Below are 56327 nucleotides of genomic sequence, written 5' to 3'. Positions count from 1 at the left end.
GGTCAGCGTTCCTTGAGCTCCCAGATCGTCCACGAGTCGCCGTCCTGAACACACCTGAAGTCGAGGACACCGTTCTTGGGCTCGTCCATGATCGCCCGTCCATCCTCCTCGCATTCCGTCTTGGAGTCGTATCCACCACCACCGACAGCCCAGGTCGGAGCTTGGGCGGCGGCCACACCCGCGGTCAGCGGCGCGGCGACGATCGCAGCGCCGAGAGCGAGACCGAGAACGGCGCGAGAACGCAAAGACTTCATCAGGTACTCCAGTTTTTCCGCATTGTGCGCGTGAACGAACGACAGCGGACGCGGCCGGAACAATGCCACCGCGATTGTCCGTGGAACCGAAGTGAATTCGGGCTGCCGACTCGTTCCATTGCCCGCCCGACGTTAGGCCCCCGTCCCGCGACGGGCAACCGCGGAAAAAGCCGGAAAGGACGGTTGCGGCGCTCACTCGCACAGCCCGGAAATTGCCGCTACCTGCGAGGAGGAGATAGCCGAACGCCGATTCCGGAGCCGAACACCCCGCCGGTGACCGGCCGGTGGATCAAGGACGTACGGACAGGTTTCGCTGCCCGCGAGGGCAGCCTGCCCGTGCCGGGGCAACGTTCACGCGGGCCGTGGCCGGACGTACACGCTCCGGAGAACACCGGTTCAGAGCAGGGCCACCGACAACGCCTGGGCGATCTCCTTACCGAGAGCGTGCGTCGCACTGTCCGGCGGGGCACCGACCTTCACCACGATCGGCCCGCCGAAGGGCTGGCGTTCGACAACCTCGATCCGTTCACCGAGACCGATCGCTCGCTCGGTCAGGTAGCGCAACAGTTCCGGGTCGGTGTCCCAGACCCGGACGATCTCGCCGACCGAGCCGGGATCCAGCTCGTCGAGCAGCCGGGTGGAGACTTCCTCGATGCTGCCGTCCTCGGCCGGGATCGGGTCGCCGTGCGGATCGCGGACCGGATTGCCGAGCTTCTCCGCGATGCGTTCGACCAGCAGATCGGACACGACATGCTCCAGCGCGTCCGCCTCGGCGTGCACCTCGTCCCAGGTGTAGTCCAGCTCCGAGACCAGGTACGACTCGATCAGCCGGTGCCTGCGCAGCACCCCGCGGGCCAGCAGCCTGCCCTCGGTGGTCAGCCCGATGCCGCGGTACGGCACATGCGCGACGAGTCCCTGCTGCGACAGCTTGGTGACCATTCCGGACGCCGAGGAGGGGCTCACGTCCATCCTGGTGGCCAGCGTCGTGTTGGTGACCTCCTCGCCGCGCTCCGCCAGGCCATAGATGGCCCGGACGTAGTCCTCGATCGACGACGATCGTCGCTGCGGGCTGTCAACCATGCCGCCTACGATACGGTCCGCCCGCCTAGCCGGGCAGCCAGCGGTACTGGAGCCAGCCGTCCACGGTCTTCGCGCCGAGACCGGCGTAGAACGCGGCCGCCTTCTCGTTGTCCGCCTGCATCTCCCACTCCACCCGGCCGTCGGTACGGCCGCGCAGTTCCGCCAGCAGTTCCCGCCCGAGACCGTGCCTGCGGTGCTCGGGGCGGATGAAGATGTCGTCGAGCCAGATGCCGGGCCGGGCCTCCCAGGTGGAGAAGTTCCAGCAGCAGAAGGCGAAACCGGCCACGACGCCGGGAGCGTCCGGGGCCTCGGCGAGCAGCACCCACGCCTTCGGCTCGGCACCGAAGAGATGCCTGCCCATCTGCTCCCGGTCCAGCTTCAGATCGTTCTTTCCCTCGTAGACGGCGTGCTCCTCGATGAGGGAGCAGATCTCGTCGACATCACTCGCCACGGCGTCACGCACCGGCATCAGCGGGTTTCCCTTCGTCGCATGGATCGGTTCACGGGGCCTCGTACGCCAGTACGCCACCGACGACGGTGCCCAGCACACGGTTGCCGTCGAGGTTCGCCTCGTCGGCGGGATCGGCGGCGAGCGCGACGAAGTCGGCCAGCTTGCCGACCTCCAGCGTGCCGAGGTCGTGCTCGCGGAACGCGGCGTGGGCCGAGCCCTCGGTGTAGGCGCGCAGGGCCTGTTCCGCGGTCAGTGCCTCGCCGGGCGCCAGCGGCACCCCGGACGAGGTCCGCCTGCGCACCAGGTCGGCCATGCCGAGCAGCGGCGCGCCGTCCACCACCGGACGGTCGGAGCTGCCCGGCAGCACACAGCCGGCGTCGAGGAAACTACGCTGCCGGTAACAGGATTCCTCCCGCGCGGGGCCGAGCGCGGCCCGCATCCCGTCACCGATCTCGTTCACGAAACGGCCCTGCGGCACGGGAATCAGCCCGAGCCCGGCCATCCTGCGTACCTCGGCCTCGGACACGACGGCGGCGTGCTCGATCCGGTGCCGGTGATCGTCCCTCGGATGCGCCGCCAGTGCGGCGGCGTAGGCGTCGAGCACCACGCTGACCGCGCGGTCGCCGATGGCGTGGGTGGCGATCTGCCAGCCCGACCGGTGGGCGCGGGCGATGGTGGTGGCCAGTTCGTCCTCGGGCACCTGGAAGTAGCCGCGATTGCCGGGGTCGCCCGCGAAGTCCTCGTGCATGGCGCAGGTGCGGCCGATCAGCGAACCGTCGGCGAAGAGTTTCATCGGCCCGATCCGCAGCCAGTCGTCCCCGAAGCCGCTGCGCAGGCCCAGGTCCAGGCCGAAGCGGACGTCGTCGCTCTCGTCGTGGTCGAGGTCGTGCAGCACGCTCGCGGCCACCATCAGCGTGGTGCGGACGTGAAGCCGGCCGCGCTGCCTGGCGAGCTGGTAGGCGGCGGCCTCACCGGGGGTCTCACCGACCAGCCCGCCGCCGATCCCCGCCTCCTGGACGCTGGTGATCCCCTCGGACAGGTAGCGCCTGCCCGCGTTGGCGATGCCACGGGCCACCGACTCGATCGGCGTCGGGTAGATCAGCGGGCGCAGCAGCAGTTGTGCCTGCTCGCGCAGCAGACCGGTGGGTGAGCCCTCCGCGTCGCGCACCACGTCGCCGCCGACGGGCACTCCCGCGAGGTCGAGCTTGTCCAGTACCCGGGAGTTGACCACGGTCATGTGGCCGGAGGTGTGCTTGAGCCGGACGTGGTGCCCCGGCGCGGCACGGTCGAGGCCGTGACGGGTGGGATGCCCGCCGATGAGCCGGTTCTGGTCGTAGCCGCTGCCCACCACCCAGCTACCGGTGGGCTGCTGGGCCGCACGGCGGGCGACGGCCTCGTAGACGTCCTCGACGCTCGCGCAGGCGGCGGAACCGAGCGGCACCTCGTCCAGGCTCATGCCGAACCAGGCCATGTGGTTGTGCGCGTCGTGGAAACCGGGGACCACGCTCGCCCCGGCGAGATCCACCCGCCGCGCGGCGGACAGCCCGGCCGCCTCCTCGCCGAGTGCCACGATCCGGCCGTGCAGCACGGCCAGCGCCGTCACCACCCCGCCGGGCGTGCGCACCCGCGCGTTCTCGAACACCGCGTCCACCCGCATCGCCGACCTCCTCGAACTTAAGGCTATCGATCGATCGATAGCTCGTCTAGGCTCGGCGTCATGACAGGCATCCCAGCGGACCCCCCTGCCGATTCCGGCACGGTCTCCGGCACCGGTTCCGGCACCGTCGAGCTCGCCGTGGACGACGGCGTCGCGCTCGTCTGGCTGAACCGGCCGGAACGGCTCAACGCCGTCACCGCCGCCCTCGTGGACGACCTCCTCGACGCGCTCGACGCGGCGGGCCGATCAGGAGCGGGAGCGGTGATCCTGGCCGGGCGCGGCAGGGCGTTCTGCGCGGGCCACGACCTCAAGGAGCCGACGCCCGCAGGCGACTCGCGGGACCGTCTGGAGCGCCTGCAGGACGTCACCCGCAAGCTGCGCGCACTCCCCCAGCCGGTGATCGCCGCCGTGCACGGCTACGCGATCGGCGCGGGCGCGGAGTTCGCGCTCGGCTGCGACCTGGTGCTGGCCGCCGACGACGCCGTCTTCCGCTTTCCCGAGGTCGGTCTCGGCCTGAGCGTCACCGGTGCCGCGTCCCGGCTGCTGCCGCTGCTGGTCGGCCCGCACAAGGCGAAGGAACTGCTGCTGCTGGGCGAGAAGATCGACGCCCCGCTGGCCGACCGGCTCGGCCTGGTGAACCACGTCGTGCCCGCGCACGCGCTGATGGAGAGCGCGATGACCTGGGCGAGCACGCTCGCCGCCCGTCCGGCCGGGGCGGCCACGCTCGCCAAGCGCGCGGTGGACCAGGGCATCGACTCGGCCGTCGAACCGGCGCTGGAGCTGGAGGTGAGCCACGCGCTGGTCACCGAGCACAGTGCCGAGGTGGCCGCGTCCACGGCGGAGTTCCGCTCCCGCGACAAGGCAGGGCGATGACGGCGCCGAGCGACCTGGTCGCCCTGCTCGGACGTGCCGCCCGGACCTGGCCGGACCGGCTCGCCTGGGTGTTCGACGCGACCGGTGAGCGGCTGACCTTCGCCGAGGTGGACCGGCGCAGCGGGGAACTGGCTCTCGCGCTGGGCGAACTCGGCGTGGCCGGCGGCGACCGGGTCGCGGTGATGTTGCGCAACGTGCCGGAGTTTCCCTTGCTGTGGCTGGCACTCGGCAAGATCGGCGCGATACTGGTGCCGGTCAACACCGGCTACCGGGAGCTCGACGGCGCGCACGTGCTGACCCACTCCGGGGCCCGTTTCGCCGTCGCGGACGCGGAGTTCACCGAGCTGCTCACCACCATCGCCCCGGACACCGCCGTCGAACGGGTGCTCACCCCGGCCGAGCTGGCGGAGCTGGTGCCGGACCGCGAGCCGCCGGAGTTCCACACGGTCGCCGAACGCCCGGTCAACATCCAGTACACCTCCGGCACCACCGGCGCCCCGAAGGGCTGCGTGCTGCCGCACCGGTACTGGACGACACTGGCGAACGGCCTGGTCGACGGATTCCCCTCGCTCGCCTCGGACGACACGATGCTGACCGCGCAACCGTTCCACTACATCGATCCACAGTGGAACGTCGCTCTCGGACTGGCCTCCGGGGCGACGCTGGTGGTGCTGGACCGCTTCCACCCGTCGACGTTCTGGGCCAAGGTTCGCCAGCACCAGGTCACCTGGTTCTACTGCCTGGGCATGATGCCCACCCTGCTGCTGCGGCAGCCCCCGGCGGCCGAGGACACCCGGCACCGGGTACGGGCGATCAGCGCGTCGGCGATCCCGCGGGAGCTGCATGGCGAACTGGAGGCCCGCTGGGGTGTGCCGTGGTACGAGGCGTTCGGGATGACCGAGACGGGCAGCGATCTGCGGGTGTCCGAAGCGGACCACGACGCCGCGGTCGGCTCCGGCTGCATCGGCACGCCGCTGCGCGACCGTGAGGCGATGATCGTCGACGACGAGGGGAAACCCTTGCCACGCGGGGAAACCGGCGAGCTGGTGCTGCGCGGGATCGGCCTGATGCACGGCTACCACGACGATCCCGAGGCGACCGCGAGGGCGTTCCGCGGCGGCTGGTTCCACACCGGCGACCTGGCCACCATGGACGAGGACGGCCGGGTGTTCTTCGTCGGCCGGACGAAGGACATGATCCGGCGCAGCGGCGAGAACGTGTCCGCGGACGAGGTGGAGCGGGCCCTGCTGCTGCACCCCGCCGTCCGGCTGGCCGCCGTCGTCGCCGTGCCGGACGAGGTCCGCGGCGAGGAGATCAAGGCGTACGTCGTGCTGGACGGCCACACCGCCGAGGACACCCCGCCCGCCACCCTGGCCGAGTTCTGCGCGACGAAGCTCGCCTACTTCAAGGTCCCGCGCTTCTGGGCCTACGCGGACGCGCTGCCGCTGACCCCGTCGGAACGGGTGGCCAAGGGCGAACTGCGCGCCGCGGCGGACCCGCTCGCCGGAACCTACGACCGGGCGAACGGCAGGTGGCGGTGACCGACCGAGGGCCGAGCGGCGAGCGCGTCCGCAAGGCGGCGGTGAAGCTGTTCGCCGCCAAGGGTTTCCACGGCACCGGCATCCGCGACCTTGCCACCGAGGCGGAACTGTCCTCGGCCAGCCTCTACCACTACATGGGGACCAAGGAGCAGCTCCTCGCCGGGATCATGACGGAGTGCCTCGGCCACCTGCTCACCGGTGCGCGGCTGGCCGTGGCCGGGGTCGCCGACCCGCGGGAACGGCTGGGCAGGCTGGTCGTCGTGCACGTCATCGCGCACGCCGTGCGGCCGGAGGAGACCCAGGTGGTGGACAACGAGGTTCGCGCGCTGTCGCCGGAAACCCGGCGCGGGGTGGTGGAACTGCGCGATGCCTACGAACTGCTGTGGGCGGAGACGATCGACGAGGGCGTCCGGGCCGGCGCGTTCCACCCCGGCGAGCCCGCGGTGACCCGGCTGGCGTTGCTGGAGATGTGCAGCGGGGTGGCGCGCTGGTACTCGCCGCGCGGCGCGCTCTCGCTGGAACAGCTCGCCGGGCACTACGCCGAACTCGCCATGCGGGCGCTGGGCTGCGCGGATTCCGGCCCCGGCCCGGACCTGGCCCGCTGCCGCGCCGTCGTGACGCGGGTCTGGGGCGCGCCGGACGAAGTACCGTCCACCGGGCATTGAGGCCGGGCAGCGCTTGCTACCTGCGCGTACGTGGGGGACGCTCGAAGGCGTGACTGAGGAAACGATCCAACTCGAGCTCACCGAATCGGGCGTCGCGCCCGGCCTTCCCGCCCCGCCCGACCCCCGCGATCAGGTACAGGACGTGCCGTACCGCCCGGTCGGCTTCCGTGACGACAACCTTCCGGCAGCGCTGGAGCGTTGCGCGGGCTGGCTACGGCAGGCACAGCAGTGGCTCGGCGAACCGGTGGACGTGCTGGCGATCCATCTCGACTACGACGACCGCGAGGGTTCGCCGTACTACGACCTGAAACTGCTGTGCAACGAGGAGGACCTGGCCGGTGCGCCGATCGCGTTGCGCGCCCAGGCCGACGGGGCCCCCACCGGCTGATCGTCCGCCTCGTACCGGCACCGCCGGAGGGGAAACACGTCGACGACCTTCCCCTCCGGCGGCACAACCCATGTCCGGCTCCCCGGGGCAATTTCCCTTAGTTCGCAACACTAACGGCCCCGCGGTGAGGCACGCCGCCCGCTGTGGTTCCACGGCACCGGGCATCAGCCCAGTGAGCCGCTGACCTTCACGTGCCCCTTGAGCAGGTTCCGCGCGATGGTGCGACGCTGGATCTCGTCGGTACCCTCGTAGATGCGCAGCAGCCGCAGCTCCCGGTACCAGCGCTCGATCGGTAGTTCCCGCGTGTAGCCCATGCCGCCGTGGATCTGCATGACGCGGTCGACGATCTCGTTGGCCTTCGTGCCGCCGTAGAGCTTGGCGACCGACTGCGCGTGCCGCGAGTCCATCCCGGAATCGACCTGCCAGGCCGCGTGCAGCACCAGCCAGCGCAACGCCTCCAGTTCGACGCCCGAGTCGGCGATCATCCACTGGATCGCCTGGCGTTCGGCGATCAGCGCACCGAAGGTCTCCCGGGTGTTGGCGTGCTCGATGGCCATGGAGATGAGCCGCTCACAGGAACCGATCGCCCGCGCGGGCAGCAGGTACCGGCCCCGGCCGATCCACTGCATCGCCAGCGCGAAACCCTGGCCGACCTCGCCGAGGACCTGGCTCTCCGGAACGCGGACGTCCTCGAAGACGAGCGCCGCGGGCCCCCACTCGCCCATGGTGTCGATGTACTCCGAGCGCCAGCCCATGTCCCGGTCGACCAGGAAGCAGGTGACGCCGCCGTCCGCGCCCTTCTCCTGGTCGGTGATCGCGAAGACCATGGTGAAGTCGGCCTCGTTGCCGCCGGTGATGAACGTCTTCTCGCCGTTGATGATCCAGTCGGAACCGTCCTTGCGGGCCGAGGCGCGGATCGCCTTCGCGTCGGAGCCCGCTCCGGGTTCGGTGATGGCGAAGCAGGACTTGCGCTCACCCGCGATCGTCGGCAGCAGGTAGCGCTGCTTCTGCTCCTCGTTGGCGTGAAAAAGGATGTTGTCCGCGGAGCCGCCGAAGCTGAACTGCACGAAGGTACGGCCGAGTTCGGCCTCCAGCAGGGCCGTCATCACGGCGGAGAGGCCCATGCCGCCGTACTCCTCCGGCGTCTGCACACCCCAGAAGCCGGACTCCTTCGCCTTGAGCCGCAGTTCGGTCAGCTCCTCACCGGTCAGTCCGGGCTCGCCCGCGCGTTCCCGGCGCAGCACGTCCTGCTCACGGGGTACCAGTTCCCGCTGGACGAAGGTGCGGACCCAGTCCCGTACCTCGCGCTCCTCGGTGCTCAGGCTGAAATCCATGCGCGGAACCTCCGTCATTACTCGCCAGTAGACACCCCGACGTTAGCGAGCATGCGCCTTCCTCGCAGCACGTTCAACACCGGGTCCGCGCCGGGGCTGCACGAATGGCGGTCCGTGCCGTAAGTTCCGCACGTCCATTTCCGAGGAACCGCACGAAGTTGCCCGATACCGAATCGCCGAGGAGCACACCATGGCAAAAGAACCGGAGGGCGACGGCACCGTGACGGCCCCGCGCCGGGACCGGACGCACTATCTGTACATCGCGGTGATCGCCGCCGTGTTCCTCGGTGCGGCGCTCGGCCTGCTCGCGCCGGAGTTCGCGAAGGAACTCAAGCCCGTCGGCGAGGGCTTCGTCAACCTGATCAAGATGATGATCTCGCCGATCATCTTCTGCACGATCGTGCTCGGCGTCGGCTCGGTCGCCAAGGCGGCCTCGGTCGGCAAGGTCGGTGGCCTGGCGATCGGCTACTTCATGGTGATGTCCACGGTCGCGCTGGCGATCGGCCTGGTCGTCGGCAACATCCTGCACCCCGGCGACGGCCTCAACCTGACCGCCGACGTGGCGCAGTCGGGCCAGGAGCAGATCAAGGAGAGCGAAAGCACCGTCGAGTTCCTGATCGGCATCATCCCGACGACGCTGGTGTCGGCGTTCACCGAGGGCGAGGTGCTGCAGACGCTGCTGGTCGCCCTGCTGGCCGGGTTCGCGGTGCAGAAGCTGGGCGCCAGGGGCGAGCCGATCAAGCGCGGCATCGAGCACATCCAGCGGCTGGTCTTCCGCATTCTCGCCATGATCATGTGGGCGGCACCGGTCGGCGCGTTCGGCGCGATCGCCGCGGTGGTCGGCGCCACCGGCTGGGACGCGCTGGCCAGTCTGGCGATCATCATGATCGGCTTCTACCTGACGTGCGCGTTGTTCGTGTTCATCGTGCTCGGCCTGCTGATGCGGTTCATCGGCAAGATGAACCTGTTCTCGCTGCTGCGTTATCTCGGCCGTGAGTTCCTGCTGATCCTGTCCACCTCGTCCTCGGAATCGGCGCTGCCCCGGCTGATCGCGAAGATGGAACACCTGGGCGTGAGCAAGCCGGTCGTCGGCATCACCGTGCCCACCGGGTACTCGTTCAACCTCGACGGGACCGCGATCTACCTGACGATGGCCTCGTTGTTCATCGCCGAGGCGCTCAACGCACCGCTGTCGGTGGGCGAGCAGATCTCCCTGCTGGTCTTCATGATCATCGCGTCGAAGGGCGCGGCGGGCGTCACCGGTGCCGGACTGGCGACCCTGGCCGGTGGCCTCTCCTCGCACCGTCCGGAACTGGTCGACGGCGTCGGCTTCATCGTCGGCATCGACCGGTTCATGTCCGAGGCGCGTGCGCTGACCAACTTCGCCGGCAACGCCGTCGCCACCGTGCTGGTCGGCACCTGGACCAACGAGATCGACCGGGAGCAGACGAAGCGGGTGCTCTCCGGCGAGGATCCGTTCGACGAGGCGACCCTGCTCGACGACCACTCCGCGTCCGCACCGTCCGGCGGGAAACCCGCGGGCGAGGGTGGTTCGTGATCCCTTGCGAAATCCGGTGGGCCGTCCCGTTCGTGGACGGCCCACCGGAGGGACTGCTCGACGAGCGGGAACGGCAGCGGTACGCGGGCTACCGGCAGGAGGCGGACCGGCGCCGCTTCCTGACCGGCCGGATGCTCGCGAAACGGGTGGCGGGCGAACGTCTCGGCCTGGCGCCGGAGGCCGTCCGGTTCGACGCGACCTGCACCGACTGCGGTGCACCACACGGGCCGCCACGGATCCCCGGCGCCCCGCTGGCCCTGTCGATCTCGCACTCCGGCGAGCGGGTCGGCGTCGCCGTGACCGGCGGCGAGCCGGTGGGCCTCGACGTGGAGAGCACCGCCCGCCGGATCGACGCCTCGCTGATCGGCTACGCGCTCGGCGAGACCGAACGCGCCGAACTCGACGCCCTGCCGCCGAACGAGCGCGGCGACGGGTTCTTCGCCTACTGGACGGCCAAGGAGGCCGCGATGAAGGCCACCGGGCGCGGTCTGCGGATCCCCCTGCGCAGCCTGACGATGTCCGCGCCGGGCGAACCCCCTCGGTTGCTCGCCTCGACCGACCCGGCTCTGCCGTCGAACGCGATCCGGTTGGCCCGCCTCGGCCCGGGCGCGGAGTACCGCGGGACGGTCGCCGTGCTCACCTCGGACGTACTGGACGTGACCGAACGCTGGTGGGCGCCCTGACCGGACGCGGCCGCCCGGAGGTCAGAGTCCCAGCACCCGCAGCCAGTCGGCGAGCGTCGGCCGTTCGGCGAGGTCCACGAAGCCGACGTTCGCCCCGGCCGCGTTCCACCGCTCGACCAGCGACATGATGCGGATCGAGTCGAGACCCTCGTCCACCAGGTTGTCCTCCGGTTCGAGCTCGGCCCGGTCGATCTCCAGCAGCTCGGCGATGTCGTCGAGCACCCGATCGCGGGTCAGCGGCGCGTTCTCCGTTGTCTTGTCCACGCTCAGCGCCCCGCCTTCTCCAGCTCCGGGCCCCCGGCATGTTCGACTGCGCCGAGCGCGTCGAGCATCCGGGACGTGGAGGTCGCCACGGCACAGCGCAGGGCCGCGTACCGGACGGCCATCCGGTGATCGTCGAGGGAGAAGTCGGCGACCGCGTCGGCGAGGAAGAAGGCCTGCACGTCCTGCATGAAGGCTTCGCAGGCGGTCATCAGGCAGCCCATGTGCGCGTATATCCCGGTGACCAGGAGCTGGTCCCGGCCCCAGTCGCGCAGCCGCTGCCGCAGGTCCGTGCGCTGGAAGGCGGAGTAGCGCCACTTGGTCAGCAACACGTCGTCCTCGGCGGGGGCGAGCTCGGGAATGATCTTCTCCTGCTCCGGTACCGCGCGCAGTCCGGGACCCCAGAAGTCGGTGAGCAGCCTGCGGTCCTCCGGCGCCTGGTCGCCCGGCTGGGCGGAGAACACCACCGGGATTCCGAGCAAGTCCGCCCTTTCCCGCAGCGCCGCGATGTTTGCGACCACAGTGGACAGTGGCTCGGAGTCGGGCTGGTAGGCGTCGACGAAGTAGTGCTGCATGTCGTGCACCAGCAGGACGGCCCGGTTCGGCTCCGGCGTCCAGGAAACCTTGCTGGGCGGCAGTTCCGCCTCCGCAGGCACCGGATACGGGGCTATCGCTGGGAGTGCCACGGCCTCAGTTCTCCTTCCGCTGAGCGGATCGCTGGGCGAGTGTCCTGGTGATGACCACCCGCAGTTCCTTCTTGCTGACCTTGCCGACCCCGGTCTCCGGGAAACGGTCGATCACCTCGACCCGGTCGGGCAGCTTGTAGTCGGCCAGTCCTCGTTCCCGCAGGAATGCCTTCACCGTGCCGAGTTTCAACCGTCGTCCGGACGGCATCGACGCGCTGGGTACGACGAACGCGCAGGTGCGCTCACCGAGGTAGTCGTCCGGCATGGAGACCACCGCGACGTCGTGTACCCAGTCGTGCGCGAGCAGGTGGTTCTCCACCTCCTCGGCGGCGACCTTCTCGCCGCCACGGTTGATCTGGTCCTTCGCCCTGCCCTCGACCACCAGGTAACCCTCCGGGGTCCGCCGCACGACGTCGCCGGTCCGGTAGAAGCCGTCCTCGGTGAAGGCGATCGCGTTGTGCTCGGGGGCGCGGTAGTAGCCGCGGATGGTGTACGGGCCACGGGTCAGCAGGTCGCCGGTCTCGCCGGGGGCGACCTCGGCACCGTCCGGGCCGACAATCCGGATCTCGTCGTCCGGGGAGATGGGCCTGCCCTGGGTGTGCACGACGAGCTCGTCCGGATCGTTCAGGCGGGTGTAGTTGACCAGTCCCTCCGCCATGCCGAACACCTGCTGCAGGGTGGCGCCCAGTTCCGGTCGCACCCGGCGGGCGGCCTCGGCGCTGAACTTCGCGCCACCGACCTGCAGAACGTCCAAAGTAGACAGATCGTGCGCGGTGCGGGCGGCGGCGTCGAGCCACACCAGCGCCAGCGGCGGTACCAGCGCGGTGATCGTCACGCCCTCGCGTTCGATGAGCGGGAACGCGACCTCGGGTGACGGGCCGGGCGCCAGCACCACGGTGCCGCCCGCGTACAGGACACCGAGGGTTCCCGGTGAGCTGAGCGGGAAGTTGTGCGCGGCGGGCAGTGCGACGAGGTACACCGAGCGCTCGCCGAGTTCGCAGATCTCCGCGCTGGCCCGGACGCTGTAGAGGTAGTCGTCGTGGGTGCGCGGGATGAGTTTCGGGACGCCGGTGCTGCCGCCGGAGAGCTGCAGGAACGCGAGATCGTCCGGTGCCGGCCGGGGACCGACGTACGGCTCGGCCACGCGCAGCCCGTCGAAGGGCAGGTACGGCCCCGGATCCCCGGCGACGATCACGTGCCGCGCCCCGCCCACCCGTGCGGGCAAGCCCTCGGCGAGCCGCCGATGGTCGAAGCCCTCGTGCACGTCCGGGATCACATACGCGGCGGCGTCGGTGAACTCACAGAAGTAGCCGATTTCCGAGGCGCGGTGCGAGGGCAGCGCGAACACCGGCAGCGCGCCGATGCGGAACAGCGCGAACACCGTCTCCAGGAACTCGGCGACGTTCGGGAGCTGCACGACGACGTGGTCGCCCGCGCCGATGCCGAGCGCGGCGAACCCGCCCGCCACCCGGGACACCCGCTCGGCCAGCTCGCCGTAGCCGATCCGGCGGTCACCGTCCACCACCGCCGGGGCGTCCGGCCGGACGCGGGCCCGCTCGTCGAGGATCCCGCCGAGCGTCGCGCCGGTCCAGTACCCGGCCGCGCGGTACCGGGCGGCGAACTCGGCGGGCCAGCCGGGCGCGTCTGGCGCGTCTGGCGAACCGGGTGTGCTCGGCGCGGTCACAGGCCGAGGTCCAGACCCATGGCGCGCAACAGGACGCGGAACTTCGCCGAGGTCTCGGCCAGCTCGTCCGCGGCCTCGGAGCCGGGCATGATCCCGCCGCCCGCGTACAGCCGCATCCGGGTACCCGCGATCTCGGCACAGCGGATCGCGATCGCCCACTCCCCGTCACCGGCGGCGTCGACCCAGCCCACCGCGCCCGCGTAGTAGCCGCGGTCGAAGGGCTCCAGCTCGCCGATCGCGGCCCGCGCGGCGTCCGTCGGCGTGCCGCAGATGGCCGGGGTCGGGTGCAGTGCCTCGGCCAGGTGCAGTGCGGTGATCCCGGGATCGGCGAGTTCGCCGGTGATCGTGGTGGTCAGGTGCCAGACGGCCGGGTTGGCCTCCAGCGAGGGCGTCGCGGGCACGTCCAGCGTCCGGCAGAACGGGCGCAGGGTCTCGGCGATCATCTCGGTCAGCACCGCGTGCTCGGCCTGGTCCTTCACCGAGGCGGCCAGTTGCCTGCCGCGTTCGGCGTCGGTGGCCGGATCGGCGGAACGGGGAGCCGAACCGGCGTGCGGGTGCGAGCGAATCCGGTCACCGCTGCGGCTGACCAGCAGTTCCGGGGTGGAGCCGACCAGCGTGCGGCCACCGGGCAGCGGGGCGGCGAAGGTGTACCCGGCGGGGTTGTCGGCGGCCAGGTTGGCCAGGATCGAACGTCCGGTGACGGTCTCGGCGAAGTCCAGGTCGAGTGCCCTGGCCAGCACCACCTTGCGCAGGCGGTTCGCCCGCAGTGCGCGCACGGCCTCCTCGACGGCGCGCATGTGCCGCTCCGGCTCGGGCACGGCGGTGGTGGCGACCGGTTCGGGCAGGGCCCTGCGCTCGCGTCCGGCCAGCGCCGGGTGCAGCGGTCCCGAGGTCCGCACGGACTCGGGGACGACCAGGTGCGCGAGGTCGGCCCCGTCGGCGGACGGGGTGAACGGCAGCGCACCCACCGCCAGCGGGGCGCCGGATTCGCGCAGGGCCGCGGCGACCGTGTCCGCCTCGGCACCGTCGAGTACCCGCCTGGCGCCCGCGGCCGCGATGGTCCGCTCGGCCGTGGCGAGCAGGAAGTCGCCCGGACCGTGCCCGTCGAGCAGTTCGACCGGGGTCGCCGCTCGCCCGTGTGTCGCCGTCATCGCGTTCTGTACTCCCTCGTCCGGGGTGTCCGGCTGTGGTCGTCTGCTGGGGGTGCCGGGGCGGGTCACGCCCGTAACGTCGCTCCCCCGTCGACGTAGAGATCGTGCATGGTGATGTGCCTGGCCCGGTCGGAGGCGAGGAACAGCACGGCATCGGCGACGTCGCCGGCCTCGGCGAGCCTGCCGAGCGGGATCCCCACCTTGAACGCCTCCGGGGAGCCCGTCAGCACACCGTCCTTTGTAGACACTCCGCTGGCCCACATTCCTTGCTGCATCGGGGTGTCCGTCGATCCGGGCGCCACCACGTTGCAACGGATGCCGTACGGGGCGAGTTCCAGTCCCAGCGACTTGGTGAACATCGTCGCGGCCGCCTTGGACGCGGCGTAGGCGGCCATTCCCTGCCGCGGCACACCGGCGGCGTTGGAGCTGACGGTGACCACACAGCCACGCCCGCGCGGGATCATCCGCCTGGCGACCGCCCTGCTCATCGCGAACACCCCGCCCGCGTTCACCGCGAAGAGGGCGTCCCAGTCGGCGTCGGCGGTGTCCACCACGGCTCCGGTGCGCAGGATCCCGGCGACGTTGACGAGTACGTCGATCCGCCCCGCCCCGGCCTCCACCTCGGCGACCAGGCGGTCGGCGGCGGCCCGGTCGGCCACGTCGAGACCGTGCGCGGTGACCGTCCGGCCCGCGCCGGTCAGTTCGGCCGCGAGCGCGGCCACACCGTCGGCGTCCAGGTCCGCGGCGGCCACGGTCGCGCCCGCTACGGCGAAGCCGCGGGCGACGGCGGCACCGATACCCTGGGCCGCACCGGTGACCAGCACGGTACGCCCGGCGAACTCGTCCACGTCCGGCATCGTCGTCTTCCCGGGCCCGGACGTCACGCCGTGCGCGCCCGGCAGGCAGGCCCCGCCGCGGACGGGCGGCCCGCGTCCGGCGTGCGGACGGCCGGCGGGAACAGCGTGGGCGTCATCTTCGCTCCGAGGGTCCGGTCGGCCTCCGCCGACTCTCCTGCGCTCCCGGCCGTTTTCGACAGGATACGCGGAGAGTTAGGCTAGCCTTCCCTCATGGCGCTGTCACGTGCTGCCCGAAAAGGTGAGACGGCACACGCGGTGACCGGATCGGCCACGGGGCCGCGCGGCGAGCGCGCCACCGAGCGCATACCCCGAGGTTAATCACACGATCGTGGCGAACGGAAGAGCCATCGGACAGACACACACGGCGACAGCCGGCCCGGCGGACGACACGGGACGGAGTGCGAAATCACGGAATCGGCGTACCGGAGGACGCGACACGCGGGCGGCAGCACCACCGGCGGACATTCCGGCCACCGCGGGCGAGCGCCGTGTCACCGGCAGATGAACAGGCCGGCGATGGCCCGGAACGCGCCCGTGGGTGGAACACGCTGCCAGGCAGCGCCTTCCACCCACGAGACGTGAGCTGGGAAAACGTTACTTCAACGCGTCGAGCAGGGCTTCGCGCTGGCGCTCGCCGAGGCCGGCGGCGCGCCGGTCCGGATCGATGCCGGCCTGCTCGAGGAGGGCGGCAACCTTCACCGCACCCAGACCAGGTACAGCCTTGAGCAGCTGCGTCACCTTGGTCTTGCCGATGGTCTTGTCCTCCTTGGCTTTGCTGAGCACCTTGTCGATGCTCTGCTCACCGGACTTGATCGACGCAAGCAGCTCCGAGCGGGCCTTACGCGCCTCGGCCGCCTTGGCCAGGGCTTGCGCACGCTGCTCCGGAGTCAACGTAGGCAGAGCCAACGTATTAGTCCTTCCTTCTCAGGTGTCCGCTGGAAGCGGCGACGGTCCGGACTCGAAAGTGCTTGCAACGGCAAGCGCTGGCCAGACCGCCTCGTACCACGGCCCAGTAAACGCCACCTGGGACTTTGCCGTGGAACCGACACGCACTTACTACCCGGTAGGGCCACGGCTGGCAACCCGCCGTACCTGGTGAACGCGGTGAGAACCCGTGACCGAACGGTTGCCTCGATTGGTCGTGCCCGGTTCCTTCGCTCGGCCTAGAGTCGCGCGTAATCGCCAGTTAACGACACGAACAGCGTCGGAGGTCCCCATGTTGAGCACGATGCAGGACGGGCAACTCACGTTGGCGCGCCTGCTGCAGCACGGCAGCACGGTGCACGCCGCCAGCGAGGTCACCACCTGGACGGGTGAGGGCGCGCGGCGGTCGACCTACGGCGAGGTCGGACGCAACGCCGCCCGGCTGGCGAACGCCCTGCGCGGACTCGGGGTCACCGGCGACCAGCGCGTCGGCACCTTCATGTGGAACAACGCCGAGCACCTCGAGGCCTATCTCGCGATCCCGGCGATGGGCGCCGTGCTGCACACGCTGAACATCCGGTTGTTCCCGCAGCAGCTCGTGTTCGTGGCGAACCACGCCGAGGACCACGCGATCATCGTGGACGGGACGCTGGTTCCGCTGCTGGCCAAGCAGTTGCCGGAGATGAGCACCGTCCGGCACGTGATCGTGGCGAACGGCGACGCTGCCGCCCTGGACGCCCCCGAGGGCGTCCAGGTGCACTCGTACACCGAGCTGCTGGCCGCCCAGCCGGACACCTTCGACTGGCCGGAGATCGACGAACGTTCCGCCGCGGCGATGTGTTACACCTCGGGCACCACGGGTGACCCCAAGGGGGTCGCGTACTCACACCGCTCGATCTGGCTGCACTCGATGCAGGTCTGCATGAGCGACTCGATGAACCTGTCGCAGTCGGACAAGGCACTGGCGATCGTGCCGATGTTCCACGCGATGTCCTGGGGCCTGCCCTATGCGGCACTGATGGTCGGCGCGTCGCTGGTGATGCCGGACCGGTTCCTGCAGCCGGGCCCGATCGCCGAGATCCTGGCCGCCGAGAAGCCCAACTTCGCCGCCGCGGTGCCGACGATCTGGCAGGGCCTGCTCGCGCACCTCGACGCCAACCCGCAGGACATCTCACACATCCGCGAGGTGGTGGTCGGCGGTTCGGCGGCGCCGCCGTCGCTGATGCACGCCTTCGAGGAGAAGTACGACGTCCCGGTGCTGCACGCCTGGGGCATGACGGAGACCTCGCCGCTGGGCAGCGTGGCGCGCCCGCCGGCGAGCGCGACCGGCGACGAGCGCTGGCGGTACCGCTACACGCAGGGCCGGTTCCCGGCGAACGTCCGCGCGCGGCTGATCGACGACAACGGCGAGGAGAAGCCGTGGGACGACGTCGGCGTCGGCGAACTGGAGGTGCGGGGGCCGTGGATCGCGGCCTCCTACTTCGGCGGCGAGGACGTCGATCCAGAGAAGTTCCACGACGGCTGGCTGCGCACCGGCGACGTCGGCCGGATCACCCCGGACGGCTTCCTGACGCTGACCGACCGGGCCAAGGACGTGATCAAGTCCGGCGGCGAGTGGATTTCCTCGGTGGACCTGGAGAACCAGGTGATGGGTCACCCGGCCGTCGCCGAGGCGGCGGTGATCGGCGTGCCGGACGAGAAGTGGGACGAGCGGCCGCTGGTGGCCGTCGTACTGCGGGAGGGCGAGAGCGCGAGCGCGGCACAGTTGCGCGAGTACCTGACGGACAAGGTCGCGAAGTGGCAGCTCCCGGACAACTGGGCCTTCGTCGAGGAGGTCCCCAAGACCAGCGTCGGCAAGTTCGACAAGAAGCGCCTGCGCGCCTCGCACTCCGAGGGCAAGCTCGACATCGCCGAACTCTGACCACCACCCCGCCCACCCCACCTGCCCGCCCCCCGCCCGCGAAGCGCGGTGACCGCAATACGTCGACATATTGCGGTCACCCCCGCCGCAATTCGTCGACGTATTGCGATGCCTTGTGCACGAGGTATCGCAATACGTCGACATATTGCGGCGGCAGGGGGCGGAAGGGTGGACATGGAGCGGCGGGTGGCGTAGCGCGTACACCCAAACGTGATTAGTTTTCGCGTTTTGCTTCCGGTTCGTTCATCCGCTCGCTAACCTCGTCCGGCATCGTGCGATCGGCGAGCAGGCGGACGGACGGAACGGGGAACGAGATGGCCGGACTGACCAGGCGCGGTTTCGTCACCGCCACCGGAGCTGCCGGAGCCGGACTGCTCCTGTGCACGCCGACGGCGAGCGCGATCGACCGCGCGCTGAGGGAAACGGCGAAACGTGCGATCAGCGCGACGGGCACCACGCTCGAAGCTGCGGCCGCGCCGGTCACCGACGGGCCCGCGTACACGCGGCTCGCCGCCGGGCCCGGCTGGGGGCTGGCCGTACGGCAGGATCTGGTGCCCGGCAAGGACGGCCGGGACGACCGCCGGGTCCCGCTCGCCTCCTTCGTCCAGTTCACCGACCTGCACATCACCGACACGCAGAGTCCGGCCCGGTTCGAGTACCTGCACCCGTTCGCCAGTGGCGCACACCGTCCACAAGAGACACTCGGACCGGTCGCGACGACCTCGCTCGTGCGACGGGTCAACAGCCTGCCCGGCGGACCGTTCACCGGACGCCCCTTCGACTTCCTGATGACCACCGGCGACAACACCGACAACCACGAACTCGCCGAACTCGGCTGGTTCCTCGGCCTGCTCAACGGCGGCACCCTCACCCCCAACACCGGCGACCCGGCACGGTACGAGGGCGTGCAGGACTCCGGATCCCCGACGTACTGGAATCCCGGTACCCCGCTGGACGACGCCTACACCGCCAAGGGATTCCCGCAGATCCCCGGCCTGCTCGACGCGGCGATCACGCAGTTCACCTCGCCGGGCCTCGACATCCCGTGGTTCTGCACCTTCGGCAACCATGACAACACCCCGATCGGCACGCTTCCGGCGAACCTGCCCGGGATCGAGCACTGGTACACCGGCTCGAAGAAGGTCATCGGCAAGGACGAGAGCACGGCAAGGCGCATGGCGTCCACATTGGACACTCCAGGCGCGGCCATCCCGCTCGGCGAGCTGTTCGGCGAGTCCGGGCTGATCCGCGAGGTGACACCGGACGAGAACAGGGCCCCGTTCGACACCGGCGAGTTCGTCCGCGCGCACCTCGACCCGGCGAACACCGGGCCGGGCCCGGTCGGCCACGGCTTCACCGAGGACAACGCGGACGGCCGCGAGGTGTACTACACCTTCCGCGTCGCCCCCGGCATCACCGGCATCAGCCTGGACACGACGACCCTGGCCGGTTTCGCGGACGGTTCGATCGGACTCGCCCAGTTCGGCTGGGTGGAGCGCACACTGAAGGCGGGCAGCTCCGTCCACTACGACTTCTGGGGGAACCGGGTCACCCAGGACGTCACCGACGAACTGTTCGTCCTGTTCAGCCACCACACCAGCGGCACGATGACGAACATCCTCCCGGACTCCCGCCGTCCGCTGGAGCCGCGGCTGAACGGCGACACCTTCGTCGATCTGCTCACCCGCTTCCCCAACGTGCTGGCCTGGGTCAACGGGCACACGCACCGCAACGAGATCGTGCCGCACACCGGGCCCTCGCCGGAACGCGGATTCTGGGAGATCAACACGGCCTCGCACGTGGACTTCCCGCAGCACGCCCGCGTCATCGAGATCGCCGACAACGCGGACGGCACGCTCTCGCTGTTCACCACGCTGGTCGAGTCGGCCGCCCCGTACGCCGCCTCCTACGAGGACGCCACACCGGACGGACTCGCCTCGATCTACCGCGAACTGTCGTACAACGACATCCACGCGGACCTCGGACAGGTCGGGGTGGACGCCGACCGGAACACCGAGCTCGTACTGGCGAACCCGGTCGGCACCGCCATGCGCCGCTGAGTTTCCGCTGCTCAACGCCCGCCGGCGGGCACGGCCGCGCGAGGAATCGCGGCCACCGCCGAGCGGAGCGACGGGAAACTGTTTACAAGACCACCCGAAACGGCGAAAATCCTTGACGGCCGCGCGCTCCGACGACGGCCGGTTGAGCGAGGGTTGGAGCTTTCATGCGGGGACGTCTCAGCGCGATGACTCTGGCGGTGGTCGCCGCGACCGCCGCCATCACGGCACCGGCGACCGGCGCGGCAGCGGCCGAGGACGAGTCGATCGACTACCACCAGTGGACCTCGGCGGACTTCTCCGCCGGTGAACTCGCCGGGGTGACCGCCGGCCCGGAAGGCGTGCGTATCGGCACGCCCATCGGGACCGTCGACCGCACCGAGGCCGCACTGGGCACGACACGGACGTACGAGTACGGCCAGTGGACCTCGCCCGGCTTCGAGCCGGGGTTCGACGCCTCCGAGCTGATCGCGTCCTGGAACGCCGCGACGCCGCCGCAGACCTGGATCCAGGTCGAGGCGAAGGCGAAGACGGCGGCCGGTGCGGACACCTCCTGGTACATCCTCGGCCAGTGGGCCGACGGTGACGGCGAGGTCCTGCGCACCAGCGTGGACGGCCAGGACGACGCGAACGCGGCCGTCAGCGTGGACACGCTCACCGCGAAACCCGGTGTCGCGCTGCGCTCGTACCAGCTCCGGGTCAGCCTCTACCGCGAGGTCGGCACCGAGGTCACGCCCACGCTGACCACCGCGGGTGCGATGACCTCCCAGGTCCCGGCCCGCTCGGAGGTCCAGGTGTCCCCGCCGGGACCGGCCACCGGCAAGGAGCTGCCCGTGCCGCGGCACTCGCAGAACATCCACGCGGGCAAGTACCCGGAGTACGGCGGCGGCGGTGAGGCGTGGTGCAGCCCCACCTCGACGCAGATGGTGGTGGAGTTCTGGGGCAAGGGCCCGAGCGAGGAGGAACTCTCCTGGATCCCCGGCGACTACGTGGACCGGACGATCCCGCACGCGGCCCGCTACACCTACGACCACGCCTACGACGGCACCGGCAACTGGCCGTTCAACACCGCCTACGCGGCGCGCTACGGACTCAAGGGCCACATCACCCGGCTGCACTCGCTGACCGAGCTGGAGTCCTACATCGACAGGGGCGTCCCGGTGATCACCTCCCAGTCGTTCCTGGAGAGCGAACTGGACGGGGCGGGTTACGGCACCGCGGGCCACATCATGGTGGTCGTCGGCTTCACCGAGAACGGCGACGTGATCGCGAACGACCCGGCCTCGTCGAGCAACGAGGCCGTGCGCAACGTCTATCCGCGGGCCCAGTTCGAGACGATCTGGCAGCGCACGAAGCGGATCGACGAGAACGGCGCGGAGGCGAGCGGTCCCGGCGGCATCGCCTACATCATCGAGCCGTAGCGCCCGTCCGGCGGTACAAGCGATGCCCGGCCACCGCGGTGGCCGGGCATCTTGTACCGCGCGTTTTTCCGGACGCGGTGAAAACGCGATACGGCACATCGCGGTGTCGCCATATGCGCATGTCCCTGGCAAGCTGGCCGCTGAGAGTCACACGTACGCAGAAACGAAGGTGTTCGCTGATGCCGCAAGAGGTACAGGGCGTCGTTGCCCGCGCGAAGGGTGAGCCGGTCTCGCTGGAGACTGTGGTGGTTCCCGATCCCGGCCCCGGCGAGGCCGTGGTGTCGATCAAGGCCTGCGGCGTCTGCCACACGGACCTGCACTACCGGGAGGGCGGGATCGAGGACAAGTTCCCGTTCCTGCTCGGTCACGAGGCCGCCGGGTACGTCGAGCAGGTCGGCGCCGGGGTCACCGACATCGCCCCCGGCGACTACGTGATCCTGAACTGGCGTGCGGTGTGCGGCGTCTGCCGGGCATGTAAGCGCGGAAAACCGTGGTACTGCTTCGACACCCACAACGCCGCCCAGCCGATGACGCTGGCCGACGGCACCCCGCTGAACCCGGCGCTGGGCATCGGTGCCTTCATCGAGAAGACACTCGTCCACAGTGGACAGTGCACGAAGGTCGACCCGGCAGCCGAGCCCGCCGTGGCCGGCCTGCTCGGCTGCGGCGTGATGGCCGGGATCGGCGCCTCGATCAACACCGGTGCCGTGTCCAGGGGCGACAGCGTCGCGGTGATCGGCTGCGGCGGCGTCGGCGACGCGGCGATCGCGGGTGCGCGGCTGGCAGGCGCGGGCACGATCATCGCCGTCGACATGGACGACCGGAAACTGGCGTGGGCGAAGGACTTCGGTGCCACGCACACGCTCAACACCAAGGGCAAGAGCCAGGACGAGGTGGTCGAAGCCATCCAGGAGCTGACGAACTCGTTCGGCGCCGACGTGGTGATCGACGCGGTCGGCCGTCCGGAGACCTGGAAGCAGGCCTTCTACAGCCGCGACCTGGCGGGCACCGTCGTGCTGGTGGGGGTGCCGACCCCGGACATGACCCTCGACGGCATGCCGTTGATCGACTTCTTCGGCCGTGGCGGTTCGCTGAAGTCGTCCTGGTACGGCGACTGCCTGCCGGAGCGCGACTTCCCGATGCTGGTCGACCTGTACCTGCAGGGCAGGCTGCCGCTGGAGAAATTCGTCACCGAGCGGATCCAGCTCAGCGGTGTGGAGCAGGCGTTCGAGCGCATGCACACCGGTGACGTCCTGCGCAGCGTGGTGGTGTTCGACTGAGCTGGACGGCCCCCGCGCAGGCACCGCCGGACCCGGATTCCTTTCCGGACACGGCGTTTCCCGCCGATCCGTACCCCGGCGCGCGGCCGGACGTCTCGTACGTCCACGCCTACGCGACGGGGCATCCGCTGCTGCCGTCGTGGCGGCTGTCCGGTACCGGGCAGCCGCTCGACGACTGGCTGACCGCGCTGGGCGCACCGCCGCTGGCCGGCCGCCACCCGGTGCTCGCGTACGGGTCGAACATGTGCCCGTCGAAGATCACCTGGCTGCGGTCCGCGCTGGGCCTGGCCGGCCCGGTGGTGGTGCTGCGTGCGCAGTGCCGGGACCTCGCGGCCGTGTGGGCCGCTGGATTCCGGGAACGTGACGGCCAGCGTCCGGCGACGATCGTCGCGGCCCCCGGTGTCGTCGAACGGCACGGCCTGTGGCTGGCGACCGCCGAGCAGTTGACCACGCTGGACGCCTGCGAGGGCCGTGGCGTGCGCTACGACCTCGCCCGGCTGCACTCCGGCACGGTGACGCTGGACGACGGCACGGTCGTGCCGGATCCGCTGGTCTACCGGGCTGCCCCGCCGGGGCCGTCCGGGTACCCGGAGGACAGCAGGCTGCCGTTGCTCGTCGACGGCGCGCCGGTGCGCTGCGCGGAGGTGCCCCAGGTCGCGGCCGCCGCGCTGGCCGGCAGCGCTGCCCCGTCCGACGGACTCGACGTCACGGTCGCGCCGTCCGGATCAGCTTGCCGGGGTTGAGGATCCCGGCCGGATCCACGGCCTGCTTGGCCGCGGCGAGCACCCCGACGCCGAGTTCCCCGATCTCCTCTGCCAGGTAGTCCGCGTGGTCCACGCCGACGGCGTGGTGGTGCGAGATGGTGCCGAGCGGGCCGTGACCGGTACCGGCCCCGGAGATCGCCGCGCAGGCCGCGCTCTTCGCCCGCTGCCACTGCCCGGCCGGGTCACCGTCCTCGCGGGCGGCGAGCACGGTGAAGTACAACGAGGCACCCGTCTCGTAGGCGTGCGAGATGTGGCACATGATCACCGGCTCGTGGCCGCCGGCGGTGAGTGCGCCGGTCAGCGCGGTACGCACCGCATCACGCAGCCGGTGCACGCCGGACCAGTGCGCCGCCGTCTCCAGTGTCTCCACGCAGACGCCGAGATCCAGCAGGGCGTCCCGCTGGCGCGGGCCGTGGAAGCGCCCCTTCCGCCAGGTCTCACCGAGCGGCTTGACCGCGATCGCCCCGTGCTCACCGAGGATGCGCACGGTCTCCTTGCGGCGGGCGGAGATCCGCCGTTCCGAGGATCCGTGCCAGCCGAGCACCAGCAGGCAGGGTTCGGCGATGCCGCGGACGGTGAGGTACCGGCGCAGTGCGGCCGTCTTCCAGCCCGCGTTGAGGGAGAGCGAGACCTCGGATTCGTCCACATCGGACAGCCGGGTGACGTCGGCGAGGTCGCCGGCCTGCGCGAGTGCGCGCATGGCGGCGGCCCCGCGCTCCCAGCCGTCGAGGACGAAACCCTCGAACCGCTCGGCCTCGGGCACCGGCCGGACCCGGAGAGTGACCTCGGTGATGACGCCGAGCGCGCCCTCGCTGCCGAGGACGAGCTGCCGCAGGTCCGGGCCCGCGGCCGAGGCGGGAGCCACGCCGAGCGTCCACTCGCCTGCCGGGGTGGCCAGCCGGACCCCCGCGACCATGTCGTCGAACCGGCCGTAACCCGAGGACGCCTGCCCGGCGGAACGGGTGGCGGCGTATCCGCCGATCGTCGCGCGCTCGAAGGACTGCGGCACGTGGCCGAGAGTGAGCCCGTGCTCGGCGAGCAGCCGTTCCGCCTCGGGCCCGCGCACGCCCGCCTGCAGCACGGCCAACCGGGAGACGGGGTCGACCGAGACGAGCCGGTCCAGCCGCGCGAGGTCGAGCGCGATCACCGAGGACTTGCCGCCGCGCAGCGCGTTCACACCGCCGACCACGGAGGTGCCGCCACCGAAGGGCACCACTCCGACGTCATGTGTCACGCACACGTCGAGCACCTGCCGGACCTGTTCGGGGTCCGCCGGGAGCACCACGGCATCGGGGACATCGAGTTCGCCGTGATGCCGGTGGCGCAACAGGTCCAGGTACGAGAGGCCGCCGCTGCGGCCGAGCCGGTCACCGCGGCCGGTGAGCACCTCGTCCGCGCCGACCACGGCCTCCAGCGCCGCTCGTGCCGGTTCGCCCAGCCGCGAGTCGGGGACGACGACGGCCGAGTCCGGGGAGATCGGAGCCTGCTCGCCGAGGCTGCCGATCCGGGCGGTGAGCCAGCGCAGGGCCTTGGGCGGGAGGTGCGCACCGGCCCCCGCTTCCGGGGTCCAGGAGTGCCGCAGCCGGTGGTCAAGGATGTCGTTCACGAGTACAGTGTGACACATGAACGGCAAACGTCACGTACTGGCGGAAGGCGACGCCGGGTCCTCCACCGGATCCCCGGCGGCCGCCCGCGCTCGCAGCGCCCTCGCCGACGCCCGGGAGCGGGTCGCCGCCGGCCGCGTCGCCGACGACACGTTGCTCGACGCCGCCCGCGACTGCGTGCTCGCCGCCGGCGTGCGGCGGACGACACTGGCCGAGATCGCGCGCACCGCGAAGGTCAGCAGAATGACGCTGTACCGCCGTTTCCCGGATGTGACCAGTGTGCTGGCGGCACTGATGACCCGCGAGTTCGGTGCACTGGTCCAACGAGTGAGCCTGGCCGGGGATGCGGCGTCGACCATGCGGGAGCGAATCGTGCACAGCGGGGTCGCGACCGTGCGGGCGCTCGCCGCCGACCCGCTGATGCGCACCGTGCTCGACGTGGACGCCGACCTGATCCTGCCCTACATCGTGCAGCGCCTCGGCAGCACGCAGCGCCTCGCCGAGCAGGTGATCACCGGGATGCTGCACCAGGGGCAGGCGGACGGGTCGGTCCGGCTCGGCGAGCCTCGCGCCCAGGCGCGCTCGCTGCTACTGGTGATCCAGTCGTTCGTGTTCTCCCTGCGCGCCGCGACCACCGGCACCGACCCGGTGCCCGAGGAGGACCTGCTGACCGAGCTGGCCCACGTGCTCGACGCCGCACTGAGCCCGGTGCCCGCCCGGGGCCGGGCATGATCCAGGGCTCACTCAACGCCCGCCGCCGTTCCGCCGAGCTGGACCGGCTGGCCGAGGGCGAGAAGGTCGACGTACTGGTGGTGGGCGGCGGGGTCACCGGCGCCGGGATCGCGCTCGACGCGGCCTCGCGCGGGCTGTCCGTCGCGCTGGTCGAGGCACACGACCTGGCGTTCGGCACTTCGCGCTGGTCGAGCAAGCTCGTCCACGGCGGGCTGCGCTACCTGGCGAAGGGTGACCTCGCACTGGCGCACGAGAGCGCGGTGGAGCGGGGGGTGCTGATGACCCGCACGGCACCGCATCTGACCCGGCCACTGGCGAATGTACTTCCCTTGTACGGCAGTACTTCCCGTGGTCAGCGCGCGCTCGTGGGGGCCGGGCTGCACGCCGGGGACGCGCTGCGGCGGGCGGCCGGAACGCCGTCCTCGGTACTGCCCCGGCCGCGCACGATCTCGGCCGCCGAGGCACTGGCACTCGCGCCGGGCATGGAGCCGGCGGGCCTGCGCGGTGCCCTGCTGTCCTTCGACGGCGCGCTCACCGACGACGCCAGGCTGGTCATCTCGCTGGCGCGCACGGCGGCCCGGTTCGGCGCCCGGATACTGACCCGGGTGCCCGCGATCGAGATTCGCGGCGACCGGGTGTGGGTACGCGACGGGATCACCGGCACCGAGTTCGAACTGCGGGCACGGCAGGTGGTGAACGCCGCCGGGGTGTGGGCGGGCACGCTGGTGCCCTCGGTGCGCCTGCGTCCGTCTCGGGGGTCGCACCTGGTGCTCGACGCCGGCACGACCGGGATCTCCGAGGCGGCCGTGCTGGTGCCGGTGCCGGGTGAACTGAACCGGTTCGTGTTCCTGCTCCCCCAGCCCGGCGACCGGGTCTACCTCGGCCTGACCGACGAGCCGCTGGACGGCGACATCCCGGACGTCCCGCGCGTGCCACAGTCCGATGTGGACTTCCTGCTGCGGGTGGGCTCCTCGGTGCTGCGCCGGACACTGTCCGAAGAGGACGTACTCGGCTCGTATGCCGGACTGCGCCCGCTGATCGAGCTGCCCGGAGGCTCCGCCCGTAGCGCGGACCTCTCCCGCAAGCACGCCGTGCTGACGTCGGACGACGGCACGATCACCGTCGTGGGGGGCAAACTCACCACGTACCGCAGGATGGCCGCCGACGCGGTGGACGCCGCGGTGGCGCGGTCCGGGTTGCACGCGGGCCGGTCCCGCACCGACCGGCTGCCACTGCTCGGCGCCGCCCCGAGAGAACGTCTATCCACAGTGGATGCCCCCGCTCGGCTGGTGGCGCATTACGGTACCGAGGCGCCCCGGGTGGCGGCGATCGGTGAACTGGACCCGGAACTGGCGCGGCCACTGTTCGCGGGGACCGAGATCACCGCCGCCGAGATCGTCTGGGCGGTGCGGCACGAGGGCGCCCTCGACGTCGACGACGTACTGCACCGGCGCACCCGCCTCGGCCTGGTCGCCGCTGACGCCGCGGCGGCCGAGCCGCTGGCCAGCGAGCTGGTGGACCGCGCGCTGAACGGCCTGCACACCGTCTGACTTCTGCCCGCACAAGCGGACAGGCACTCGGTAAAGCTTGACAGAATGTTAGGTTTTTACAACACTACGTTCGATGAGCCCAGTACGGCGCGGCAGAGAGCTGCCGATTCACAATCGGCTGCAGGTGCTGCGCGCGGAACGCGGGCTCAGCAGGGCGGCGCTCGCCGAGGCGGTCGAGGTCAACCCCCAGACGATCGGCGCACTGGAGCGGGGCGACCATTACCCCAGCCTGGACCTGGCCTTCCGGATCTGCACGGTGTTCGACCTCCCGGTCGAGGCCGTGTTCAACCGAGACCCGTTCACCCCACTGTCCACACAGGTCTACCGAGGAGAGGCACACACGTGAACACCATCCGTGCCCGGCTCGACAACCGCTGGCAGAGAGAACCGCGGCACCGCAGCGCGTTCAGGATGATGGCCGTGGTGATCCTGCTCAGCCTCTCGACACCGACGATGATCCCCGGCTGGACACTGCCGGACGACCATCCCGGCGACCTGGACGAGCTGAACCTACCGACCGACGAGAACACCCAGCGAGGAGAGGAATCCCGTGGCTGACACAGCGCTGGAGATCGACGACGTGTCCAAACGCTACGGCGAGGTGGTGGCACTGGACTCGGTGAGCTTCGACGTACGGCCGGGCGAGCTGTTCGGCTTCGTCGGCAGCAACGGAGCGGGAAAGACGACGACGATGCGGATCGCGCTCGGCGTCCTCTCCGCGGACGCGGGCCAGGTCCGGTTCGGCGGCGCCCCGGTGACGCACGAGACCCGTTCCCGGATCGGCTACATGCCGGAGGAACGCGGGCTCTACCCGAAGATGAAGGTGCTCGACCAGCTCGTGTACCTGGCCCAGTTGCACGGTATGACCGCGAACGCCGCGCACACCAGCGCGGAGAACTGGATCGCCCGGCTCGGCCTGAAGGAACGCCGCACGGAAGAGGTCCAGAAACTCAGCCTCGGCAACCAGCAGCGCGTGCAGCTCGCCGCCGCGCTCGTGCACGATCCGGTGGTACTGGTGCTGGACGAACCGTTCTCCGGACTCGATCCGCTGGCGGTGGACGTGATGAGCCAGGTGCTGCGGGAGAAGGCCGCCACCGGGGTGCCCGTGGTGTTCTCCAGCCACCAGCTCGACCTGGTGCAGCGACTGTGCGATCGGGTGGGGATCATCCGCGACGGGCGCATGGTCGCCGTGGGGACGGTGCCGGAACTGACCGCCTCGGGGGCGTCCCGGATCAACGTGTCGGTGCCCTCGGCCGCGCCGGGCTGGGCCTCCGGTCTGCCGGGAACGACGGTGGTGGCCGAGGACGGCGAACGCACCGTCATCGAACTGGCACCGGGAACCGACGACCAGACGGTGCTCGCCGCCGCGCTGGCCACCGGCCCGGTCCGGGAGTTCAGCCGCCAGACCGCGTCGCTGAGCGACCTGTTCCGCAACGTCGTCACCGAGGAGAAGCCGGCATGACCACGCCCATCCGTTCCACCGGCCCCGCGACGGCCGTGCGACTCGTCGCGCAGCGGGAACTGAACACGCGCCTGCGCACCCGGTCCTTCTTCGTCGGAACCGCCGTCATCATCGTGGTGATCGCCGGCTACCTCCTGTTGCAGTCCACCCTGTTCGCCGACTCCGACCGGAGCAGGGTCGGCCTCTCCGGGCAGTCCGCGGGCATCGCCGAGCAGCTCACCCAGACCGGCCGGGAACTGGGGCAGGAGATCGAGACCAGCACCATCGGCGACGTCGAGCAGGGCCGGGCGCAGGTGGAGAGCGGGGACCTGGACGCGCTGGTCTCCGGCAACAGCACCGATCTCGCCGTCCTGGTCAAGACGGAACTGCCGGAGGAGCTGAAGGCTGCCCTGAACGGTCTGTCCCAGTCCGAGGTACTCAACGCCGAACTGCTCAGGGCAGGCGAGGACCCGGCGCAGGTTCTGTCCGCTGTGGACAGCGCACAGGTGAAGGTGAGCACCATCGAGCCCGCCGACCCCGAACGCGGGCAACGGCTGGTGATCGGGCTGGTGATCGTTTTCCTGCTGTACTTCAGCATCACCACCTACGGCACACTCGTCGCGCAGGGCATCGTGGAGGAGAAGTCCAGCCGGGTCGTGGAGATCCTGCTGGCCACCGTGCGGCCGTGGCAGTTGCTGCTGGGCAAGGTGATCGGGCTCGGCCTGGTCGGCCTGGTGCAGTTGCTGATCATCGGCGGCGCGGGACTCGCGATGGCCTCGGCGACCGGTGTGCTGACACTGTCCGGGGTCGCCACCAGCACCCTGCTCTGGGGTCTGGTCTGGTATCTGCTCGGCTTCTTCCTCTACGCCACGGTGTTCGCCGCCGCCGGATCGCTGGTCTCGCGCCAGGAGGACGCGCAGTCGGTGCTCACCCCGGTGACGATGGTGCTGGTGGTCGGCTTCGTCATCGGGCTGAACGTACTGCTGCAGGACCCGGACGGCTCAGCGACGCAGATCCTGTCGCTGGTCCCGGTGCTCTCCCCGGTGCTGATGCCGGGCCGGATCGCCGCGGGCACCGTCGGGTCCTGGGAGATCCTCCTCGCACTGGTGCTCACCCTGGCGACGGTGGCGGTGTTCACCTGGCTGGGTGGCAAGATTTACCAGAACGCCGTGCTGCGCACCGGAAGCAGGATCAAGCTCACCGACGCGCTGAAGGGCTGACGCCGGCACCGGGAGCCTGGGGCCGCACGGTCCCGGGCTCCCGGCCGCCATTGGCGGACGGCCGCCGAGGACTGCCAGAGTGGCGGGATCACTGCGAACTCCGGAGGGCACATGACAATCCTGGTCACCGGCACCACCGCGAACATCGGCCGGAAGGTCGTCGACCACCTGCTGGCGATGGGTGCGGGCGAGGTGCGCGCCCTCACCACCAACCCGGCCAGGGCCGCGCTGCCCGAGGGCGTCGAGGTGGCCAAGGGCTACCTGCGCAGGTTGGAGACGCTGCCCGCCGCGCTCGACGGCGTGGACCGGATGTACCTGGCGCCCACCCCGGACACTGTCACCGAGGTGCTCGCGCTCGCCCGGGACGCGGGCGTCCGCCACGTCGTCGACCTCTCCGGTGAACCGGAAAGCTGGTGGGGACAGGTCAACGACGCCGTGGAGGCCAGCGGTCTCGAATGGACACACCTGTGGCCGGCCGACTTCATGGAGAACTCGACGATGTGGGCCCGGCAGATCCGGGAGACCGGCACCGTCCGGGAGCCCTACCCCGATTCCGCGAGCGCACCGATCGCGATGGACGACATCGCCGCCGTGGCCGCGACGGCACTGCTCGGCGAGGGCCACACCGGCAGGGCGTACCCACTCGGCGGCCCGGAGACGCTGACCCGCTTCGAACTGCTGCGCACCCTGGGCGAAGCGCTCGGCCGGGACCTGCGGTTCCGCACCGTCCCACCCGCCGAAGCGGCGGAAGCGCTGCGCCCGGACATGGGCGACACCGCGGACTGGTACGTCGAGAACGTGCTCACCGGTTTCACCGAGAACCCGGTTCTGCCCACGTCCTCGGTCCAGGACATCACCGGGCGGCCGGGCACGACCTTCGCGCGGTGGGCGGCGGCACACACCGCGGAATTCCGGGACTGAGCCCGGCAGCGCCACCTCAGGATCGCGGCTTGCCGGTCACCGCGCCGTAGCGTTCCAGCGAGACCTGCCGTTCCTGCGCGTGCTCGACGAGCGGACGCGGATAGTCCGCCGGGGCGTCGTTCCCCCGCTTCCATGGCTGGTGCACGGATTTTCCTTGCAGGGAACGCAGTTCCGGTACGTACCGGCGCACGTAGTCGCCGTTCGGATCGAACTTCTCCCCCTGCGTCGTCGGGTTGAAGATCCGGAAGTACGGCGCCGCGTCGGTTCCCGACCCGGCGACCCACTGCCAGTTGAGCTGGTTCGACGCCAGGTCCCCGTCCACGAGCTGGTTCATGAAGTGCCGGGCGCCCCACCACCACGGCAGGTGCAGGTCCTTCACCAGGAAACTCGCGACCACCATCCGCACCCGGTTGTGCATCCAGCCCTCGGCGAGGAGCTGGCGCATCCCGGCGTCGACGATCGGATACCCGGTCCGGCCGTCGCACCAGGCCTCGAACAGCCGTTGCGCCTCTTTCCCGGTGTCGTGCTTCATGGCGTCGAAGCGGGTGTCGAAGTTCTTCCTGGCGGCCTTCGGCCAGTGCCAGAGGACGTCGGCGTGGAACTCTCGCCAGGCGATCTCGCCGCGCAGGCTCTCCGCCCCGCTGCCCGTCCGCCCGGCCAGATCGGCGAGCAGGGTGCGCGGATGCACGCAGCCCCAGCGCAGGTACGGCGAGATCCGCGTCGTACCGGGCCGGTCCGGGCGGTCGCGGTCGCCGTCGTAGTCGGTGAGGTACTCGTCGAGGAAATCCCGCCACAGCTTCAGCGCGGCCTTCTCCCCCGGCTCTGGCAGCCTCATCTCGCCGAGGTCCGGATCGTCCGGGATCCGTTCGCCGCGCAGTTTCGCGGGCAACGTCGCCGGGTCGATCCAGTCCACTGTGGACTTCTTGGTGTCCGCGGGCGACGGGTAGCCGTGTTCCTTCCAGGCGCGGTAGAACGGCGTGAACACCCGGTACGGATCCCCGTCGCCCTTGGTGACCCGGCCGGGGGTGATCGCGTAGGGCGATCCCGTCTCCACCAGTTCGGCACCCCGCTCGCGCAGGGCGTCGGCGACGTCCCGGTCGCGCCGGTGACCGTAGGGGCCGGTGTCTGCGCTGATGTGCACGCTCGCCGCGCCGATCGCCTCGGCGACCCGGGGAACGATCGTCACCGGGTCGCCGGTCAGTACCAGCAGCCTGCCGCCGAGCTGCTCGTCCAGCGCGCGCAGGCAGCCGTACATGAACGCCAGTCGCGGTGCCCCGGACGGTGCCAGCAGCTTCTCGTCGAGTACGTACAGCGCCAGCACGGTATCGGTGCGCTCGGCCGCGTCGTGCAGCGCGGCGTGGTCGCCTAGCCGCAGGTCACGCCGGAACCACAACACCGCCGGGTCTTCACTCGTCATGACGCCAGAGGCTATGCCCAGCACGCCCCCGCCGCAGATCGTCAACCCTCCCGCCCCACCTCACCGTGTCACGCGCTACGGCACGCCGTGTCGGGCGTTCGGGCACGCCGTGTCGGGCGCGACGGCACGCCGTGTCGGGCGTTCGGGCACCCGGCGGAACGGCCGAGGGCGAACCCGAGAATGCCGGCGAGGCTGACAATGATTACGGCACAACAGAAAGCCCCACCGCCCGACACGGCATGCCCCACCGCCCGACACGGGGTGCCAGAACGCACGACACGGGGTGTCCTACCGCGCGACACGGTGGGGGTGGGGGTGGGGGTGGGGCGGACGCGGAAAGGCCCGTCGTCCCTGGTGGCGGGGCGACGGGCCTTTCCGGTACGGCGGTGGGTCAGCGGTCGGAGATCGGGGTGTAGTCCCGCTCCTTCTCGCCGGTGTAGATCTGCCGCGGGCGGCCGATCTTGGTGGCCGGGTCCTGGATCATCTCGCGCCAGTGCGCGATCCAGCCGGGCAGGCGGCCCAGGGCGAACAGCACCGTGAAGTACTTGGTGGGGAAGCCCAGCGCCCGGTAGATGAGGCCGGTGTAGAAGTCGACGTTCGGGTAGAGCTTGCGCTCGACGAAGTAGTCGTCGGAGAGCGCCTTCTCCTCGAGCTTCTTCGCGATGTCGAGCAGCTCGTCCTGGACGCCCAGCTTGGCCAGGATGTCGTCGGCCGTCTTCTTGATGATCTTCGCGCGCGGATCGTAGTTCTTGTAGACCCGGTGCCCGAAGCCCATCAGGCGGACACCCTTTTCCTTGTTCTTCACCCGCTCGACGAACTTGTCGACGTCGCCGCCGTCGAGCCGGATGCCCTCCAGCATGTCCAGCACCGCGCTGTTGGCGCCGCCGTGCAGCGGGCCGAACAGGGCGTTGATACCGGCCGAGATGCTGGCGAACAGGTTCGCCTCGGACGAACCGACCAGGCGCACCGTCGAGGTGGAGCAGTTCTGCTCGTGGTCGGCGTGCAGGATGAACAGCAGGTCGAGCGCCTTGGCGACCTCGGGGTCGACGTCATAGGGCTCGGCGGGCAGGCCGAAGGTCATCCGCAGGAAGTTCTCCACCAGGCCCTGCGAGTTGTCCGGGTAGAGGAACGGCTGGCCGATCGACTTCTTGTACGCGTACGCCGCGAGCGTCGGGACCTTCGCCAGCAGGCGGATGGTCGACAGCTCGACGTTCGGTTCGTCGAACGGGTTCAGCGAGTCCTGGTAGAAGGTCGACAGCGCGGAGACGGCGCTGGAGAGCACCGGCATCGGGTGGGCGTCCCTCGGGAAACCGTCGAAGAAGCGCTTCAGGTCCTCGTGCAACAGGGTGTGCCGGTTGATCTTCGAGGTGAAGCCCTCGAGCTGCTCCTTGGTCGGCAGCTCGCCGTAGATCAGCAGATACGAGACCTCGATGAAGGTCGAGTGCTGGGCGAGCTGCTCGATCGGGTAGCCGCGGTAGCGCAGAATGCCGGCGTCACCGTCGATGTACGCGATCGCCGAGGACGCGGCGCCGGTGTTGACGAAACCGGGGTCCAGCGTGATGTAACCGGTCTGGCTCAGCAGTTTCCCGAGCTCGATCCCGGGGGCGCCCTCGACAGCCTGAACCACTTTCAGCTCATGCTGCTCGCCGTTCGGCAAGCGGAGCGCGACGTTGCCGGATGATGTCTGCGCCGCACTCGTCGCGTCGGACATGCAAGTCCCTCTCACTCATCACACGGGCCGGCGCGATGCCTGCAGATCACACAAGCTTTCCCACACGGGCGAAGACCATATTGTCGTCCCGCCGCGTACCGCCCCGCTGGGGTACGAAGTCAGCCCTACGCTAGACGACCACAGGGTCTCAGCGCAGCCATTGTGTTACCGCAGGTTAAGCGTTTGGGAGAATATTCACACGACGGACACCGCCGTCCCGGACTATTTCCCGTTCTGCCGCGTAACCCTTTCAGTCTTGCAGCTCCGCCTCGGTCGGCGGCTCGGCACCGCTGCGCGAGACGGTCACCGCTGCCGCGCGGGCGGCATAGGTCAGTGCGTCCCGCCAGCCGTCGGCACCGAGTTCGCCCGGGTCACCGGCGTCGTTGCGGATCAGCCACGCCAGTAGCGCTCCCTGGACGGTGTCGCCCGCACCGATGGTGTCCACCACGGTCGCCGGGGCGGAGGGCACGCGCACCTGCTCGCCCGCGGCGGTCAGCACCGTGACGCCCTCGCCGCCATCGGTGACGACCACGGCCCGCACGCCCGCGTCGAGCCACGGGCGGGCCGCGGTGGCGAGGTCGGGGCGCGCCGAGCCGTCGGTCAGCCAGCCGACCTCGTCCACCGACAGCTTGAGCACCCGCAGGTCCGGCAGCCAGGAGGCGAAGCGGGCGCGGTAGGCCTCGGGGTCGGCGATGAGGTCGGCCCGGATGTTCGGGTCCATCATGGTCAGCACGCCGCGCCGGGACTCCCGCCGCAGCACGGTCTCGTACGCGCTCGCTCCCGGCTCCAGCACCATGCCGAGCGTGCCGAGCGACAGCGCGGTCACCTCCTCGGGCAGCGGCCCCGGGTCGGCGACCAGCCGGTCCGCGGTGCCCTCTGTGTAGAAGGAGTACGCGGCGCCACCGTGCTCGTCGAGTGCGACGACGGCCAGTGTCGTCGGCTCCGGCCCGCGCTGCAGCAGCGAGGTGTCGACATTGGACGCGCGCAGCCTGGCCACCATCGCGTCACCGAAGTTGTCGGTGGAGACGCGGGAGAGGAAGGCGGTCCGCATGCCGAGCCTGCCCGCGGCGAGAGCGACGTTGTACGGGCCCCCGCCGAGCCTGGGCAACAGCGGGGCGAGTCCGTCCCGCACGGCCGGACTATCCACTGTGGACACATCAGGCACCAGGTCGACCAGGGCCTCACCACCGACGACGATCACGGCCGCGATGGTAGCCCACGCCGTCCACGACCGGGCTCCGCAACCCTGCCCATTCCGGCCGCGGAACGCGGGTCGTCCGCCGGGGCGAGGCCACCGAGCAGCAGGTCGGCCAGCGCGGCGAAGGCCTGCGAGTCGGAGACGCCCGCTCGGCGGCCGATCACGCCGGACTGGATGTTCTCCACCAGCAGGCCGGCCATCTCCGCGAGCAGGCTGGCGTGTACGTCCCGGAAGACGCCGTCGGTGACGCCCTTGGCGATGAACTCGCGGATCCGTTCGGCGGCGGCCTTGGAGTTGAGCTCGTAGGCGGCGCGGGTGGGTTCGAAGTCGCCGACGTCGCGGATGAACTCCGAGGTGGCGGCGCCGAGGAGCTCCGAGGCTCCGGCGAGGTAGGTCGCCAGCAGGGTGCGCGCGTCCTCGACGCCGACCAGCCTGCGTTCGATCTCCTCGGTGGCACCTCTGAAGAAGCGGCCGACGACCTTGGTGGCGAGTTGCTCCTTGCTCGGCGCGACGGCGTAGAGCGTGGACTTGGAGCAGTGCAGGCGGGCGGCGAGGTCGTCGAGGGTGAACGCGATGAACCCCTCGGCGAGAAAGAGCCGTTCGAGCTCGGCGAGGAGGGCGAGCTGCCGCGCGGTCGGCCGGCGCCGGGAGGGCACGTCACGCCGGCGGGCATCGACTTCGACCATCGCCATACCGTACTCTAGTACGGCTCTCAGTACTATTTCGGTGTGTAGAACGAACGCTCTCGGAGGACACCATGCCGGCGGAACGCCTCTTGCCGACGACGGAAGCCGGCGACCTGGTCGCGCTCGCCCGCGAGATCGCCCGCGACGAGCTCGCCCCGCTGGCGGCCGAGCACGAGGAGGCCGAACGTTTCCCGCGCGAGCAGTTCCGGCTGCTGGGCAAATCCGGCCTGCTCGGCCTGCCCTACGCCGAGCGCTGGGGCGGCGGGGAGGTCGCCTACGAGGTCTACCTGCAGGTGCTGGAGGAGATCGCGGCCGCCTGGATGTCGGTCGGCGTCGGCCTCTCGGTGCACACCATGTCCTGCTACGCCCTCGCCCACTACGGCACCGACCCGCAGCGGGACCGCTGGCTGCCCGCGATGCTCGACGGGGAACTGCTGGGCGCGTACGCGCTGTCCGAGTCGCACGCCGGTTCCGACGCGGCGGCGCTGTCCACCCGCGCCCGCGTGGACGGCGAGGTGTACGTCGTCAACGGCACCAAGGCGTGGATCACCCACGCCGGGGAGGCCGACTTCTACACGACGATGGTCCGCACCAGCGACGACGGCGGGCGGGGCGTGAGCTGCCTGCTCGTCGACGGCGAGACGCCCGGCGTCTCCGCCGCGACCCCGGAACGCAAGATGGGCCTGACCGGATCGACCACGGCGCAACTGCTGTTCACCGACGCCCGCGTCGGCACCGACCGGCTCGTCGGCGCCGAGGGCGAAGGGCTGCGGATCGCGCTCTCCTCACTGAGTTCCGGCCGGCTCGGGATCGCCGCCTGCGCCGTCGGCCTGGCCCAGGCCGCGCTCGACGAGGCCGTCGCGTACGCCAAGGGCCGCAGCCAGTTCGGCAGGCCGATCATCGAGTTCCAGGGCGTCGAGTTCCTGCTCGCCGACATGGCGGCGGCCGTCGAGTCGTCCAGGGCGATGTACCTCGACGCCGCCCGCCGCCGGGACCGCGGTATGCCGTTCCAGCGTCAGGCCTCGATCGCCAAGCTCGTCGCGACGGACTCGGCGATGAAGGTCACCACCGACGCCGTGCAGGTGCTCGGCGGCGCCGGGTACACCCGCGACTTCCCGGTGGAGCGCTACATGCGTGAGGCGAAGGTGCCGCAGATCTTCGAGGGCACGAACCAGATCCAGCGCATGGTCATCGCCCGCGAACTCCGCCAGGCGGCCGGATAACGCCGCACCGGCCGCCCTTCGCGAGCCAGGTCAGCGCTCGGAGTAGCAGCGGTCGGCGACGACGCCGACACCCGCGTTCTCGTCGAAGTGGTAGACCTCGCGGCCGCCGACGAAGACGCGCAGGGCCCGGTTCATCACGTCCAGCGGGTCACCGGACCACAGCACGACATCGGCGTCCAGCCCGGGCTTCAACGCTCCGACCCGGTCACCGAGACCGAGGATCTCCGCCGGGTTGACGGTCAGCGCGCGCAGCGCCGTGTCACTGTCCAGCCCCTCCTTGACGGCCAGGGTCGCCTGGTGCACAAGGAAGTTGATCGGCACGACGGGGTGGTCGGTGGTGAGCGCGAGCTTGACGCCGGCGCGGGCCATGATCCCGGCCGAGCGCAGCGTGCGGTTGCGCACCTCGACCTTGCTCCGGCTGGTGAACAGCGGCCCCAGGATCACCGGCACGCCGCGCTCGGCGATCAGGTCGGCGATCAGGTGTCCCTCGGTGCCGTGGTTGATGACGAGCCGGTAGCCGAACTCCTCGGCAAGCCGGATGGCGGTGACGATGTCGTCGGCGCGGTGGGTGTGCTGGTCCCAGGCGAGCTCGCCGTCGAGGACGCGGCAGAGCGTCTCCTTGGTGAGGTCGACGGCGAACGGCTTGCCCTCGGACGCGGCGTGGTCGCGCTTGGCCGCGTAGTTGCGGGCGTCGGTGAAGGCCTCGCGGATGATCGCCGCGACGCCGAGCCGGGTGGACGGCGTGGTGCCCTTGTCGCCGTAGACGCGCTTCGGGTTCTCGCCGAGCGCGCTCTTCACGCTGACGCCCTCGGCGAAGACCGCGTCCAGCACGGTGCGCGCCCAGGTCTTGACGCCGATGGTCTGGCCGCCGATGGGGTTGCCGGAACCGGGCTTGATCACGACGCTGGTGACGCCGCCGGCGAGCGCGTCGTCGAAGCCGACCTCGTGCATGTCGATGCCGTCCACCGCGCGGAAGCGGGCGCCGTTCGGGTCGGTCATCTCGTTGGTGTCGTTGCCGGACCAGCCCTCGCCGTCCTCGTGCACGCCGAGGTGGGCGTGGGCGTCAACGAAGCCGGGCAGAACCCAGGAGCCGCCCGCGTCGACCAGTTCGGCGTCCTCGGGCACGTCGATGTCGGCCTCGGTGCCGACGGCGAGGATCTTGCCGTCCTCGATGAGCACCGTGCCGCCCTCGATCGGCTCCCCGTCGACCGGAACGACATACCCGCCAATGATCGCGCTAACCATGGTTCGACACGCTAACGAACGTCGGCGGACGGTGGCACGTCGAGGTGCTTTTGAAGATGCACGAGCAGATAATCGTGCTCCGGGGTTCTGCGCACCTCGCGGTAGCCGAGCCGCGCGTACAGCCGCAGCGCACCGAGGCTGTGCTCGCCGGTGAACAGCCGGACGACGCGCACCCCCGGCGGCAGGCGGGCCTCGGCCGCGGTGAGCAGCGCCCGGCCGAGGCCCGCGCCCTGCCGATCGGGGGCGACGACCAGCCTGGCGACGTCCGCGTGCACACCGTCCACCCGGATCCACACCCCGGCGGCCAGCCGGCCGCCCTCGCGTATTCCCCAGGCGATGGCGGCCGGGTCACGCAGGGCGGCGAGCAGCTCGCCGACCGTCTCCAGCAGCGGCGGCAGGTCCAGGTTCCGGTGCGCGCGGGCCTCGGTGACGTACGCGGCCCGTTGCAGGGTCAGCAGTTCGCCCGCGTCCTCGTCACCGAGCCGGATCACCTCTGCCATCCGCCCAGGGGGAGTCACCCGACGCGGATGCCCCAACTCCCGGTCCAGGAGCCGCCGGGGGCGAGGTCGATCAGGTCGGTTCCGGTGTTCAGCGCGTCGGCGGGGCAGGTCATCGGCTCGATGGCGACGGCCCGGCCGCGACCGGTGAGATCGTCCGGGGTGAACACCTGCACCCAGCGGAAGTCCGGTCCCGCCCACACGTCCAGCGTCGTGCCCTCGTGGCTGAGCAGGTGGTGGTAGCGGCCGTCGTCCCCGGCGGCGAGTTCACCGAAGGCGGTGTCCAGGTCGATCCCGGCCAGCGGCCTGCCCGTCCGGAAGTCGTACTCGGTGCCCTCGACCTCGCGTTCGGTGTCCGAGGGGATCTGCGCCTCCAGGAACGGCCGCACCCGGGACGCGGGCAGGGTGAGCGTGAGCTGGTCGGTCGCGGCGGCACCGATCCGGAAGTACGGGTGGGCACCGACCCCGACGCCGACGGCGCTCTCCCCGGCGTTGTGGATCTCGTGCGTGACGGTGAGTTCGCGCGGGGCCAGTTCGTAGGTGATCCGGGTACGCAGCGGCACCGGCCAGCCCGGATCACCGTCGAGGTCGAGTTCGAAGACGATCGAGGACTCGGCGTGCTCCAGCAGCCGCCATTCCTTGTCCCGCGCCAATCCGTGGATGGCGTTGCCGCGCTTCTCCTCGGTGATTGCGAGCTGCTGCGGCGCGCCCTGGTGGCTCCACCGGCCGCCCTTGGTGCGGTTCGGCCACGGCAGCAGGATCTGGCCAGCGCCCTTCGGCGGCGCGTCCTCCGGCTCGAAGGCCTCGACGTAGGGCACCCCGGCCACCTCGAAGGCACGCAACCCGGCGCCGATCTCGGTGACGACGGCGCGCGCGCCGCCCCGGATGAGTTCGAACTGTTCGCCGGTGGGATTCGTCATGGCCGCGAACTTACCGAGGAACCGGCCGCGCGGCACCGCCGAGGCCGGTCACTCGTGCCGGACGTGCTCGCGCCGCATCAGCAGCCGGTTGACGACCCACAGCGCCGCGCCGACGGCGAGCAGGATCCCGGCGACCTGGTAGTCCAGCGCGGGGCGACCGGAAAGCGGACTGGCCAGGTACACGCAGAAGATCGCGGCGAGCACCGGGATCACGGTGGGGGCGCGGAAATGCTTGTGCTCGGACTTCTCCTTGCGCAGCACCAGAACCGCGATGTTGACGATGGCGAAGACCGCCAGCAGCAACAGCGCCGTCGTACCGCCGAGCTGCGAGATGTCCACAGTGGACACGAGCGCGATGGCGATGAGGCTGGTGAACACGATGGCCACCCACGGGCTGCGGCGGGCCGGGTGCACGGTGCCCAGCGCCTTCGGGATGATCCGCTCGTTCGCCATGCCGTAGAGCAGCCTGCTGGCCATCAGCATGTTGATCAGTGCGGAGTTAATCACGGCGAAGATGCCGATCGCGGAGAAGATCTCCCTCGGGAAACCCGGCGCGCCCACGTCGAGCACCTTCAGCAGCGCACTGCTCTCCGCCGCCTCCAGTTCGCCCGCGGGCACCAGCAACGAGGAGGTCACCGACACGAGGATGTAGATGGTGGAGGCGACCACCATTCCCCACAGCATCGCCTTCGGGAAGATGCGCACCGGGTTCTTGCACTCCTCGGCCATGTTCACCGAGTCCTCGAAGCCGACCATCGCGAAGAACGCCAGCGAGGTCGCCGAGGTGATCGCCACCAGGTACGTCTGGTCGGCGGTGTCGATCTGCACCAGCCTGCTCGCGTCGCCCTGGCCGTTGAGCACGGCCCACACGCCCACACCGATGATGATCAGCAGACCGGCCAGCTCGATGAACGTCAGCACCACGTTCGTCTTCACCGACTCGCTGACGCCGCGGAAGTTGATCAGTCCCAGGCCGATGATGAACAGGATCGCCATCAACGGCATCGGCGAGGTGATGAACTCCGCGACGTAGGTGTCGCCGAACGCCACCGCCGCCGAGGAGGCCGAGGTGATCCCGGAGCACATCACCGCGAAGGCGACCATGAACGTCAGGAACGGGATCTTGAAGGCGCGGTTGGTGTAGAGCGCGGCGCCCGCGGCCCTCGGGTACTTGCCGACCAGCTCCAGGTAGCTGAAGGCCGTCATGAACGCGACGACGAAGGCCAGCAGGAACGGCAGCCACAGCGCACCGCCGACCCGGCCCGCCACCTGCCCGGTCAGCGCGTAGACGCCGGTGCCGATGATGTCGCCGACCACGAAGAACAACAGCAGCTTCGGGCCCATGACCCGCTTCAGCGAGGGTTGTCCCGCCGGGCCCGTTTCGTCCGTGACGCTCTGCGTGTCCGCCATGGCGGGAGAGTGTGCCGCACGAAACCGCGTACCGGTAGTGCCCTCGCACTTTCGCCGGGTGGCGATGGCCGGGAGCTCAGCGCGCCGCGGTCGGGGCTCGGTAACGCCAGAACGCCGGGATCGCGATCACGGCCACCACCAGCACGAGGATCACCAGCAGGCCGCCGCCGGACGCGGCCGCGGCGGTGCCGACGCCGGCCGCCGCCCACCCGTGCGTCACGTCGGCGATGCGCGGTCCGCCCGCGACGACGACGGTGAACACCCCCTGCGTCCGCCCGCGCATCTCGTCGGTGGCGGCGGCCTGCAGGATCGCGCTGCGGAACACCATGCTGACGAAGTCCGCGGCGCCGCCGAGCGCGAGGAAGAAGACCGCCAGCCACAGGGAGTTCGACAGCCCGAACCCGATGATCGCCAGCCCCCAGACGCCGATCGCGATCGTCACGCCGACGCCGTGCCTGCCGATCCGCGACAGCCACCCGGAGGCGAGTCCGCAGGCGAGCGCGCCGACCGGGATCGCGGCGTAGAGCCAGCCGAGCGCCGCCCCGCCACCCGGCGGGTCACCGAAGGTCCGTTCCGCCATCTCCGGGAACAGCGCTCTCGGCATCCCGGCGACCATGGCGATGATGTCGACCAGGAACGAGGCCAGCAGGATCTTCTGCGCGGCCAGGTAACGGAATCCGTCGAGGATGTCGCGCAGCCCCGCCCGCCGCGAGGGCCCGTTCAACGGCGGCAGCGCGGGCAGCCGGTAGACGGCGAGCAGCGCCAGCCCGAGCGCGACCGTGTCGATCAGGTAGAGAGTGGACAGTCCCAGCACGGGCAGCAGCGCACCGGCCAGCAGCGGACCGAGCACGGCACCGAACTGCGCCATCGTCGAGCCGAGCGCGACGGCGGAGGGCAGCAGTTCCACCGGCACCAGCCGGGCGATCGCGGCGCTGCGGGTGGGCATGTTCATCGCGAAGAACGCCTGCCCGAGGCCGAGCAGCACGAGGACCAGCCACACCGAGCCGACGTCCAGGAAGGCCTGCAGCCACAGCAGCGCGGAGACCACCGCGATACCGATGTTGGTGACCAGCAACAGCTTGCGCCGGTCGACGGTGTCGGCGATCGCACCGCCCCAGAGGCCGAACACGATCAACGGCACCAGTGCCACGGCGCCGGTCAGGCCGACGAAACCGGAGGAGCCGGTCAGGTCGAAGACCTGCTTGGGGACCGCGACGGCGGTGAGCTGGCTGCCGACGGTCGTCACGGCCGTCGACACCCACAGCCTGCGGTAGGCGGGGATCTTCAGCGGCCGGGTGTCGACGACGATGGAGCCGAGTACCTTGCGGGCTCCCCCGCGCCGGGTCTCCGGCCGCTCGTCCGTCACAGCGGATCACTTTAGCTGCGCTAACTAACTCCATACAGGGTGACGTTCACTGCTCCCCGTTCGACCACGGGGCGTGCGTCGACACCCCGTTCCCGGACCGCAATACGTCGACGAATTGCGGTCACCAGGAGCGCAATACGTCGACATATTGCGGTCACCGGGAGCGCAATATGTCGACGAATTGCGCTTCTCGGGAGGCGTGGATCAGGGGGCTACCCGCTCGATCCGCCAGCCGTCCTCGTGCCGGACGTAGCGGAGCCGATCGTGCAGCCGGTCGCGGCGGCCCTGCCAGAACTCGACGACGTCCGGTCGGATGCGCCAGCCACCCCAGTGCGGGGGCGAGGGCACCGAGTCCGTGTCGCTGAACCTGCGTTCGATCGAGTGCAGCGCGTTGTCGAGGGCACGCCTGCCGTCCACCACCCGGGACTGCGGCGAGGCCCAGGCGCCGAGCTGCGAACCGCGCGGCCGGGACGCCCAGTAGGCGGCGGTCTCGGCCGAGCCGACCTTCTCCACCTCGCCCCGTACGTGCACCTGCCGGTGCAACGGGTACCAGGGGAAGGTGGCGGAGGCGTACCGGGTCGCCGTCAGGTCGTGGCTCTTGGCGGAGGTGTAGTTGGTGTAGAAGACGACGCCGCGCTCGTCGAGTCCCTTGCACAGGACCGTGCGCGAGGAGGGCAGGCCGTTCGCGTCCGCGGTGGCCAGCACCATCGCGTTCGCCTCGGCGACGCCCGCGACCACGGCCTGGTCCAGCCAGCCGCGAAGCTGCTCGGTCCAGTTCGCCGCGAGCGAGTTCTCGTCGAAACCGTCGCCGTCGTAGGCGACGCGCATTCCGGGCAGCCGCACTGCCACGCCCGCACCGTCGTCACCGCTGAGGTCGTCGACCCTGTCGAGTTCCGGCATGTTTCGCCTTCCTCCGTGCCCACCCACGTCGGCGCTGACGTCGGCCTTCCCGGCCGACGGTAAGGCCTGTTCGGCGGTAGCAAAACCTCCACGGCGGTGACGCCTGCCACGCGGGCGCGCACCCCGTCGTAACCCTGTGGACACCCCCGTCACCCATGCAGGGGGCCGGCACGTCATTTCCGCAGCTCGGATCGCAGGATCGTGACCGAAACCACCGCCCGATCGGATTGCCGACGCGCCCCGGCAGGAGCATGGTTCTCGCCACAGCCGTGCGATGACGCACCGGCCGGATCACCGGTTCGCGTCAGTGGCGGCACGGTGAGCACGGCAGGGAAAGCGCGGGATCGCCTACGGCAGAGGAGTCGACGAGTGGCCACGTCAACGCTGAACAGCGACCAGCCGGCCGAGCAGCCGGACGAGCAGCCGGACGACGGCTTCCGGCCAGGGCTGGAGGGCGTCGTCGCCTTCCGGACCGAGATCGCCGAGCCGGATCGCGACGGGGGCGCGCTGCGCTACCGCGGCGTCGACATCGAGGACCTGGCCGGGAAGGTCGGCTTCGGGGACGTCTGGGGGTTGCTGGTCGACGGCCGCTTCGGCCGGGGCCTGCCACCCGCCGAGCCGTTCCCGCTGCCCGTGCACACCGGCGACGTCCGGGTGGACGTCCAGGCCGCGCTGGCGATGCTGGCGCCGATCTGGGGTTACCGCCCACTGCTGGACGTACCCGAGGACGAGGCGCGCGACCAGCTCGCCAGAGCGTCGGTGATGGCCCTGTCCTACGTCGCCCAGTCGGCACGCGGCATCGGGCAGCCGGCCGTACCGCAGGCCCGCGTCGACGAGGCCGCCAGCATCACCGAACGCTTCATGGTCCGCTGGCGGGGCGAACCCGACCCGGCCCATGTCCGGGCCATCGACGCCTACTGGGTGTCCGCCGCCGAGCACGGCCTGAACGCCTCGACGTTCACCGCCAGGGTCATCGCGTCCACCGGCGCGGACGCCGCGGCCGCACTGTCCGGCGCGATCGGCGCGATGTCCGGGCCGCTGCACGGCGGCGCCCCGGCGCGGGTGCTGCCGATGATCGCCGAGGCGGAACGCACCGGCGACGCCCGCGGCGTCATCGCCGGCATCCTCGACCGGAAGGAACGGCTGATGGGCTTCGGGCATCGGGTGTACCGGGCCGAGGACCCGCGGGCCCGCGTGCTGCGCCGCACCTGCCGGGAGCTGGGGGCGGAGCGGTACGAGGTCGCCGCCGCGCTGGAGCAGGCGGCGCTGGCCGAGCTGCGCGACCGGCGGCCGGACCGCGCGATCGAGACGAACGTCGAGTTCTGGGCGGCGGTGATCCTGGACTTCGCGCAGGTACCACCGCACATGATGCCGGCGATGTTCTCCTCTGCCAGGACGGCGGGATGGGCCGCGCACGTGCTGGAGCAGAAGCGCACGGGGAGGCTGGTGCGCCCGTCCGCGACCTACGTCGGCCCGGGGCCGCGCAGGCCGGAGGACGTCGAAGGCTGGGACACCCTCGTCTGACCCCAACCCCGCAATATGTCGACGTATTGCGATCCATCGCGCACAAGGTATCGCAATACGTCGACATATTGCGGCCGTGGTGGCGGCGACCGGGGCTCAGCGGGTGTCGTGGGTGGCGGTCACGGCGAGCATCCCGGCGAGCTGGTCGACCAGCCAGCCGTCGAGCTCCGCACGCGGCATCGTGCCCTCCTGCAACCAGCTCAGCAGCGTGCCCTCGACGACGGCCGTCCAGCAGCGCAGCGTCAGCAGCACGCGGGGCGAGGGGGTGGTCTCCCCCAGCGCGTCGAGGATGACCTCCACCGCGCGGTTGCGTACCTCGTCCACGGCGGCGTCGGTCTCCGAGGTGGCGATCACCGAACCGCTGCGCAAAAGAGCCACGTAACCCGCGCGGTACCGGTCGGCGACGTCGACGATTCCCCGCACGGCCTGCCGCAACCGCTCGGCCGGCTCACCGGTGGCCTGCCCTGCCAGACCGTCGATCAGCCCCTCGGTGACGGTCCGCAGGGCGGCCACCTGCAGTTCGCGCACGCTGGAGAAGTAGCGGTAGAACAACGGTCGCGAGATTCCGGCGTGCGCGGTCACATCGTCCACCGACACCTGTTCCGGCGGGCGGGCACCGAAGAGCTCCAGTGCCGCGCCGATCAGGTCCTCGCGGCGCCGCTGCGGCGACATGCGCCGTGGACGAGCCGGTCCGGTCACAGGCCGATGTTCCGTTTCGCCGCCGCCCGCAGCAGGCCGGGTGTCAACCGGGAGAGGACCAGGGCGGTCTTCGCCTCGGGAGTCGACGGTTGCACGGCGACGTCCCGTTCCACGGCGCGCAGCAGATCGGCGGCCACCTTCTCCGGGCCGAAGCCGCGTCGCGCGTAGAGGCCGGATGCCCTGCGCCGCTTGCTCTTCTCCTCCTCCTCGCTGACGCCGACGAACCGGGTGGTGGCGGTGATGTTCGTGCGCACGATGCCGGGGCAGATCGCGCTGACGCCGATGCGCTCCTCCGCGAGTTCCGCCCGCAGGCACTCGCTGAGCGTCAGTACCGCGGACTTCGTCGTGGCGTACGCGGGCAGCATGCGCGAGGGCAGGAACGCGGCGGCCGAGGCGATGTTGACGATGTGGCCGCCCTCCCCGCGTTCGACGAGCATCGGCGCGAACGCCCGGCAGCCGTGGATGACGCCCCACAGGTTGACGTCGATGACGCGCTGCCAGTCGGCCTCGCCGGTGTCCAGGAACGAGCCGGAGATGCCGATGCCGGCGTTGTTCACCACGATGTCGGGGACGCCGAGGGTGTCGCGGACGTCTGCGGCGAAGGCGTGCACGGCCGCACCGTCGCTGGAGTCCACTGTGTACTGGGCGACCCGCGCGCCCAGTTCATCGGCCAGCCGCGCGGTCTCGGCACGGCCGTCCGGGTCGATGTCGGTGAGCACCAGGTCCGCCCCGTGCCCGGCGAAGGCGAGCGCGGTGGCCCGGCCGATCCCGCTGCCCGCGCCGGTGACGACGACGAGGTGTCCGGCGAAACGTCCGGTGGCACCGACCCGGGTACGGCGCAGCCCGCGCGTCTCCGCACCGCCCTCGGCGTGATCGATCAGCTCGGCGGCCGCGTTGGCCACGACGTGCGGCCGGGACCTGGCCACCCAGTGCGTCCCGGGGATGATCCGGACCCGCAGATCCCGGACCCAGCGGCCGATCTCGGTCTGCATCGGCGTGGAGACGAACGCGTCCCCCGCCGGGGCCAGTACCTGGACCGGAATCTCGGTGCCCGCCGTGGCCGGGGACCCGAGGCGGGAGCCGATGTTGGCCCGGTAGAGCTGGAGGCCGTGCACCCCGTCGGCGGTGGCCGCGCCCTTCTCGGCCGGGTCGAGGCGGCCGATGACGCGGCGCATGATTCCGCTGCGCCAGGCCAGTTCCGGGATCAGCGGCAGGTGGAAGAAGCCGATGTACCAGGAGTGCAGGGCCTGGTACAGCAGGGTGCCGAGGGCACGGGGGCTCGGCCGCAGCAGCGACCGGAACCAGGCGCCCGCGTGGTCCAGGCTCGGTCCGGAGATCGAGGTGTAGGAGGCGATCCGCCCGCGCAGTGCCCCGCCGGTGACGGCGTGCCAGGTCTGGATGGCGCCCCAGTCGTGCGCCAGCAGGTGCACCTTCGCGTCCGGGCTGACGGCGTCGACCACGGCCGCCAGATCCGCGGCGAGCTGGTCCAGCCGGTAGTCCTGCTTGCGTTTGGGTTTGTCCGACTCGCCCGCGCCGCGGACGTCGTAGACGACCACCCGGTACCGGTCCTCGAGTTCGGCGGCGACGCCGTCCCACAGGGATCCGTTGTCCGGGTAGCCGTGCACGCAGACCACGGTGGGCGCGTCCGCCGCCGAGCGTCCGCGGGTGCGGACAGCCAGCCGGACGCCGTCGGACGCGATCACCCGGAGCCGTTCACCACTCTTGTCAGACATTCCGTCATGTTAGACATTCTGTCAACTAACCGCGATCGCGTGTCCGGCCGCGCAGCGCGCTCCCCCAGGTCCACGGTCTCCTCCGACGTCCCCTCGCAGAGGGAATCCCGCCGACGACGGGTCCCGCTTCCTGCCGAGCGGACTCGGCGGGCGCGTGTCGGCCCGGGGTCTCCGGCCCGGCGGGCCCGGGCAGAATGTCGGCCATGCTTCCTACGACCGACTTCGCGCTGCTGCGCCGCCTCGCCGCCGAACAAGCCAGCAACCGGGTGCCGTCACTGGTCGCGGCCGTGGTCCGGGACGGCCAGATCGTCTGGTCCGGTGCGCGCGGCCGGGTGGACGGCATGGTCCCGGACAACGACACCCAGTACCGCCTCGGCTCGATCACCAAGTCGATGGTCGCCGCGCTGGTGATGCGCCTGCGCGACGAGGGCAGGCTGGAGCTCAACGATCCGCTGGACAAGCACGTTCCCGGAACGCGGGTGGGCGCGTCGACCGTCGCCCAGCTCCTCTCGCACACCGGCGGGCTGACGGCGGAGTCGCCGGGCTCCTGGTGGGAACGCAGCCCCGGCGGCGACTGGGCCGCGCTGGAGGCGAGCCTGAGCCCGGACGAGGTGAAGCACCGGCCGGGCCGCCGCTTCCACTACTCGAACGTCGGTTACGGCATGCTCGGCGAGCTGGTGTCCCGGCTGCGCGGACGGTCGTGGGTGGAGGTCGCGCATGCCGAACTGCTCGAACCGCTCGGTATGAAGCGCACGACGGCCGCCCCCTCGGGAAGGCACGCCACCGGATACGCGGTGCACCCGTTCGCCGACGTCCTGCTGCCGGAGCCGGCCCCGGACGCTGGTGCGATGGCCCCGGCGGGGCAGTTCTGGTCGACGGTGAACGACCTGGCGCGCTGGACGGCGTTCGCCGGCGGCCACTCCGGCGAGGTGCTGCACCCGGACACCGTCGAGGAGATGCGCGCGGTGGCGACGGTCGACGACGGTGACGTGTGGGCCGCCGGTTACGGCCTCGGGTTCCAGTTGTTCCGCTACGGCGGGCGCAGGCTGGCCGGGCACACCGGTTCGATGCCCGGGTTCCTGGCGTGCAATCTGATCGACCCGGTGTCGCAGACGGGCGCGCTGGCGCTGGCGAACACCACCTCCGGGGCGGCGATCCCCTCGCTGACCGTCGACCTGATCTCCCTGGTCGAGGAGCACGAGCCGCGGCTGCCCGGCGAGTGGCAGCCGAGCGAGGTCGATCCGGCCCTGCTGACGCTGACCGGCCTGTGGCACTGGGGACCGTCGGCGTACCACCTTCGCCTGCTGCCGGACGGGCTGTTCGAGTTGTCGCCCGCCACCGACAGCGGTCGCGCGTCGCGGTTCCGTCCGGACGGGACGGACCGCTGGCTGGGCCTGGACGGCTACTACGCGGGCGAGACGCTGACCGTCGGACGGGACGCAGCCGGCGACCCCCGGCATCTCGACCTGGCGACGTTCATCTTCACCCGCACGCCCTACGACCCCGCCGCGCCGATCCCGGGCGGGGTCGACCCGGCAGGCTGGCAGAGCGGGCTCGGCTAGCGCGCGGGCGGGGTGAGGCCGAGGGCACCCGCGACGGCGTCGCCGAACCGGGTGCACAGCTTCTTGCCCTCGCCCCAGTCGACGACGCCGAACTTGAGCGAGGTGCGCACGGTCAGCGTCGATCCGCCGGGGGCGGGAGAGACCTGCGCGACGATCTCCTGCCCCCAGCTCCGCCAGGTGGTGCCGGTCCGGGTGGACAGCAGCCCGCGCTGCGCGTCGTAGTGCGGTCCGTGTCCTCGGACGGCGTCGACGCCCGCGGGCAGCGCGTTCCACACCGCCTCCGGCGGCGCCGGGAAGGGGAACTGAAGGTCGGCCATGTCCGTTACGTCCTCTCTGCCGGACACCGGGTCCAGATGGTGGACGTCACGGTAGCCACTCGACGCCCTCACGAGCGTGTGTTCGGCGCATTTGACAGACTTCGCCACATGACCGACGCGCCCCAGCTCACCCTGCCCGCAGACCTCAAGCCCGCCGACGGCCGCTTCGGCTGCGGACCGTCGAAGGTGCGCCCCGAGCAGCTTTCCCGGCTCGCGACCGAGGGCGGCGCGCTGCTCGGCACCTCGCACCGGCAGAAGCCGGTCAAGTCGCTCGTCGGCCGTGTCCGGTCCGGACTGACCGAACTGTTCGGCCTCCCCGATGGCTACGAGGTGGTGCTCGGCAACGGCGGGACGACCGCATTCTGGGACGCCGCGGCCTTCGGTCTCGTGCGCGAGCGCTCGCAGCACTTCACCTACGGCGAGTTCTCCGCGAAGTTCGCGACCGTCACCAAGGGCGCGCCGTTCCTGGCCGATCCGATCGTGGTGAAGGCGGAGCCGGGCGGCGCCCCCGAGATCGCGTTCGAGCAGGGCGCGGACCTGGTCGGCTGGGCGCACAACGAGACCTCGACCGGTGTCGCGGTGCCGGTGCACCGTCCCGCGGGCAGCGAGGGCGCGCTCGTCGCGATCGACGCGACCTCCGGTGCGGGTGGCCTGCCGGTGAACGCCGAGGACTTCGACGTCTACTACTTCGCGCCGCAGAAATCCTTCGCCTCGGACGGCGGGCTGTGGCTGGCGCTGATGTCGCCCGCGGCGATCGAGCGGGTCGGCGAACTCGGCGCCTCGGACCGCTGGATCCCGGAGTTCCTCTCGCTCACCACGGCGCTGGACAACTCGCGCAAGGATCAGACGTACAACACGCCCTCGGTGGCGACACTTTTCCTGCTGGCCGACCAGATCGAGTGGATGCTCGGCAACGGCGGGCTGTCCTGGGCGGTCGGGCGCACCAAGGACTCCTCGGACCGGCTCTACGACTGGGCGGAGCGCACCTCGTACACGACGCCGTTCGTTGCGGACAAGGCGCTGCGCTCGCAGGTCGTCGGCACGATCGACTTCGCCGAGGAGATCGACGCGGCCGCGGTGGCGAAGACCTTGCGCGCCAACGGGATCGTCGACGTCGAGCCGTACCGCAAGCTGGGCCGCAACCAGTTGCGCGTCGGCCTGTTCCCGGCGATCGACCCGGCGGACGTCTCGGCGCTGACCGCCAGCATCGAGTGGGTCGTGGAGCGTCTCGGCAACTAGGGCGCTGTCCGGGTGGCACCGGCGCAAGATCGGAGTTGACTCGGCGCGCCTAGCGCGTCAAGCCGACGCGCCGACTTACCGTGGACGCACGAGGTCGATGAATGCGGGGAGGCGGGCATGCGAGCGTTACGGGTAGTCGGGCTGCACGAGGACGGCAAGTCCATCGTGTGCGAGGACCCGGCGAGCCGTACGCGTTTCCTGCTGCCCGCCGACGAGCGACTGCGGGCTGCCGCCCGGGGCGATATCACCCGGCTCGGCCAGATCGAAATCGAGCTGGAGAGTCAGATGCGTCCACGCGAGATCCAGGCCAGGATCCGGTCCGGCGAGTCCGTCGACCAGGTCGCCACCAGCGCGGGGGTCTCCGTGCAGCGCGTCGAGCGCTTCGCGTACCCGGTACTGCTGGAGCGGTCCCGTACCGCCGAGATCGCCCAGTCCGCGCACCCGGTTCGCGAGGACGGGCCGGACGTGCAGACGCTGGGCGAGGTGGTGGCCTACACCTTCGGCGCACGGGGGCAGGACTACTCGCAGGCGACCTGGGACGCATGGCGCGGCGACGACGGGAAGTGGGTCATCGGGCTGCGCTGGAAGGCCGGCCGCTCGGACAACCGGGCGCACTGGGCGTTCGCTCCCGGGGCGCACGGCGGCACCGTCACCGCGCTGGACGAGCACGGTGAGGACCTGCTCGACCCGGACGCCCAGCACACCCGGACGCTGCGCTCGGTGGCGCAGCGGACCGTGGGCACCCAGCAGACGCTGGACGCGATCGAGGACGAGCCCGTGCGCGGCACCCTCGACGGTGCGGGCGGGCGGGTGATCGAGGCGCGGATCCCCGGTCACGACGGCGAGGACGACACCCGCGAGCTGCCGCGGATCCAGGACGAGGAACCGGGCCGCCCCGCGCTCGGCCGCAACGGGCACCCGATCGTGCCGTCCTGGGAGGACGTGCTGCTCGGCGTGCGTTCCCAGCGCGCCAACGGGAGCTGACGCACCGGGTACGCCTGCCGGTCAGCCCTCGGGCGTCCACAGCTCACGTTCGAGGGCGACCGCCCGGCCGGCGGCGGCAGCGGCCTCCTCGGCCGGAGCGCCTGCCCGTTGGTACGCGAGCGACCACTGCTCGGCCACGTCCGAGACGAACCGCCGGCCCTCTTCCGAGTTCATCGCGCGCATGACCTCGTCGAGGGTGCTGCCGGGCTCGTCGATCAACATCCGCAGGCCCAGGAACGCGGCGTCCCAGCCGCCACCACCGGCCGCGGGGCCGTACTCCTGCCAGTGCTCGTCGTTGTCGCCGTAGTGGCTCACGGTGAGCGTCGCGGTTCCCGGCTCCGTCTCCTCGATGGTGGCGCTCACCCGGGAGGTGTCACCGCCGTGCTCCCAGGTGATGGTCAGGGCGTGTGGGGGGTCGCAGGTCTCGATGGTGCCGACGGTGCCGCTGTCGGCCATCCGATAACGCCCGCCGAGCCGGAGAGACCCCTCGACGGGTTCGAACCAGCGGGCGAGGCGTTCGGGCGTGGTGCACGCGTCCCAGAGGTCCTCGGCCGTGGTGGCGAAGGCCTGCGTCAGGGTGACCACGTTCGTCGTGTCGTCGAAGCCGACCCGGCGGAGTACCTCGTTGATCTGCGTGGCGATGTTCATGATCGGTCTCCTCACGATTCCTGACGGCGATCGCGCTTGCCGCGCGCGATCTCGGTGTCCAGCGCCGACAACGAGACGCCCCACAACGCCCGCAGCCGGTCGACCCACTCGCCGATCTCCTCGAGACCCTCGCGATCCAGGCTGTAGATGCGACGTGAGCCGTCGACGCGGGAGCGCACCAGTCCCGCCTCCCGCAGCACCCTGAGGTGGCGGGACGCGGCGGGCTGGCTCACGCCGAACTCGTCGTGCACGGCCGCGCTCAGCTCGCCGGCCGTGCGATCGCGTACCGCGAGCTGCTCCACCATCCGGAGACGGGCTCGGTCGCTCAGAGCACCGAACTGATTCACGTATTCTTTATATAACGAGAATCGGAAATCGACAAGCCGCCACCCGCCGTCGTGCTCAGTGCTCCGGGTCGCCGATCCGTTCGGCCAGTGCCTTCGGGGCGATCCGCAGGTACGCCTCGCGGACGATCTCGCGGATCTCCCGCCAGTCCACGCCGACGTCGAGGTAGACGCCGAGCCAACCGCGATGCCCCACGTACGGCGGGCGGAAGAAGCGCGAGGGCTCCTCGCCGACCAGCTCCTCCTGCACCCCGGGCGGCGCCGCGCACCAGAAACCGAACCGGTCGTCGTGGTGGTGGTCGGACAGCATCACTAAGGTCTTCCTGCCTCGGACGAACCAGGTCGGCTCACCGTGACTGAGCCGCTCGGTGACCTCCGGCAACTCCAGGCACAGCGCACGCAGCTTCGCCACGGCGCCGTCGTGGTCCTCGCTCATCCCCGCATCCTGCCTGCCGGCACCGACATGACGCGCGGCGTGCCGCGGCCGGGCGAGGTTCAGAACGCGAGCACCAGCACCGGAATCCAAGACAGCGCCAGGCCCGCGGCGGCGCCGAGCACCACCCAGCGCAGAATCGGCAGCCTGCGCCCCAGCCACAGCGAGGGGGCGAGTCCGGCGGTCACCACCAGCGCCGCGCCGATGGCGAGCCAGCCCGAGGTCTCGCCGGCCAGCGCACTGGTCAGCGCCACGATCGCGACGAGGACGACCACGCCGACGAACGCGGCGACCACCAGGCCGGTCGCCCACGGGGTGGGTTCCGGCGCGTACCGCTCGGCCTGGAACATGCGCCCGAACCGGCGTACGACACCAGGAACGGGGACGGCCTGCCCCGGGCCGTGCGGTGCCGCGGGGGCCGGCGGCGCGATCAGCGAGACGGCACCGGTCACCGGGTCGGCATAGCTGACCGCGACGCCCATCGTGGCGGCGAGCCGGGCCGCGAGTTGCCGCCCGCGCTGGGACACGACGGCACCCGCGGCGGCGTCCTCGTCCGCATCGCCGGCGGACCCCGGTCGCGTCCCGGCGGCGGGTTCGCCCGGGTCCGTTCCGGCTCGGCGCACGGCGGAGGCCACTCTCGCCCATTCGCGCAACGCCTCGGTCAGGCCGGGCTCCAACGGGAGCGTGCGCGGGTCGACCTGACGTTCCCGGGTGCCCGTCCGCCCGACCAGCACGGCCTGCTCGCCCTGGATCCGCAGCTCCACCGCGCTCCTCCGTTCCGCATCGCCGTTCGCGGTAAACCTACCCACGACGGCCGAGTTCGTAGAACGCCACGGCCGCAGCGGTGGCGACGTTGAGCGAGTCGACGCCGTCCGCCATGTCGATGCGCACCGCGTCGCCCGCCGCGGCCAGCGCCTCCGCGCTGAGCCCCGGCCCTTCCGAGCCGAGCAGCACCGCGACCTTGCCCGCACCCGCGGAACCGAACGCCCGCAGCGACACCGCTTCCGCCCGCGGCGTCAGCGCCGCTACCCGGAAACCCTTGTCGCGCAACCATTCCAACCCGGACGGCCAGGGTTGCAACAGGCCGAACGGCACTCGCAGCACGTTGCCCATGGACACCCGGACGCTGCGCCGGTAGAGCGGGTCGGCGCAGCCAGGGCCGAGCAGCACGCCGTCGATGCCGAGGGCGGCGGCGTTGCGGAAGATGGAGCCGAGGTTCTCGTGATCACCGACCCCCTCCAGCACAGCGAGCACCCTGGCCCGGTCGGCGAGTTCGGCGGCGTCCGGCTGCGGGGCCTTGTCGGCCACGGCGAGCACGCCGCGATTGAGGTGGAAGCCGACCACCTCGGCCATCGTCTCGGCGGAGGTGACGTACGCGGGGACCTCGGTGCCGGCGAGATCGGCGGCGAGGTCGGCGATCCTGCGCTCCACCCCGAGCAGCGCCCGCACCGGGTAGGCGGATTCGAGCAGTCTGCGAACGACGACGGTGCCCTCGGCGATGACAAATCCCCGCCCGCCGGGGCGATCGGGTCTGCGGTCGGCGGTGGACAGTTCGCGGAAGTCGTCCAGCCGGGGGTCGCCGACGTCGTCGGTGTAGATCAGCCGTGCCACGCGGCGAGTCTTCCACCCGCCGCGGAGTCCCTTACCTCATACCGAACGTGTGCACAGGGTGAGGCGGACGTGACACACAGCACCAGTTTGGCCGCTAGCACGGGCGGGAAGCCTGTGCCACGGTTGACCGTCGGGCCGGGGACACCGCCACGGCAACGGGGAGCCATGGTCGACGAGAAGCAGGGATGCGTCATGGGCAAGGACGTTTCGTCGGATCCGTTCTCCCCGGCCGATCGTGGCCGGTACCGCCGCAAGGTCCAGCGTTGCCTGGATACGCTGGCACGGATGTTGTCCGACGGCAGTTTTTCCTTTCCACGCAAGCACATCGGGCTCGAGGTGGAACTGAATCTCGTCGAGGAGGACCTGGGCCCCTCGATGTCGAACACCGCGGTGCTCGAGGCACTCGACGATCCGGCGTTCACCACCGAGCTCAGCCAGCACAACCTGGAACTGAATGTCCCGCCGCGCCCGCTGGCCGGCGACTCGGCCCTGGAACTCGAGGCCGACGTGCGCGACTATCTCGCCCGCGCCCACCGCTGTGCCACCGAGACCGGTGCGGGCCTGACCATGATCGGCATCCTGCCGACCCTGCGGCCGGAGCACTTCGACCAGAAGTGGCTCACCAACAACCCGCGCTACTCCTTGCTCAACGACCAGATCTTCGCCGCCCGCGGCGAGCAGACCGTGCTGGCACTCGAAGGTTCCGGCCTGCCGGGCGGACAAGGGGAACGGCTCCGGCAGCACGCCGAGTCGATCCTGCCGGAGGCGGCGTGCACCTCGGTCCAGCTACATCTTCAGGTGGCGCCGGAGGAGTTCGCCGCGCACTGGAACGCCGCGCAGTGCCTGGCCGGGGCCCAGGTGGCACTGGCCGCCAATTCCCCTTTCCTGCTGGGGAAGGCGCTCTGGCACGAGACCCGCATCCCGCTGTTCCTGCAAGCGACCGACACGCGTCCGGAGGAACTGCGCAATCAGGGCGTCCGGCCGAGGGTGTGGTTCGGCGAACGGTGGATCACCTCGATCTTCGACCTGTTCGAGGAGAACGTCCGATACTTCCCCGGGCTGCTGCCGGAGACCGATCCGGAGGATCCGCTGGAGGCACTGGAATCCGGCAACACACCGAAGCTGACCGAACTGCGCCTGCACAACGGCACCGTCTGGCGCTGGAACCGCCCGGTGTACGACGTGGTGGACGGGAAACCGCATCTGCGCGTGGAGAACCGCGTACTGCCCGCGGGTCCGACGGTGCTCGACGTGATGGCGAACGCCGCCTTCTTCTACGGCGCCCAGCGCGCCCTGGCCGAGGACGAACGTCCGGTGTGGACGCAGATGTCGTTCCAGGCGGCGGAGGACAACCTCTACGCCGGGGCGCGGGGCGGCATGGAGAGCAAGCTGTACTGGCCGGGCGCGGGCTGGGTTCCCGCGGACGAGCTGGTGCTGCGGACGCTGCTGCCGCTGGCGCACGAGGGCCTGCGCCGTTCGGAGGTGTCCGATGCGGCACGGGAACGCTTCCTCGGGGTGATCGAGCAACGCTGCCTGACCCGGCAGAACGGTGCCGTCTGGCAGCGCGAGACGGTGGCAGTGGCCGAGCGCCGCGGCGCGGACCGGGAGACGGCGATCGCCGGAATGCTGGCCAGGTACCTGGAGCTGGAGCAGGCGGGCGAGCCGGTGCACACCTGGCCGATCGAATCCTGAGCCGTTCGTA

The 56327-nt window shown here is 70.8% G+C and carries 54 protein-coding genes; 24 read left to right on the top strand and 30 right to left on the bottom strand.

Features of this window, described 5'->3' with window-relative positions; genetic code table 11:
* Nucleotides 1–2: 2 nt before the first annotated feature.
* The 4 genes from CFN78_RS24805 to CFN78_RS24790 form a co-directional block, all read right to left on the bottom strand.
* Nucleotides 3–323: a hypothetical protein gene (locus CFN78_RS24805; protein WP_094865429.1), complete on the bottom strand. Its 321-nt coding sequence runs from the start codon at nt 321–323 to the stop codon at nt 3–5.
* Between the two features lie 327 nt (nt 324–650).
* Nucleotides 651–1334, bottom strand: coding sequence for a metal-dependent transcriptional regulator (locus CFN78_RS24800; RefSeq protein WP_094865428.1), 684 nt, complete (start codon nt 1332–1334; stop codon nt 651–653).
* A 25-nt stretch (nt 1335–1359) separates the two neighbouring features.
* Nucleotides 1360–1803 carry a GNAT family N-acetyltransferase gene (locus CFN78_RS24795; protein WP_094865427.1) on the bottom strand — a complete coding sequence of 148 codons (444 nt, stop codon included), beginning with the start codon at nt 1801–1803 and terminating at the stop codon, nt 1360–1362.
* A 31-nt stretch (nt 1804–1834) separates the two neighbouring features.
* On the bottom strand, nt 1835–3442 hold the full coding sequence (locus tag CFN78_RS24790) for an amidohydrolase (RefSeq protein ID WP_094865426.1): 1608 nt from the start codon (nt 3440–3442) through the stop codon (nt 1835–1837).
* Nucleotides 3443–3502: 60 nt separating this feature from the next.
* On the opposite strand from CFN78_RS24790, the gene CFN78_RS24785 reads away from it, so the two are divergent.
* The 4 genes from CFN78_RS24785 to CFN78_RS24770 are packed head-to-tail and all read left to right on the top strand — an operon-like array spanning nt 3503 to nt 6909.
* Nucleotides 3503–4315: an enoyl-CoA hydratase/isomerase family protein gene (locus CFN78_RS24785; RefSeq protein WP_094865425.1), complete on the top strand. Its 813-nt coding sequence runs from the start codon at nt 3503–3505 to the stop codon at nt 4313–4315.
* Nucleotides 4312–5856, top strand: coding sequence for an AMP-binding protein (locus tag CFN78_RS24780; RefSeq protein WP_094865424.1), 1545 nt, complete (start codon nt 4312–4314; stop codon nt 5854–5856). Before CFN78_RS24785 ends, CFN78_RS24780 begins: the two co-directional genes overlap by 4 nt.
* A complete protein-coding gene (locus tag CFN78_RS24775) occupies nt 5853–6521 on the top strand; it encodes a TetR/AcrR family transcriptional regulator (protein WP_420807924.1) in 669 nt (222 codons plus the stop codon). The genes CFN78_RS24780 and CFN78_RS24775 overlap by 4 nt, the downstream gene beginning before the upstream one ends.
* A 49-nt stretch (nt 6522–6570) precedes the next feature.
* The gene (locus tag CFN78_RS24770; RefSeq protein WP_094865422.1) at nt 6571–6909 is read left to right on the top strand and encodes a hypothetical protein; all 339 of its coding nucleotides are present in this window, start codon (nt 6571–6573) and stop codon (nt 6907–6909) included.
* A gap of 164 nt (nt 6910–7073) precedes the next feature.
* Here the strand turns inward: CFN78_RS24770 and CFN78_RS24765 are convergent, their stop codons facing one another.
* Nucleotides 7074–8243: an acyl-CoA dehydrogenase family protein gene (locus CFN78_RS24765; RefSeq protein ID WP_094865421.1), complete on the bottom strand. Its 1170-nt coding sequence runs from the start codon at nt 8241–8243 to the stop codon at nt 7074–7076.
* A 190-nt stretch (nt 8244–8433) separates the two neighbouring features.
* On the opposite strand from CFN78_RS24765, the gene CFN78_RS24760 reads away from it, so the two are divergent.
* Together CFN78_RS24760 and CFN78_RS24755 are read left to right on the top strand one after the other, a co-directional pair.
* A complete protein-coding gene (locus tag CFN78_RS24760; protein WP_094865420.1) occupies nt 8434–9801 on the top strand; it encodes a cation:dicarboxylate symporter family transporter in 1368 nt (455 codons plus the stop codon).
* Nucleotides 9798–10484, top strand: coding sequence for a 4'-phosphopantetheinyl transferase family protein (locus tag CFN78_RS24755; RefSeq protein ID WP_240519672.1), 687 nt, complete (start codon nt 9798–9800; stop codon nt 10482–10484). The genes CFN78_RS24760 and CFN78_RS24755 overlap by 4 nt, the downstream gene beginning before the upstream one ends.
* 21 nt (nt 10485–10505) lie before the next feature.
* On the opposite strand, the gene CFN78_RS24750 is transcribed toward CFN78_RS24755, so the two are convergent.
* The 6 genes from CFN78_RS24750 to mihF form a co-directional block, all read right to left on the bottom strand.
* Nucleotides 10506–10748 (bottom strand): phosphopantetheine-binding protein, encoded by a 243-nt coding sequence (locus CFN78_RS24750; protein ID WP_240519671.1) that lies wholly within the window; start codon nt 10746–10748, stop codon nt 10506–10508.
* A 2-nt stretch (nt 10749–10750) separates the two neighbouring features.
* Nucleotides 10751–11431, bottom strand: a complete 681-nt coding sequence (locus tag CFN78_RS24745) for an isochorismatase family protein (protein WP_094865419.1) — start codon at nt 11429–11431, stop codon at nt 10751–10753.
* 4 nt (nt 11432–11435) lie between these two features.
* The gene (locus CFN78_RS24740) at nt 11436–13115 is read right to left on the bottom strand and encodes a (2,3-dihydroxybenzoyl)adenylate synthase (protein WP_094865418.1); all 1680 of its coding nucleotides are present in this window, start codon (nt 13113–13115) and stop codon (nt 11436–11438) included.
* Nucleotides 13112–14266 (bottom strand): isochorismate synthase, encoded by a 1155-nt coding sequence (locus CFN78_RS24735; protein WP_094865417.1) that lies wholly within the window; start codon nt 14264–14266, stop codon nt 13112–13114. The genes CFN78_RS24740 and CFN78_RS24735 overlap by 4 nt, the downstream gene beginning before the upstream one ends.
* 65 nt (nt 14267–14331) lie before the next feature.
* Nucleotides 14332–15123 carry a 2,3-dihydro-2,3-dihydroxybenzoate dehydrogenase gene (locus CFN78_RS24730; protein WP_094865416.1) on the bottom strand — a complete coding sequence of 264 codons (792 nt, stop codon included), beginning with the start codon at nt 15121–15123 and terminating at the stop codon, nt 14332–14334.
* Nucleotides 15124–15717: 594 nt separating this feature from the next.
* Nucleotides 15718–16029, bottom strand: coding sequence for an integration host factor, actinobacterial type (gene mihF, locus CFN78_RS24725; RefSeq protein ID WP_094865415.1), 312 nt, complete (start codon nt 16027–16029; stop codon nt 15718–15720).
* Between the two features lie 310 nt (nt 16030–16339).
* On the opposite strand from mihF, the gene CFN78_RS24720 reads away from it, so the two are divergent.
* The 5 genes from CFN78_RS24720 (at nt 16340) to CFN78_RS24700 (ending at nt 23469) form a co-directional block, all read left to right on the top strand.
* On the top strand, nt 16340–17968 hold the full coding sequence (locus CFN78_RS24720) for a long-chain fatty acid--CoA ligase (protein WP_094865414.1): 1629 nt from the start codon (nt 16340–16342) through the stop codon (nt 17966–17968).
* A 314-nt stretch (nt 17969–18282) separates the two neighbouring features.
* Nucleotides 18283–20028, top strand: coding sequence for a TIGR03767 family metallophosphoesterase (locus CFN78_RS24715; protein ID WP_094865413.1), 1746 nt, complete (start codon nt 18283–18285; stop codon nt 20026–20028).
* Between the two features lie 164 nt (nt 20029–20192).
* Entirely contained in the window at nt 20193–21446 is a 1254-nt protein-coding gene (locus CFN78_RS24710; RefSeq protein ID WP_094865412.1) for a peptidase C39 family protein, read from the top strand.
* A 179-nt stretch (nt 21447–21625) separates the two neighbouring features.
* Nucleotides 21626–22726, top strand: a complete 1101-nt coding sequence (locus tag CFN78_RS24705) for an S-(hydroxymethyl)mycothiol dehydrogenase (RefSeq protein WP_094865411.1) — start codon at nt 21626–21628, stop codon at nt 22724–22726.
* A gap of 242 nt (nt 22727–22968) precedes the next feature.
* Nucleotides 22969–23469, top strand: coding sequence for a gamma-glutamylcyclotransferase (locus CFN78_RS24700; protein WP_338065549.1), 501 nt, complete (start codon nt 22969–22971; stop codon nt 23467–23469).
* Here the strand turns inward: CFN78_RS24700 and CFN78_RS24695 are convergent.
* Entirely contained in the window at nt 23432–25096 is a 1665-nt protein-coding gene (locus tag CFN78_RS24695; RefSeq protein ID WP_094865409.1) for an FAD-binding oxidoreductase, read from the bottom strand. The genes CFN78_RS24700 and CFN78_RS24695 overlap by 38 nt on opposite strands.
* A gap of 16 nt (nt 25097–25112) precedes the next feature.
* Between CFN78_RS24695 and CFN78_RS24690 the strand changes: the two genes are divergently transcribed.
* The 7 genes from CFN78_RS24690 to CFN78_RS24660 all read left to right on the top strand — a co-directional run bounded on the left by CFN78_RS24690 (nt 25113) and on the right by CFN78_RS24660 (nt 30958).
* Nucleotides 25113–25826 carry a TetR/AcrR family transcriptional regulator gene (locus CFN78_RS24690; RefSeq protein ID WP_094865408.1) on the top strand — a complete coding sequence of 238 codons (714 nt, stop codon included), beginning with the start codon at nt 25113–25115 and terminating at the stop codon, nt 25824–25826.
* Nucleotides 25823–27376 carry a glycerol-3-phosphate dehydrogenase/oxidase gene (locus tag CFN78_RS24685; RefSeq protein ID WP_094865407.1) on the top strand — a complete coding sequence of 518 codons (1554 nt, stop codon included), beginning with the start codon at nt 25823–25825 and terminating at the stop codon, nt 27374–27376. Before CFN78_RS24690 ends, CFN78_RS24685 begins: the two co-directional genes overlap by 4 nt.
* Before the next feature lie 73 nt (nt 27377–27449).
* Nucleotides 27450–27722: a helix-turn-helix transcriptional regulator gene (locus CFN78_RS24680; RefSeq protein WP_094865406.1), complete on the top strand. Its 273-nt coding sequence runs from the start codon at nt 27450–27452 to the stop codon at nt 27720–27722.
* Nucleotides 27719–27934: a hypothetical protein gene (locus CFN78_RS24675; protein WP_094865405.1), complete on the top strand. Its 216-nt coding sequence runs from the start codon at nt 27719–27721 to the stop codon at nt 27932–27934. Before CFN78_RS24680 ends, CFN78_RS24675 begins: the two co-directional genes overlap by 4 nt.
* Nucleotides 27927–28838, top strand: coding sequence for an ABC transporter ATP-binding protein (locus tag CFN78_RS24670; protein WP_094865404.1), 912 nt, complete (start codon nt 27927–27929; stop codon nt 28836–28838). Before CFN78_RS24675 ends, CFN78_RS24670 begins: the two co-directional genes overlap by 8 nt.
* Complete coding sequence (locus tag CFN78_RS24665; RefSeq protein ID WP_094865403.1) at nt 28835–30037, top strand: ABC transporter permease; 1203 nt, start codon at nt 28835–28837, stop codon at nt 30035–30037. The genes CFN78_RS24670 and CFN78_RS24665 overlap by 4 nt, the downstream gene beginning before the upstream one ends.
* 111 nt (nt 30038–30148) lie before the next feature.
* A complete protein-coding gene (locus CFN78_RS24660; RefSeq protein WP_094865402.1) occupies nt 30149–30958 on the top strand; it encodes an NmrA family NAD(P)-binding protein in 810 nt (269 codons plus the stop codon).
* 16 nt (nt 30959–30974) lie between these two features.
* On the opposite strand, the gene CFN78_RS24655 is transcribed toward CFN78_RS24660, so the two are convergent.
* From CFN78_RS24655 to CFN78_RS24640, 4 genes are all read right to left on the bottom strand, one after another.
* The gene (locus CFN78_RS24655) at nt 30975–32375 is read right to left on the bottom strand and encodes a cryptochrome/photolyase family protein (protein WP_094865401.1); all 1401 of its coding nucleotides are present in this window, start codon (nt 32373–32375) and stop codon (nt 30975–30977) included.
* Between the two features lie 391 nt (nt 32376–32766).
* Entirely contained in the window at nt 32767–34086 is a 1320-nt protein-coding gene (locus tag CFN78_RS24650) for a citrate synthase (protein ID WP_094865400.1), read from the bottom strand.
* A 250-nt stretch (nt 34087–34336) separates the two neighbouring features.
* The gene (locus CFN78_RS24645) at nt 34337–35287 is read right to left on the bottom strand and encodes a carbohydrate kinase family protein (protein ID WP_094865399.1); all 951 of its coding nucleotides are present in this window, start codon (nt 35285–35287) and stop codon (nt 34337–34339) included.
* Nucleotides 35284–35976, bottom strand: a complete 693-nt coding sequence (locus CFN78_RS24640; protein ID WP_094865398.1) for a TetR/AcrR family transcriptional regulator — start codon at nt 35974–35976, stop codon at nt 35284–35286. The genes CFN78_RS24645 and CFN78_RS24640 overlap by 4 nt, the downstream gene beginning before the upstream one ends.
* Before the next feature lie 65 nt (nt 35977–36041).
* Here CFN78_RS24640 and CFN78_RS24635 point away from each other — a divergent pair, with 65 nt between their 5' ends.
* The gene (locus tag CFN78_RS24635) at nt 36042–37193 is read left to right on the top strand and encodes an acyl-CoA dehydrogenase family protein (protein ID WP_094865397.1); all 1152 of its coding nucleotides are present in this window, start codon (nt 36042–36044) and stop codon (nt 37191–37193) included.
* Between the two features lie 30 nt (nt 37194–37223).
* On the opposite strand, the gene CFN78_RS24630 is transcribed toward CFN78_RS24635, so the two are convergent.
* The 6 genes from CFN78_RS24630 to pdxH all read right to left on the bottom strand — a co-directional run bounded on the left by CFN78_RS24630 (nt 37224) and on the right by pdxH (nt 43531).
* Nucleotides 37224–38438 (bottom strand): amidohydrolase, encoded by a 1215-nt coding sequence (locus CFN78_RS24630; protein ID WP_094865396.1) that lies wholly within the window; start codon nt 38436–38438, stop codon nt 37224–37226.
* Between the two features lie 11 nt (nt 38439–38449).
* Nucleotides 38450–38938, bottom strand: coding sequence for a GNAT family N-acetyltransferase (locus CFN78_RS24625; RefSeq protein WP_094865395.1), 489 nt, complete (start codon nt 38936–38938; stop codon nt 38450–38452).
* Between the two features lie 14 nt (nt 38939–38952).
* On the bottom strand, nt 38953–39855 hold the full coding sequence (locus CFN78_RS24620) for an aldose 1-epimerase family protein (RefSeq protein WP_094865462.1): 903 nt from the start codon (nt 39853–39855) through the stop codon (nt 38953–38955).
* 48 nt (nt 39856–39903) lie between these two features.
* The gene (locus CFN78_RS24615) at nt 39904–41265 is read right to left on the bottom strand and encodes an APC family permease (protein ID WP_094865394.1); all 1362 of its coding nucleotides are present in this window, start codon (nt 41263–41265) and stop codon (nt 39904–39906) included.
* A gap of 76 nt (nt 41266–41341) precedes the next feature.
* On the bottom strand, nt 41342–42631 hold the full coding sequence (locus tag CFN78_RS24610) for an MFS transporter (protein WP_094865393.1): 1290 nt from the start codon (nt 42629–42631) through the stop codon (nt 41342–41344).
* A 204-nt stretch (nt 42632–42835) separates the two neighbouring features.
* Nucleotides 42836–43531 carry a pyridoxamine 5'-phosphate oxidase gene (pdxH, locus tag CFN78_RS24605; protein WP_094865392.1) on the bottom strand — a complete coding sequence of 232 codons (696 nt, stop codon included), beginning with the start codon at nt 43529–43531 and terminating at the stop codon, nt 42836–42838.
* Between the two features lie 369 nt (nt 43532–43900).
* On the opposite strand from pdxH, the gene CFN78_RS24600 reads away from it, so the two are divergent.
* Nucleotides 43901–45055, top strand: a complete 1155-nt coding sequence (locus tag CFN78_RS24600; protein WP_094865391.1) for a citrate synthase 2 — start codon at nt 43901–43903, stop codon at nt 45053–45055.
* 96 nt (nt 45056–45151) lie between these two features.
* Here the strand turns inward: CFN78_RS24600 and CFN78_RS24595 are convergent, their stop codons facing one another.
* Nucleotides 45152–45727: a TetR/AcrR family transcriptional regulator gene (locus CFN78_RS24595; protein ID WP_094865390.1), complete on the bottom strand. Its 576-nt coding sequence runs from the start codon at nt 45725–45727 to the stop codon at nt 45152–45154.
* Nucleotides 45728–45750: 23 nt separating this feature from the next.
* A complete protein-coding gene (locus tag CFN78_RS24590; RefSeq protein WP_420807923.1) occupies nt 45751–47487 on the bottom strand; it encodes an SDR family oxidoreductase in 1737 nt (578 codons plus the stop codon).
* Between the two features lie 203 nt (nt 47488–47690).
* Between CFN78_RS24590 and CFN78_RS24585 the strand changes: the two genes are divergently transcribed.
* The gene (locus CFN78_RS24585) at nt 47691–49049 is read left to right on the top strand and encodes a serine hydrolase domain-containing protein (RefSeq protein ID WP_094865460.1); all 1359 of its coding nucleotides are present in this window, start codon (nt 47691–47693) and stop codon (nt 49047–49049) included.
* Here CFN78_RS24585 and CFN78_RS24580 read toward each other — a convergent pair.
* Nucleotides 49046–49366: a hypothetical protein gene (locus CFN78_RS24580; RefSeq protein ID WP_094865389.1), complete on the bottom strand. Its 321-nt coding sequence runs from the start codon at nt 49364–49366 to the stop codon at nt 49046–49048. The two genes, CFN78_RS24585 and CFN78_RS24580, sit on opposite strands and share 4 nt — an antisense overlap.
* 108 nt (nt 49367–49474) lie before the next feature.
* Between CFN78_RS24580 and serC the strand changes: the two genes are divergently transcribed.
* Nucleotides 49475–50605 carry a phosphoserine transaminase gene (serC, locus tag CFN78_RS24575; protein ID WP_094865388.1) on the top strand — a complete coding sequence of 377 codons (1131 nt, stop codon included), beginning with the start codon at nt 49475–49477 and terminating at the stop codon, nt 50603–50605.
* A gap of 117 nt (nt 50606–50722) precedes the next feature.
* On the top strand, nt 50723–51589 hold the full coding sequence (sepH, locus tag CFN78_RS24570; protein ID WP_094865387.1) for a septation protein SepH: 867 nt from the start codon (nt 50723–50725) through the stop codon (nt 51587–51589).
* A 21-nt stretch (nt 51590–51610) separates the two neighbouring features.
* On the opposite strand, the gene CFN78_RS24565 is transcribed toward sepH, so the two are convergent.
* Genes CFN78_RS24565 through CFN78_RS24545 form a run of 5 tightly spaced genes read right to left on the bottom strand, consistent with a single transcriptional unit; the run spans nt 51611 to nt 54625 of the window.
* On the bottom strand, nt 51611–52237 hold the full coding sequence (locus CFN78_RS24565) for an SRPBCC domain-containing protein (protein ID WP_094865386.1): 627 nt from the start codon (nt 52235–52237) through the stop codon (nt 51611–51613).
* Nucleotides 52238–52248: 11 nt separating this feature from the next.
* Nucleotides 52249–52584, bottom strand: a complete 336-nt coding sequence (locus tag CFN78_RS24560) for an ArsR/SmtB family transcription factor (protein WP_240519669.1) — start codon at nt 52582–52584, stop codon at nt 52249–52251.
* Between the two features lie 55 nt (nt 52585–52639).
* Nucleotides 52640–53017: an MmcQ/YjbR family DNA-binding protein gene (locus tag CFN78_RS24555; protein WP_094865384.1), complete on the bottom strand. Its 378-nt coding sequence runs from the start codon at nt 53015–53017 to the stop codon at nt 52640–52642.
* 59 nt (nt 53018–53076) lie between these two features.
* Entirely contained in the window at nt 53077–53778 is a 702-nt protein-coding gene (locus tag CFN78_RS24550) for a DUF2537 domain-containing protein (RefSeq protein WP_094865383.1), read from the bottom strand.
* 37 nt (nt 53779–53815) lie between these two features.
* On the bottom strand, nt 53816–54625 hold the full coding sequence (locus tag CFN78_RS24545) for a TrmH family RNA methyltransferase (protein WP_094865382.1): 810 nt from the start codon (nt 54623–54625) through the stop codon (nt 53816–53818).
* Between the two features lie 192 nt (nt 54626–54817).
* Here CFN78_RS24545 and CFN78_RS24540 point away from each other — a divergent pair, with 192 nt between their 5' ends.
* Nucleotides 54818–56317, top strand: a complete 1500-nt coding sequence (locus CFN78_RS24540; protein ID WP_094865459.1) for a glutamate-cysteine ligase family protein — start codon at nt 54818–54820, stop codon at nt 56315–56317.
* Nucleotides 56318–56327 lie beyond the last annotated feature (10 nt).

It is taken from the genome of Amycolatopsis antarctica (genome assembly GCF_002262875.1).
Taxonomy (GTDB): domain Bacteria; phylum Actinomycetota; class Actinomycetes; order Mycobacteriales; family Pseudonocardiaceae; genus Amycolatopsis; species Amycolatopsis antarctica.
The sequence above is the reverse complement of the archived record's forward strand: the minus strand, read 5'-3'. Positions and strand labels throughout refer to the sequence as shown.

Bases quoted from the DNA above. Each gene is read 5' to 3' on its own strand.
- CFN78_RS24800 (WP_094865428.1), bottom strand. From the start codon at position 1,334: ATGGTTGACAGCCCGCAGCGACGATCGTCGTCGATCGAGGACTACGTC.
- CFN78_RS24795 (WP_094865427.1), bottom strand. From the start codon at position 1,803: ATGCCGGTGCGTGACGCCGTGGCGAGTGATGTCGACGAGATCTGCTCC.
- CFN78_RS24790 (WP_094865426.1), bottom strand. From the start codon at position 3,442: ATGCGGGTGGACGCGGTGTTCGAGAACGCGCGGGTGCGCACGCCCGGC.
- CFN78_RS24785 (WP_094865425.1), top strand. From the start codon at position 3,503: ATGACAGGCATCCCAGCGGACCCCCCTGCCGATTCCGGCACGGTCTCC.
- CFN78_RS24780 (WP_094865424.1), top strand. From the start codon at position 4,312: ATGACGGCGCCGAGCGACCTGGTCGCCCTGCTCGGACGTGCCGCCCGG.
- CFN78_RS24765 (WP_094865421.1), bottom strand. From the start codon at position 8,243: ATGGATTTCAGCCTGAGCACCGAGGAGCGCGAGGTACGGGACTGGGTC.
- CFN78_RS24760 (WP_094865420.1), top strand. From the start codon at position 8,434: ATGGCAAAAGAACCGGAGGGCGACGGCACCGTGACGGCCCCGCGCCGG.
- CFN78_RS24735 (WP_094865417.1), bottom strand. From the start codon at position 14,266: ATGACGGCGACACACGGGCGAGCGGCGACCCCGGTCGAACTGCTCGAC.
- CFN78_RS24730 (WP_094865416.1), bottom strand. From the start codon at position 15,123: ATGCCGGACGTGGACGAGTTCGCCGGGCGTACCGTGCTGGTCACCGGT.
- CFN78_RS24720 (WP_094865414.1), top strand. From the start codon at position 16,340: ATGTTGAGCACGATGCAGGACGGGCAACTCACGTTGGCGCGCCTGCTG.
- CFN78_RS24715 (WP_094865413.1), top strand. From the start codon at position 18,283: ATGGCCGGACTGACCAGGCGCGGTTTCGTCACCGCCACCGGAGCTGCC.
- CFN78_RS24710 (WP_094865412.1), top strand. From the start codon at position 20,193: ATGCGGGGACGTCTCAGCGCGATGACTCTGGCGGTGGTCGCCGCGACC.
- CFN78_RS24705 (WP_094865411.1), top strand. From the start codon at position 21,626: ATGCCGCAAGAGGTACAGGGCGTCGTTGCCCGCGCGAAGGGTGAGCCG.
- CFN78_RS24700 (WP_338065549.1), top strand. From the start codon at position 22,969: ATGTGCCCGTCGAAGATCACCTGGCTGCGGTCCGCGCTGGGCCTGGCC.
- CFN78_RS24690 (WP_094865408.1), top strand. From the start codon at position 25,113: ATGAACGGCAAACGTCACGTACTGGCGGAAGGCGACGCCGGGTCCTCC.
- CFN78_RS24685 (WP_094865407.1), top strand. From the start codon at position 25,823: ATGATCCAGGGCTCACTCAACGCCCGCCGCCGTTCCGCCGAGCTGGAC.
- CFN78_RS24680 (WP_094865406.1), top strand. From the start codon at position 27,450: ATGAGCCCAGTACGGCGCGGCAGAGAGCTGCCGATTCACAATCGGCTG.
- CFN78_RS24665 (WP_094865403.1), top strand. From the start codon at position 28,835: ATGACCACGCCCATCCGTTCCACCGGCCCCGCGACGGCCGTGCGACTC.
- CFN78_RS24660 (WP_094865402.1), top strand. From the start codon at position 30,149: ATGACAATCCTGGTCACCGGCACCACCGCGAACATCGGCCGGAAGGTC.
- CFN78_RS24655 (WP_094865401.1), bottom strand. From the start codon at position 32,375: ATGACGAGTGAAGACCCGGCGGTGTTGTGGTTCCGGCGTGACCTGCGG.
- CFN78_RS24650 (WP_094865400.1), bottom strand. From the start codon at position 34,086: ATGTCCGACGCGACGAGTGCGGCGCAGACATCATCCGGCAACGTCGCG.
- CFN78_RS24640 (WP_094865398.1), bottom strand. From the start codon at position 35,976: ATGGCGATGGTCGAAGTCGATGCCCGCCGGCGTGACGTGCCCTCCCGG.
- CFN78_RS24635 (WP_094865397.1), top strand. From the start codon at position 36,042: ATGCCGGCGGAACGCCTCTTGCCGACGACGGAAGCCGGCGACCTGGTC.
- CFN78_RS24630 (WP_094865396.1), bottom strand. From the start codon at position 38,438: ATGGTTAGCGCGATCATTGGCGGGTATGTCGTTCCGGTCGACGGGGAG.
- CFN78_RS24625 (WP_094865395.1), bottom strand. From the start codon at position 38,938: ATGGCAGAGGTGATCCGGCTCGGTGACGAGGACGCGGGCGAACTGCTG.
- CFN78_RS24620 (WP_094865462.1), bottom strand. From the start codon at position 39,855: ATGACGAATCCCACCGGCGAACAGTTCGAACTCATCCGGGGCGGCGCG.
- CFN78_RS24615 (WP_094865394.1), bottom strand. From the start codon at position 41,265: ATGGCGGACACGCAGAGCGTCACGGACGAAACGGGCCCGGCGGGACAA.
- pdxH (WP_094865392.1), bottom strand. From the start codon at position 43,531: ATGCCGGAACTCGACAGGGTCGACGACCTCAGCGGTGACGACGGTGCG.
- CFN78_RS24595 (WP_094865390.1), bottom strand. From the start codon at position 45,727: ATGTCGCCGCAGCGGCGCCGCGAGGACCTGATCGGCGCGGCACTGGAG.
- CFN78_RS24590 (WP_420807923.1), bottom strand. From the start codon at position 47,487: ATGTCTGACAAGAGTGGTGAACGGCTCCGGGTGATCGCGTCCGACGGC.
- CFN78_RS24585 (WP_094865460.1), top strand. From the start codon at position 47,691: ATGCTTCCTACGACCGACTTCGCGCTGCTGCGCCGCCTCGCCGCCGAA.
- CFN78_RS24580 (WP_094865389.1), bottom strand. From the start codon at position 49,366: ATGGCCGACCTTCAGTTCCCCTTCCCGGCGCCGCCGGAGGCGGTGTGG.
- serC (WP_094865388.1), top strand. From the start codon at position 49,475: ATGACCGACGCGCCCCAGCTCACCCTGCCCGCAGACCTCAAGCCCGCC.
- sepH (WP_094865387.1), top strand. From the start codon at position 50,723: ATGCGAGCGTTACGGGTAGTCGGGCTGCACGAGGACGGCAAGTCCATC.
- CFN78_RS24565 (WP_094865386.1), bottom strand. From the start codon at position 52,237: ATGAACATCGCCACGCAGATCAACGAGGTACTCCGCCGGGTCGGCTTC.
- CFN78_RS24555 (WP_094865384.1), bottom strand. From the start codon at position 53,017: ATGAGCGAGGACCACGACGGCGCCGTGGCGAAGCTGCGTGCGCTGTGC.
- CFN78_RS24540 (WP_094865459.1), top strand. From the start codon at position 54,818: ATGGGCAAGGACGTTTCGTCGGATCCGTTCTCCCCGGCCGATCGTGGC.